Origin of the sequence: Amycolatopsis sp. M39, assembly GCF_001651785.1 — a bacterium.
GTDB lineage: Bacteria > Actinomycetota > Actinomycetes > Mycobacteriales > Pseudonocardiaceae > Amycolatopsis > Amycolatopsis rubida.
Map to the genome: position 1 here is coordinate 1 of NZ_LWSF01000013.1, position 50,900 is coordinate 50,900.

Here is a 50,900-nt window from a genome sequence, read left to right on the forward strand (position 1 = left end):
GCCCACGCGGCATGAAACCCGGTGACCGACCCCCGGGGGAAACCTCAGGGGGCTTCGTATCGGGGTGTGGGGGAGGGGCTGGGTGTCTCGGTCGTGGGTGCATCGGCTGCGGGGGAGGGGCTGGGTGCCTCGATGGTTGGGTGCGTCTGCTGCGGTCGGGTGCCTTGATGGTGGGTGCGCTGGTGCGGCTGGGTGCCTCGATGGCGGCTGCGTCGGCTGCGGTTTGGTGGGTGGGTCGTGAGGGGAAGCCTCACAGACTCTGATTCCCTCAGAGGGTGTTTCGAAACCCGGCGGCGTGGCCGGGCGTTAGCTGTGATACCGGGGCGGCGTGGCGTTCATCGGGCGGTTGTGTGCAAGCTGCCGTGTAACACACGGATTCAGCGACTGACCACGCGGGTTTCGAAACACTCTCTCAGGGTTCCCTCACGGACAGAGGGGCGGGGGAGGGAGAGTTCGGCGAGTTGAGCTGCGGGCCGGGGCGGCGCCTCGCGCAGCACCCCGGCCCGCAGCGGTCTTTTACCGGCCTTGCAGCGACTTCACGTTGTCGCCGAAGGTCCAGCCTCTTGAGCCGTCCCAGTTGATCGACCAGTCCATCAGGCCCTTGAGCCCGGGGACACTTTGGTAGGCCTGCGAAACCGAGCCTGGGTCGAGGTAGCCGCCGCCTGCGCCTGGTTGTGCGGGGAGGCCGGGGACCTGCTTGTCCGCTGGGACCCGGATGGTTGTGCCTTGTACGGTGAGGCCCTTGTCCAGGCACTGGGTCTGCACGGTGAAGCCCTGCACGGTCCCGGCTTCGTAGCTGTCGCCGGAGCAGCCGTACATGGAACCGTTGTAGTACTGCATGTTCAGCCACCACAGCTGGCCGTTGTCGACGTACTTCTTGATGATCGGCAGGTATGCGCCCCAGATCGAGCCGTAGGTGACCGAGCCGCCGGTGACGTAGGCCGTTTCCGGGGCCATGGTCAGGCCGAAGCCGGAGGGCATTTGGGACAGCACGCCGTCGATGATGCGTTCCAGGTTTGCTTGCGAGGCGGACAGCGAATTGATGTCGCCGCTGCTCGACAAGCCGGTTTCGATGTCGATGTCGATTCCGTCGAAATTGTACTTTTTCAGGATCGGCACGATGGTGCTGACGAACTTGTCGGCGACCGAGCTGGACGACAAGTCAATGCCCGCCGCCGCGCCGCCGATGGACATCAGAATAGTGGCTCCGGCGTCTTTGGCCGCGCACATCTCGGCGGGCGTGGAGACCTTCACCGTAGAGTCCATGCCGTCTTCCCACTGCACCGTGCCGTCGGAGAGGATCACCGGGAAGGCGGCGTTGATGACGTTGTACCCGTGTGCGGCCATGCTGGGGTCGTTGATCGGTACCCAGCCCATGCCGGGGTGGACGCCGTTCGAGGCTCCGTCCCAGTTTTCCCAGTAGCCCTGCAGCACCGGGCCGGCGGGTCTCGGCTTCACCGCGCAGGTGTCCGACTGTGGCGCGGCGGCCGCGGAGGCGGGGGCGATTCCCGCGAGCGGCAGTGCGAGCAGGGCCGCCACGGCGGTCCCGAACCAGCGCGATTTCCGTCCGTTCATCACGGCTCCCGTCCCCGGTAACGGTGGTGCCGCAACGGTAAGCGGCGGGCCGGGGGATGCCTACCCCCGATCGTATGGTCTAGACAAATTCACGACAGGTGGTCTGGACAAGCGCGGACGCGAACCAGCCGGGCACGAGGCGCCGTGCCCGGCTGGTCCCAAGGGGCGAACTAGGGTGCGACTACTGCGTCAGCAGGCCCCGCTGTCGGTCCAGACGGCCCAGGAACCGGGCGCACCCGGCTCAGCGCCGACGGAGTACCACGTCGAGGTCCACTTGTGGTTGCCGTACGAGACCACGTCGCCTGGACCGTAGAACGTGTTCGAGTCCCACGCGGTCACGCCGCCGCAGCCGCCTGGGTTGCCGCTGCCCACGGTGAGCGTGAAGTCCGCGGTGTGGGTGGCGTTCGCGCCGGTCGCGGTGATCGTGACCTTGCTGGTGCCGTTCGGCGTGCTGGCCGTCGTGGCGATCGTGACGGACGCGGTGGCGCCGGACTGCACGGTCGCCGGGGTGAACGTCGCGGTGGCGCCCGAGGGCAGGCCGCTCGCGGTCAGCTTCACCGACTGCGCGTTGCCGTTGGTGATCTTGGTGGTCACCGTCGACGTGGCCGACTGTCCAGGCTGGACAGTCGCGGTCGAGGGCGAAAGGCTGACCGAGAAGTCGTTGTCCTTCGGCGGTTCGCCGGTGCAGGTGGCCTCACCGGAGACCGCGCCGACCGAAATCGCGTCCCACGCCGCCTTGGTGGCGTTGAACTCGGTGCAGCTGCCCGGGAACAGGTCGACCGCGGCCTGAAGGGTCGCCTTGCGGGCCGCCTTGTGGTTCCAGGACGAGGTCTTGTGCAGCAGGCCGTTGTAGAAGATCTTGCCCGCCTTCTGGATGCCGATGCCGGTGACGCTGCTGCCGTTGCAGGTCGGGCTGGCCGGCTGGCCGTCGGTCGGCGAGCTGCCCTCGGACAGCAGGTAGAACCAGTGGTTCTGCGGGCCTGCCGCCGCGTGCACCTCGGTGTTCGGGATCGACGACGAGTAGCAGTTCGGGTCGCCCTCGCGGCTCGGGTCGTACATGTAGCGGATCGGGCCGTTGCCGACCAGGTTCACGCCCTCGCCGACGGTGAAGTCCGGGGTGTCGACCGGGTTGTTCGCGTAGAACTCGGTCAGCGCGCCGAACACGTCGCCGGTGGACTCGTTGAGACCGCCGTTCTCGTTGCCCGATCCCGCGCCGCCCGGCGTGTTCTGGAAGATGCCGTGGCCGAACTCGTGGCCCGCCACGTCCATCGACGTCGCCTGGCGCTGGTTGTCCTGCGAGTGCCCGAAGTGGGTGGACGAGCCGTCCCAGTAGGCGTTGACGTCGTTCAGGCCGACCGACGCCGGGAACCCGCGGCCGTTGCCGTCGATTCCGTTGCGGCCCAGCCAGTCCTTGAGCATGTTCCACTCGGTCTGCACCGTGTAGAGCACGTCGACGCAACCGGTTTCGAGGTCGGTGCCCCGTCCGTTGCCCCACGAGTTGCTGGACTTCGTGTACACCGAGCCGCCCTCGCGCCCGCAGCTGATGCCGGGCCGGTTCGGGTCGCGCATCGAGTACGAGCTGCCGGAACCGGTGGTGTCGATGCTGACCTGGCCGGCGTAGTAGCTGTTGCCGTTGGCCGCCGCGCGCGGGGCCGCGGCGGTCGAACCGGTCTTCGCCGGGCTTTCGGCCTTCACGTCGTCGCGCTGGTCGAGGACCTTGCCGGTGGCGGCGTCGACGAAGACGTGCAGGTTGCTCGGCGCCTTCGCGGTACGGCCCTTGACGACGACCTCGTAGGCCAGTTTCGGCTGTGCGCCGCCGAGAACGACCAGATCAGGCTTGCTCACCGTGCTCACGGCCGGCAACTGGCCGCGGGCGACCGAGGCCGCGCGCGCCGCGTCGACAGTGGGCTTGGTGCCCATGGTGATGGCCGCGCCCTCGGCGGAGTCGGTGCCGCGCACGCGGCCCGTTCCGTCGGCGACGATCACCGCATCCCCGCCGACGACCCGGAGGCCGTCGTAGGTGCGCTCGTAGGAGTTGTAGTACAGCCCGGCGTCGCCCAGGGTGGTGCTGACGCGGTGCAGGCTCTCGGCCGAGCTCTTGCGAAGCCCGACCGCGCCTGCGGCGGCGACCCGGTCGGCGGCCGCGATCGCGGTGGCCTGCGGGTCTGCGGAAGGTTGGGCGGGGGCCGCGGATGCCGGGGTCACCGGCAGCGCGAGCAGGGAAAGGGCGAGACCGGCGACACTTGCGATACCGGTGGCGAGCCCTCTTCTGGACGTCATCGACAGTCCTTTCGGGGTACACGATGGGGAAAGCGCAACGCGTTGAGCTGGGCTGATCAGGCCGCGGACACCGTGAGTAAAAAAGCGCTCACGAGGGCGGTCAATGCGCTGAACGGACCAGCAGGACCCCGGGGGCGATCAGGACTATTCCCCGCAAGCGGCTCCGTAGCAGGGAAAACGCCGTTTCGGGGCGGGGCCGGGCGACTTTCGTCGGTAGTTGCCGACAACCGGCCATTGGTAGCAGGACCGGAACCCGCTGTGGTCCGCTTTCCCGCGTTCAAGCACGGGCAACCGATCCGGCACGCTCTGGTGCCCACGCGGGCGCCCGCCGCGGCCGATCGGCCCGTAGGCTTGGCCGGTGACCGAACAGTCTGAATTTCCCGACGGCCAGTACCCCGAACGTCCGGTGGAGCGGCACAAGGGCCCGGTGGTGCTCCGGCGCGATCGGCGCGACCAGGGCAGCACCACCGATCAGCGCCTGCTCGACTCGCGGGGGCCGAGCGACTGGGTGCACACCGACCCGTGGCGCGTGCTGCGGATCCAGGCCGAGTTCGTCGAGGGATTCGGCGCGCTGGCCGAGGTTCCGCGCGCGGTGACCGTGTTCGGTTCCGCGCGCACCAAACGCGACAACCCGGAGTACGAACTGGGCCGCAAGATCGGGGCCGCGCTCGCCGACGCCGGGTTCGCGGTGATGACCGGCGGCGGTCCGGGCGCGATGGAAGCGGTGAACCGCGGCGCGAACGAAGCGGGCGGGTTCTCCGTCGGGCTCGGCATCGAGCTGCCGTTCGAGCAGGGCCTGAACCCGTGGGTCGACCTCGGCGTGAACTTCCGCTACTTCTTCGCCCGCAAGACCATGTTCGTCAAGTACTCGCAGGCGTTCATCTGCCTTCCCGGCGGATTCGGGACGCTCGACGAACTGTTCGAGGCGCTCACGCTGGTCCAGACCAAGAAGGTCACCAAGTTCCCGGTGGTGCTGTTCGGCACCGAATACTGGGGCGGGCTGTACGACTGGATCGCGAAATCGGTGCTCGGCGGCGGGAAGATCGGCGAAAAGGACCTCAACCTGCTGCACTTGACCGACGACATCGACGACGCGGTGCGCGTCGTGCAGGATTCTTATCAGGCTTGGGAGGACACGCACTGATGCGGATCTGTGTGTTCTGCGGTTCGGCGCAGGGCTTTTCGCCGGAGTACGCCGAAGCGGCGGCCGGCGTCGGGAAGCTGTTGGCGCAGCGGGGAATCGGTCTTGTCTACGGCGGCGCGAGCGTCGGCACCATGGGCGTGGTGGCCAACGCCGCGCTCGCCGCGGGCGGTGAAGTGATCGGCGTGATCCCGGAAGTGCTGGCGAGCGTGGAAATCGCGCACGGCGGCCTTACCGAATTGCACGTGGTCGCCGACATGCACCAGCGCAAAGCGAAAATGGCCGCTTTGTCGGACGCGTTCGTCGCGTTGCCCGGCGGCGTCGGCACCCTTGAAGAATTGTTCGAGGTGTGGACCTGGGCGCAGCTCGGCATTCACCGCAAGCCGATCGGGCTGCTCGACGTGGCCGGGTATTACTCGCCGCTGGTCGCCTTCGCCGATCAAATGCTGGAGAAGGGGTTCCTGCGGCCGGAGACCCGGCAGCTGATCAGCGTCGCCGCCGACGCGGACAAACTGGTCGACATCCTGAGCCGCTCGACCGGTTAAGCGTCACGACGCTTTTTCGTCCGGTCGTTTGTGGTAGGTGTCGACGTATTCCTGCCCGGACAGTTCCAGGATCGCGTACATGATCTCGTCGGTCACCGACCGGCGGATCGCCGAGGACGAGTCCTGGCCTTCGTAGCGCGCGAAGTCCAGCGGTTCGCCGAATCGGACCTTGATTTTGGCGAGCCGAGGGATTCTCGCGCCGTTGGGCTGGATGCCCTCGGTGCCGAACAACGCGACCGGAACCACCTTCGCCCCGGTGGAGAGCGCGAGCGCGGCGACGCCGGTGTGCCCGCGGTGCAGCCGCCCGTCGAGCGAGCGGGTGCCTTCGGGGTAGATCGCGAAGACGCCGCCGTCGGTGAGCACCTTCCGGCCCGCTTCCAGCGCGGCGAGCCCGGCCTGTGCGTTGCCGCGTTCGACCGGGATGTACCCGAGCGCGTCGAGCGATTTCGCGGTGAACCGGCCCTTGATGCCCTTGCCGGTGAAGTACTCGGCCTTGCCCAGGAACCGGACCTGCCGCGGCGTGGTGAACGTGATCACACCGGTGTCGAGCGCCGCCCGGTGGTTGGCGGCGAGCAGCACCGGGCCGTCCTCGGGGATGTTCTCGACGCCCTCGACCTGAGGCCGGTAAAGCGCGCGGACCAGCGGTCCGAGCACGAAACGGACGAGCAGCGGCAGCAAAGGTTCTCCCTCCGGAGGATCGGGCACCGGCTCCAGCATGGCACGATCGTCTCCATGAGCTGGTTTCACCGTCGCACCTGGCAGGAGCCGGGGTGGAGCGGCGCGGACATCCTCGCCGCCAAACGCGGCCGGACCGTGTCGGTCGTGCTGCCGGCGCTGGACGAGGAGGAAACGGTCGCCGCGGTGGTCGCGTCGGTGCGCCCGCTGCTCGGCGGGGTGGTCGACGAGCTGGTGGTCGTCGACTCCGGCTCCACCGACGCGACGGCCGAGGTCGCCGCTGCCGCCGGGGCCCGGGTGGTGCGCCGCGAGGATGTCGTGCCGGAGCTGACGCCGCGTCCCGGCAAGGGCGAGGTGCTGTGGCGCTCGCTCGCCGCGACGACCGGCGACGTCGTGGTCTTCCTCGACTCCGACCTGGTCGATCCGGACCCGGCGTTCGTGCCGTCGCTGCTCGGCCCGCTGCTCACCGAGGAAGGCGTGCACCTGGTCAAGGGCTTCTACCGTCGCCCGCTGCGGCTGGAGAGCACTGGCGGCGGCCGGGTCACCGAACTGCTGGCGCGGCCGGTGCTGTCCGCGTTGCGCCCGGCCCTCGGCGAGCTGGTGCAGCCGCTGGGCGGCGAGTACGCGGGCACGCGCGAGTTCCTGGAGTCGGTGCCGTTCGCCGGGGGGTACGGCGTGGAGATCGGCCTGCTGCTGGACGCCGAGGATCGCTACGGGCTCGACGGGTTGGCGCAGGTCAACCTCGGCGTGCGCAAACATCGCAACCGGTCGCTGCTGCAACTCGGCGTGATGGCCCGGCAGATCCTCGGCACCGCACTCGCCCGTTGCGGGATGCCGAGCGCGGAGGCGGCGCGGTTCACGCAGTTCGTGCAGGTGTCCGGGGAATGGGTACCGGACGTGACGGAGGTGCCGGTGACGGACCGGCCGCCGATGCGGGACGTGCTGGCCGCCCGGCAGGGGTGACCGTCTGTCTACATCGGACAGAACGCGGTTTCATCGAGATGTCATCGCCGCGCGCTGCGTTCCGGGTCTGATCCGCCGCGACTCGCGGGGGCGATGGACGTGGCCGAAGACCAGCTGGATCCCACGAGCGCGAACCGGGTGAAACCGCGCGGTCTGCTCGTCCGGCAGCCGGGACGGCTTCCCGGTCGGCTGGGCCGGGCTGGCTCCGCATCCTTTTCACGGGTGCCCGCCCCGCGTGGCAGACGGTCTACCGAAGCGTTTCCGGCGACGACAACAGCTACTGGCGAGCAGAGCCGGTTACCGGCCGTTGGAACACTGCGGGAACGAGTCGATCCGCTTGTCGATCGACGAGATCCTCACGCTCGCCCGGTGGGGCGACGTCCTGGCCGCCCGCGAGGTCCGTTCCAGCCGGACCGGGGCCTACACCGCCACGATGGACCCGGTGCGGGCCGAGTGGCTGGCCGGGCTCGCCGAGCCGACTGGGGGGCACTCACCTCGGCGGCGGACGAGTCCGGCTCACCGCCGTCGTCGCCGCGCTTTTCCGGGGTCGCCGGAATCGCAGCCGTACGTCGACACCAACGACATGGTCCCCCTCGATCCGATGGACTCGCCGATCCAGCTCATCGGTGAACGCTGAGTGCTAGCCGCCCGTCTTCCAGCGTGCGGATCTGGTCGAACCCGGCGACGTGCTCCGGCCGGTGCGTCACCAGCACCACGGTTCCCTTCGCCTGGGCGAGAACCCGCGCCAAGACCTCGTCGCCGTGTGCGGGGTCGAGGCCTTCCACCGGCTCGTCGAGGACCAGGACCGGCGGTGCGGCGAGCACCGCGCGGGCGAGGAGCAGCCGTTGCCGTTGACCGCCGGAGAGGGCGTCGCCGTCTTGGCCGGTGTCCCGGTCGAGCGGGAGGTCGAAGCCGGCGGTTTCGCAGGCGGCGCGCAGGTCGTCGTCGGTGGCTTCCGGGCTGGCGAGGAGCAGGTTTTCGCGGACTGTCGTGGCGAAGACGTACGCGTCGGCGAGGGCTCCGGAAATGACGGCGGGGTGCGGTCCGGCCACGGGACGGCCGTCGACGGTGATCGAACCGGACGTGGGGGAGACGAAGCCGAGAAGGACGTGCAGCAGGGTCGTCTTTCCGGCACCCGACGGGCCGAGGACGCCTAACCGGGTGCCGGGCGGCAGGTCGAGGTCGATGCCTTCGAGTGCGGCGCGGCGGCCGGGATGCTGGACGCCGACGTTGGTCAGCCGGAAGTGCCCTGGTCCGGGGACGGGTTCGGGGGCTGGTTCCGGCGCGGAGAGGACGGCGCGCACCCGGCTCAGCGAGGTGCGGATTTCGGGGATTCGCTCGGCGGCGGGGATCAGCGGAAGGACCAGCTCGAACAGTGCCATCGTGGTCAGGGCGAGGGCGGCGGTGACCGGGATGTTCGCCGGGCTGAGCAGCGCGACTGCGGTGGTGGTCGCGAATTGCACGGCCACTCCGGCGGCAGTGGTCAGGGCGAGACGGCGGCCGGTGCGACGGGAGTCTGCGGCTAGCTTTCGGATAATCGTGGCGGCGCGGGCTTTTTCTCGTTGTTCCCAGCCGTAGGCGATGAGTTCGTCGCGGCCGAGGACGAGTTCTACGGTGCGTTCCGCGAGTTCCGCCCGTGACTCGGGTGCTGTGCCTCTCGGGATCAGCAGAAGTCCGGTGGTGATCAGTCCGATGAGGAGGATCCCGGCGAGCGGAAGGTTTACCAGGCAGGCGAAGATCATCACGGCGATACCGACGGTGCCCGCGACCACGGCTGGTAGCGCGAGCCGGAGGATGGCGTCCTGTACGGCGTCCACATCGGACACCAGGCGGGTGACCAGATCCGCGCCGGCGTGTTCGGCGACGCGTCGGGGGAGCAGGGCCTGGTACACCCGGGTCCGGAGGGAGCCGAGGTAGCGGAGGACAACGTCGTGTCCGGCAAGGCGTTCGGCGTACCGGAGTCCGCCGCGCGCCAAGGCGAAGACGCGCACGGCGACGATCGCGAGGGTGAGCGCGGCGAGCGGGGGCTGCTCGGCGGCACGCATGAGCAGCCAGGCCGCGGTGCCGGTCAGGCCGAGTCCGGCGAGTTCGGCACCGACGGAGAGCAGGGCTGCACGGACGAGTTTCATACTGTCACCCCGTGGTTGAGTACGACCGTCCGCGAAGCGAGCGCCGCCAGCGCCGGTCGGTGCGCGACCAGGACCGCGGTGCGGCCGGGCAGCAGTTCCCTGGCACCGGCCAGCACGGTCGCTTCCGTACCGGCGTCGAGGCGGGCGGTGGGTTCGTCCAGCAGGACGAGTCCGGCTTCGGTGCGGGACAAGGCACGGGCCAGGCCGACGCGTTGGCGTTGCCCGGCGGACAGTCCAGCGCCCAGTTCGCCAATCTGCGTCGCGTAGCCGTCGGGGAGGTCGGTGACGATGTCGTCGACGCGGCGTCCGCCGGTGTTTTCCAGGAGAGTGCCGCGAAACAGAGTCGGACGTTGCGATAGCCACGCAATGTCGTGCAGCCAGGACGAGTGGTCGAGGGCGCGCAGGTCGACGCCGTCCACGAGCACTCGCCCGGAGGTCGGCTCGACGAATCCCAGCAGCACGGCGAGCAGGGTGGATTTGCCGGAACCGCTCGGCCCGGCCAACGCAAGGTGCTCGCCAGGGTGAATCGTCAGGTCTACTTCGGACAGTGCGCAGGTTTCGCCGTAATGCACGGAAACGCGGTCGAACACTACTTCCGGCGGGCCAAGGCGACGTGTCTGCGTTCCGGATCGGCGGATTACCGTAGGCGCGCTCAGGATCTCTTTCAACGCGGCGAGTCCTTCGGCAGCGGCGTGGAACTTCGCTCCGGCGGCGCGCAGCGGCAGGTATGCCTCGGGGGCGAGGACCAGGACCAGCATCGCGGTGTGCGCGGTCATCGAGCCGGACAACAGGCGGAACCCGATGGGTACTGCGACGAGTGCGATCGACAGCGTGGCGACGAGTTCCAGCACCAGTGCGGAGAGAAAGGCGACCTTCAGCGTCCGGATGGTGGCGTCGGCGTGCGCATCGGCCATCTCGCGCACGATTCGGGTCTGGGCTTGCGCGCGGCCGAACAGCTTGAGCGTCGGCAAACCTCGGACGACGTCGAGGAAGTGTCCACCCAGTCGCGTTAGAAGCGTCCACTGTGTACGCGCTTTCGTGTGTGCGCCAATCAGCGCGCCGAAGAGCGGGATCAACGGGACGGTCGCGGTGACGATCAGGGCGGAGGCCAAGTCGGCAGTAAAAAGTCTTGCCAGTGCTGCGATCGGTACCACGACCGACAGCACCATCGCGGGCAAGTAGCCCGTCAGGTAGGTGGAGGTGGTGTCGACGCCTTGGGTGATTCGAGCGGCGGTTACGCCAGGGTCGCCGGTCGCGTCGAGCAACCGGCGACGGAGTGCGGCTTGTGCCGATGCCGCGAAGTGATTGGTGAGCAGGCCGTGCGCGACGACGAGCAGAAGCCGCGTCCCGACGGCGACGAACAGGGCGACCGAGACGCCGCCGCCGGTGAGCAGTGTCGCGAGCCCGTCCGCCTGGACGAGCACGGCACCAGCGGCGATGACACCCAGCACGGCGAGCGCTGTCAGGTAACCGCGAAGACCAGGCATGGCGAGACTCCCTTAGAAGTGCAGCAACGACTTCTCGTCGACCGGACGCCGATGTGCCCGCCAGGTCAGCCACTGCACGACGACCAGCACGAGGAGTGCGGGCGCGGCGAACCAGCCGAGCACCGCGGCCATCTCCGGCGTGGTGGCGGCCTGGTCGACGGTCAGCTGGTAGCCCGCGCCGGAGGACAGGACGACCGGGAACCGCAGCACGCCGGCCAGCAGCGCGGGGCAGGCACTCAAAAGCATGGCGGCGGGGAGAGCCCATCGTGGCCGCTGGAGTCCGAAAAGGACGGTCAGGTAAGCCGCGAAGGCGACAGCTGCCACCGCCAGCGCGGCCCAGGAACCACCGGAGAAAGCTCCCCAAGCCGTCGCTGCCACCAGGAAAACGCCCACCGGAAGCAGGAACGACCGAGTCAGCCGCCGAACCCGTCCGGCAAGGTCCGCTGGGCCGCGCACCGCGAGGAAGACCAGTCCCTGCAAGCAGAACAGGGCGACAAACCCGAGTCCCCACAACACCGCGTACGGAGAGAACAACGCCAGAACATCGTCGACCGGACGTCCCTGCGCGTCGAGCGGAAGCCCGCGCACGAGGTTGCCGAGGAACAATCCCCACGAAACCGCCGTGACCAGCGCACCCGTGGTAATGGCGAACGTCCACCCGCGCCGGTTTCCCTCCGGATTCCGGCTCCGCAGCTGCACCGCCGCGGTGAACGTGACCAAGCCCAGCAGCAACAGCACGACCAGCACATAAGCCCCGGCGAACACCCGTCCTTCCAGCTGCGGGAACGCGCCGAACAGCACGCCGACCGCGGCGACCAGCCACACCTCGTTGGCCAGGAAAAACGGGCCGGCCGCGCCCAGCACCCGCCGTTGCCCAGCCTCGTCGCGCGAGAGCACGGGCAGCAGCATTCCGACGCCGTAGTCATAGCCTGCCAGCGCGAAGTACCCGCCCAGCAGCAAACCGAGCACACCCCACCAGATCGTCACCACGGGTCACACTCCACTCAGGACAGGAAGTTCGGTTTCCGCCGCGGCGACGGCCGGACCGCGTTTGGCGATCCGGGCGAGCAGCACCCCGTCGGCGATGGCCAGCACGACGAACAACAGCGTGAAAGCGATGAAGGAGAACAGGATCTGCCCGCCGCTGACGTCGGCGACGGCGTCGGCGGTGCGCAGCTTGCCCCACACCAGCCACGGCTGACGGCCGATCTCGCGGACCAGCCAGCCCAGGATCGCCGCGATGAACGGCACGGCGATCCCCGGCACCATCAGGACGAGCAGCGGCCGCGCCCGCAGCAGCCGGTCGCGGAACAACAGCAGCGTGCCGATCAGCGCGGCGAAGAACGCGAAGAAGCCGACGTTGATCATCATCCCGAGCGGCAGCCCGACAGCGACCGAATCCGTGAACTTGTCCGGCTGGTACCCGGCGACCTCGGCGAACTGCGCGAACCCGGCCTGGACTACCAGCACACTGCCGATCAGCGACGTCACGACACCGATCCGCAGCGACCGGCGGAAGAAGTCGATCTCGCTGGTGCCCTTGAGAAAGTGGTACGCACTGACGCCGGTCACGAAGAAGCCGCCGGTCAGCAGCGCGGCCCCGATGACGTGCGGCAACGACGCGGTGAGCGCGGGGTTGGCGAACAACGTGCCGAAGTCGTCCAGTCGCAGCACGCCGTTCTCCATCCGCGAACCGACCGGGTTCTGCAGGAACGAGTTGGCGACCATGATGAACAGCGCGGAGGCGTACGCGGTCAGCGTGACCAGCCACAGCACCGTCAGGTGCAGCCACTTGTTCATCCGGCCGCGGCCGAAGATCCACACGCCGAGGAACGTCGATTCCAGGAAGAACGCCACCAGCGTCTCGATCGCGAGCGGCGCGCCGAAAACGTCCCCGGCGAACGCGGACAGCCCGGTCCAGGTCATCCCGAACTGGAATTCGAGCACGATTCCGGTGACGATTCCGAGCGCGTAGTTGACCACGTACAGGCGGCCCCAGAACGTGGTCATCCGGTGCGGCTGTTCTCCGCCGCGGAGTGTCGCGCGGGTCTGCATGATCGCCACCATGGTCACCAAGCCCAGGGTGAGCAGCACAAACAGGAAGTGGAGCGAGGTCGTGGTCGCGAACTGGAGTCGCGCTATCGGCAGTGGGTCCATGCCGACGGAGCCTATAGGTAGCGCGGCTACATGTAGCGAGGGAACCCAAGAGATCGGGGTGATCTCAGGGTTTTTCCCGGACGGTTCCGGCGGGCACGGAGATTAACCTGCCAGGGTCAAGATGAGTAGACTGCCGACCTATGAAAGCGGACACGTTGCGCGGACACCTCGACGCGTTGCTGCTCGCCGTCCTCGACGGCCGTAAGCTGCACGGATACGCGATCATCGAGGCATTGGCGCTGCGCAGCGACGGCGCGCTCGACCTGCCCACCGGCACGGTGTACCCGGCGTTGCGCCGGCTTGAGCGCGCCGGCTGGCTTGCCAGTGAGTGGGACGTGGTGTCCGGCCGCAAACGGCGCACCTACCGGCTCACTCGCGCCGGGCAGCAGGCGCTGGCCGCGGAGCGGGTGCAGTGGCGGGAGTTCACCACGGTGATCGGTGGAGTGCTGGAACCATGACCACGACAAGTCAGACCGCGTTGAGCCCCGTCGAGGCCTACCTCGCCGAACTGGACCGCGCGCTGATCGGCCGCCGCGGCACGAAGGCGGATCTGCTCGCCGAAGCACGCGACGGCCTGCACGACGCGGCCGAGGCGTACCGCGAAGGCGGCTGGAGCGAGAGCGAAGCACAACGCCGCGCGGTAGCGGATTTCGGTCATGTCCGGGAGATCGCCGGTGACTACCAGGCGGAACTGAGCATGCACAACGGCGTACGGACGCTGTGGCTGCTCGTGCTCGGTGTGCCCGCGATGCAGACGTCGTGGGAGGTGGCGCGCATCTTCACCTACGGCCCCTGGTCGCGGCTGACCACGCCGAGCCCCGGTTGGTATTCCTACGTCACGCAGTTCACCCACGCCGCGATCTACGCCGTGCCCGTGCTCGGCCTTCTCTCGCTGCTGGGCACCCGGTTCGTCAGCCGCCGGTTCGACGGAGTCCGCACGGCCCGGGTCTGCCGGACGCTCGGTGCGGTCGCGGTGGGCCTCAACCTGTTCTCCGTGCTGCTGCTGATCGGAGCGACCGGAGCGGTCGACGCGGCGCGGCTGTTCCTGAGCGGCCCGTGCGGGCTGCTGATGGTCGCGTGGGTAGTCCTGTCGTTCCGACTTGCCGTGCTAGCGCGACGTTCCTGGCGGCGGTGTGCCACGATCGTCGCGTGACGACCGCGCTGATCTACCTCGTAGTCATGCTGCTGGTGGCCGCCGTGGTGTTCCTCCTGGCCGCTGTGGTGTTCGGCCGGGGCGAGGAACTGGCGCCGCTGCCGCCGGGCAGCTCGCCGACCCGTCTGCCCGCCGAGGACATCACCGGCGAGGACGTCCGCCAGGTGCGCTTCCAGCTCGTGTTCCGCGGCTACAAGATGTCCGAAGTGGACTGGGTGCTGCGCAGGACCGGCGTGGAACTGGACGAACTGCGCGAACGGGTCGCCCGGCTTGAGGCGGCGCACCAGCCGCGCGAACCAGCGCACCGGAGGCCGACGGGTGAGTGACCTGGTGCTGTCGGTCGACGTCGCGGCACCGGCTGGCACGACCTGGCTCGCGCTCACCGACTGGGCCCGCCAAGGCGAGTGGATGCTCGGCACGCAGGTGCGGGTGATCGAGGGCAACGGCCGCAGCGTCGGCTCGAAACTCGCGGCCTTCACCGGCTTCGGCGGCATCGGCTTCACCGACACCATGGAGATCACGACCTGGGAACCGCCGCTGCGCTGCACGGTGCGCCACCTGGGCAGCCTCGTGCAGGGAACCGGGGTGTTCCAGGTGCTGTCGAAGGGTGCCGGACACTGCACCTTCGTGTGGGCCGAACACCTCAAACTGCCCTTCGGCCTGCTCGGCCGCGCAGGCTGGCCCTTAGCGCGCCCCGCGTTCGCCCTGGGAGTACGGCATTCGCTGCGGCAGTTCGCGAGGTTCGCGGAGAACTATTCAATGGGGGAACAATGACCGAACTGCTGGGCGAAGACGGAATCGCCCGCTGCAGCTGGGGCAACTCAGCTCCGGACTACGCGACGTACCACGACGAGGAGTGGGGCGTCCCGCTCCACGGCGAGGCTGAGTTGTACGAACGCCTGTGCCTCGAATCGTTCCAGTCGGGACTGTCCTGGATCACCATCCTGCGCAAACGCGAGAACTTCCGAAAAGCGTTCCGAGGCTTCGCGCCGGAGAAGGTCGCCCGCTTCGGCGAGAAGGACGTCGAACGCCTGATGCAAGACGCCGGTATCGTCCGCAACCGCGCGAAGATCGAGGCGGCGGTGAAGAACGCGCGCGCCGTGGCAGACCTGGACATCCCGCTGGACAAACTGCTGTGGTCCTTCGCCCCCGCCAAGCACCGCCGCCCCCGCACCATGGCCGACGTCCCAGCGATCACCGACGAATCGAAGGCAATGGCGAAAGACCTGAAGAAACGCGGCTTCGCCTTCCTCGGCCCCACCACGTGCTACGCCCTGATGCAAGCCACCGGCATGGTCGACGACCACGTCAAAGGCTGCTTCCGCGCCGCGTGAAGTCCGTGAGGGCCACCCTCACGGACTCTGATTCCCCAGGGTTCCCCTCACGACCGGCCCGCTCCGCCGCTCGCCCACTGCTTACGAGACCGCCACCGACGCACTCAACTATCGAGGCACCCAAGCCCCTCCCACGCACCCCGATACGAAGCCTCACTGCGGTCTGGGGTGGCTTGTCGAGGCATCTTTCCCGCCTGGACAAGCCACCCCGGGCCGTCAGCACAATCAAGCTTCGGGGTGTCCCACGCAACTCTCTCTTTCAGCGGCGCAGCCGCTCACTTCCCCTGAAAATCCGGCCGACGCTTCCCCACAAACGCCTCCACCGCCTCACTGTGATCCGCAGTCGCCCCCAACGCAGTCTGCGCCGCGTCCTCGGCAGCCAGCGCCTCCTCCAGCGAAGACTCCGCCGCCACCCCCAGCACACTCTTGATCTTCGCGTAAGCCACCGTCGGCCCAGCCGCCAGCTTCGCCGCCACCTTCTGCGCCCGAGCGGCAAGCTCCTCGTCCGGCACGACCTCCCCGACGAGCCCGATCCGCAACGCCTCCGCCGAGTCCACCGTCCGCGCCATCAGCATCAGCTCGGCAGCCCGGCCGTATCCGATCAGCCGCTGCAGCGTCCACGACGCGCCGGAGTCCGGCCCGAGACCGACGTTCGCGAACGCCATCAGGAACGACGACGACTCCGCCGCGATCCGCAGGTCGCTCGCGTACGCGAAGGCCGCGCCGGCGCCCGCCGCGGTGCCGTTCACCGCCGCGATGACCGGCTTCGGCATCCCGGTGATCGCCTGGACGATCGGGTTGTAGTGGTCGCTCACCGTGTGCAGCGGGGCCGGGTCGTTCGTCTGCAGCAGGCCGACGTGCTCCTTGAGGTCCTGCCCGGCGCAGAACGCCTTGCCGGTGCCGGTGAGCACCACCGCGCGGACGTCCGGGTCCTCGGCGGCCGCGCGCAGTTCGGCGATCAGGCGCTCCTTGAGCTCGACGGTCAGCGAGTTGTACGCCTCCGGCCGGTTCAGCCGCAGGGTGCGCACGCCGTCGGCGTCGGCGGTCAACAGGACGTCGGATGTGGTCACGAAATGCTCCTCTGAAGCGGCGGCTCGGGTTCTCGGGACTGAGTCTCGCACCCTCGGCGGGCGGCATACCAGCACCGATGCGGCGGCAAATGATCGGTCCGCGTTCGCGCCCGGGCGCTGATGAGGGACAATGGGGGACGAGACCCGGCTGGCATGGGAGTGCGCGACCCGGGCGCGCCGGTTGAGACGGAGGGAGCACGCTATGGCGGCCATGAAGCCCCGGACCGGAGATGGTCCCCTCGAAGTGACCAAGGAGGGGCGGGGCCTCGTCATGCGGGTGCCACTGGAGGGTGGCGGCCGGCTGGTCGTCGAGCTCTCCGCGGAGGAAGCGAAGGACCTCGGTGCCGCATTGCAGGAGGTCACTGGCTGACCTGCGCTCTCCCCGCTCTGTCCACTGTGCACCCCGGTCTCCTTCTGGAGGCCGGGGTCGGTTCGTCTGCGCCCTAAGGTTGCTCGCTGTGCGTAATTCGCTACCACCTGTTCCCACGAAGCTGCCCGAAATCGAGGTCGTCGCCACGACGCGCCGCGGAGTCCCGCGAGCAGTGCTGATCGCGCTGGCCGAGGCGGAGGAAGGCGCGGCGTACGGGACGAGCGGACACACCGCCGAAGTGCGCGAAGTGCCCGAAGACGGCGATGCTCCGCGCTGGGTCGCCGGTATCGGCGAAAGCGCGCCGAAGGACTTTCGACAGACCGGTGCCGCGTTGGCGCGCGCGTTCCGCGAAGCGGCCGGGGACCGTCCGATCCGGACAGTCCAGGTCGTGCTGCCTGAAGACGCGACAGCGGAGCACGCGGCGGAGTTAGCGATTGGGCTGTCGCTGGGCGGATATCGCTTCGTGGTCACCACGACAGAGCCGAAGCCGCCTGTGCCCGCCGTACGCCTCGTTGTCGCGCATGAGCGCGCTGTGTCCGCGTACGCAGACGCTGTCGCCCGTGTACGCGTTCTCGCGGCGGCTGCTGCCTTTACGCGCGACCTCGCGAACACGCCGTCGAACATCAAGAACCCGGCATGGCTGGCGAACACCGCGGCGAAGGTGCTGGGCGGCACGGTCGACGTGACCGTGCGGGACGAGAAGTGGCTCGCCGACAAGGGTTTCGGCGGGGTTCTGGCGGTCGGCGGCGGTTCGGCTTCGCCGCCGCGCTTGATCGAAATGACGCACCGCCCGCGCGGCGCGACGAAGCACCTGCTGTTCGTGGGCAAGGGGATCACCTTCGACACCGGCGGCATTTCGCTGAAGCCTGCCGACGGGATGCACCTGATGCGCACCGACATGGCGGGCGGCGCGGCCGTGATCGCCGCGATGCGCGCGATCGGGGAGCTGAAGCTGCCGGTGCGGGTCACCGCGCTGGTGCCCGCGGCGGAAAACCACGTTTCCGGCGGCTCCTACCGGCCGGGCGACATCGTGCGCCACTACGGCGGCCGGACCACCGAGATCGGCAACACCGACGCCGAGGGCCGGATGGTGCTGGCCGACGCGCTCGCCTACGGAATCGCCCAGTTCAAGCCGGACCTGATCGTCGACGCGGCCACGCTGACCGGCGCGATGAAGGTGTCGCTCGGCCTGCGCACCGGCGGCGTCTTCGCGACTGACGACGACCTCGCCGCCCGGGTGATCGAGGCGGGTGCCCGCGCCGGGGAGGCGTGGTGGCGGATGCCGCTGGTCGAGGACTACGCGACCGGCATCGAGGGCGAACTCGGCGACGTCCGGCAGGCCCCCGGCGGGCCGGGCGGGATCATGGCGGCGCTGTTCCTGCGCGAGTTCACCGCGGGGCTGCCGTGGGCGCACCTGGACATCGCGGGCCCGGCGCGCGCGGACAAGACGTACGACGACGTGGTGCCCGGCGCGTCCGGGTTCGCGGCTCGGACGCTGGTGGAGTTCGCGGCTTCCTGCGAGGGCTAGTTCTTCCCCGCCAGCTCTTCTTCGCGACGGGTCAGCACGATCGGGTCCCCGTCGGTGATCGCCACCGTGTGCTCCGAATGCGCGGTGCGCGAGCCGTCCGCGGAACGGATGGTCCAGCCGTCCGGGTCATAGACGATCTTGTCCGTCGTGCGCGCCAGCCACGGTTCCAGCGCGAGCGTCAGGCCGGGCCGGAGTTTCCTGCCGCGGCCTGCCTTGCCGCGGTTGGACACGTGCGGTTCGCCGTGCATGGTGCGGCCGATGCCGTGGCCGCCGAACTCGGTGTTGACCGGGTAGCCGTAGCCGGTCGCGACTGCCTCGATCGCGGCCGAGATGTCGCCGAGCCGGTTGCCTGCCCGGGACGCCTCGATGGCGGCTTCCAGCGCTTCCTCGGTTGCCCGGATGATCCGCTGGTCCGCTTCGGCGGGCGTGCCGACGATGACCGTGCGCGCGGAGTCGGCCGCCCAGCCGTCGATCGTCACCGCGATGTCCGCGGTGAGCACGTCACCGTCACGGAGGGTGTAGTCGTGCGGCAGGCCGTGCAGGACGGCGTCGTTGACCGACAGGCAGATGACGTTGCGGAACGGGCCTTCACCGAACGACGGCGCGTAATCCCAGTAGCACGAGACGGCCCCGCGCCGCTTGATCATGCCGCGCACGTGGTGCTCAAGGTCCATCAGGTTGACGCCGACGTCGGCGAGTTTGCCGACCTCGGTCAGCACCTCGGCGATGAACCGCCCGGTCACGTGCATGCGGTCGATCTCCGCAGGCGTCTTCAGCTCGATCACGACTACCTCGCGTCCTCAGGTTCCGGTATTTCTATACCGGAAACGCTAGCACGGTACCGGGATACAAATACCACCCTGGCCGCTAGTCCGTCCGGCCGAGCACGTGGTCCCGGAACGCTTGAACGGCGGGCGAAAGCGGCTCCCCGGCGCGCCAGGCCATCCCGATCGTCCGGTGGACCGGCGGGTGCAGCGGCACCTCCGCGACCCCGGCCGGGGAACCGGGTTCGAAGCGCGGCAGGAGCGCGACGCCCAGGCCGGCCCCGACGAGTCCGCGGACGGTGTCGGATTCCTGGCCCTCGAAGGCGACCTTCGGCGTGAAACCGGCGGCGGCGCAGAGGTCGTCGGTGATCCGGCGCAGGCCGTAGCCGGGTTCCAGCAGCACGAACGGCTCGTCGGCCAGCTCCGCGACGCGCACGCTGCGCCGTGCGGCCAGCCGGTGCCCGGCCGGGACCGACAGATGGATCGGCTGCCGGTCGAGGACGACGGTCTCCAGTCGTTCGTCCTCGACGACCGGGGCGAGCAGGGCGAGATCGAGTTCCCCGGACACGAGCCGGTCGACCATGTCCCGCAGCGAACCCTGCACGAGGGAAAACCGCGCGGACGGGGCCTGTTCGCGATACGTGCGCAGCAATTCCGGCACCAGCGACCGGCCGAGCAGGTGCAGAAATCCGAGCACGACGCGGCCGCTCGCCGGTTCGATCTCCTCGCGCACGAGGCGGACCCCGGCGTCGACCACGGGCAGTGCGCGTTCCGCCGCGTCGGCCAGGAGTTCGGCGGCGCGGGTGAGCCGGACGCCCCGGCCGTCGGGCACGGTCAGCGGCGCGCCGAGGGCCTGTCCGAGCGCGGCCAGCCGCCTGCTGACTGTGGGTTGCGGCACGCCGAGGATCTCGGCCGTGCGAGTGACGTTTCCGGTGCTTCGCAGCGTGGCCAGCAAACACAGGTGCGGGACGAGCTGCGCGGTAAGGCTCTCATTCGGCACAGTATGAATAATGGCAGATATGCGTATTGGACGTATTGATTAGCGAAGCTTACTTTCACGGTCATGCTTTCCTCCGCCCGCCGGGTCAAGGTCGCGGTCGCCGCCGCGGGTTTCACGTCGTTCGCCCTGCTCTACGCCCCGCAGGCGGTCCTGCCGCAGCTCGCCGGCCAGTACCACCTCGACCCCGGCGGCGCGGCGCTCGCGGTGAGCGTGGCGACCGGCGCGCTCGCGATTTCCGTGCTGCCTATCGCCGCGCTGTCCGAGGCGATCGGACGGCGGCCAGTGATCATCGCGTCCGTCGTGCTCTCCTCGGTGCTCGGGCTTCTGCTGCCGCTGATGCCGAACTACTCGCTGCTGCTGGTGCTGCGCGCGGTGCAGGGCGTGGCGATCGCCGGATTCCCCGGCGTGGCCACGGCTTATCTGGTGGAACGGCTCGGGAAGACCGGCGTCGCGGCCGCGGTCGGGGCGATGATCGCGGGCAACACCATCGGCGGCATGACCGGCCGATTGGCCACCGGGTTCACCGCCGGTCCGTTCGGCTGGCGGGGCGCGCTGTACGTGGTGGCCGGGATTTCGCTGGTCTGCGCGGTCGTGACCGTGGTGATGCTGCCGCCTTCGCCGGTCCGGACGGGGGAGCGGCAAGGCCTTCGTGACATCGGCGTCGGACTGCTTTCCGCGGTGCGGCGGCCGGTGTTGCTCGCGCAGTACGCCGTCGCGCTGCTGGCCATGGGCGCGTTCGTCGCGTTGTACAACGCGGCCGGGTTCCGGCTGACCGGCGAGCCGCTGAACCTGTCGCCGGCCATCGCGTCGTTGGTGTTCGTGTCGTACGCGCTGGGTTCGGTTTCCTCGGCCACGGCTAACCGGCTGTCCGCGCGGATCGGGCGTCGGCAGGCGCTGGTCGGCGTGCTGCTGCTGACCGCGATCGGTGCGCTGCTGACGATCCCGGATTCGCTGCCGCTGATCGTCGTCGGTTTTCTGGTGCTGACGACGGCGTTCTTCGCCGCGCATTCGATCGCGAACAGTTGGGCCGCGGCTGAGGCACCGGAGAACGCGCGCGGCCAGGTTGGCGGGCTGTACATGCTCATGTACTACCTGGGCAGCAGCGTCGGCGGCGGGGTCGGCAGTGTGGTCTACGGGGCGGCTGGGTGGAGCTGGTTGATCGTCGCTGTCGTGATGTGGCTGGGGCTGGCTGTGGCGGCAGTGCGGGTGGGCACGCGGGTGCGGAGCGAGAAGCGGGTGTTGGTGGGGTCGTGAGTGCTGATCGCGGTTCTAACCGTGATTGCCGCTCACGAGCACGCCGTGGCCACCAGCAGCCCGCCGCCGACCGGCAGCAGCGCCGGGATCAGCCGACCGTCCTCGCGGACCGCTCGCGCGACCTCGCGCAAGGCCATCGTCTCCGGGTCGCGCCGGGCCGGGTCGGTGAGCCGCCCGCCCGCCAGGACCTGGTGGAACACGATCACCCCGCCGCGGCGCAGCAGGGCCACGCCCTGCTCGTAGTAGCCGGGGTACTCGATCCGCGCGGCGTCGACGAACACCAGGTCGTAGCCGCCCGGCGTGAGCCGGGGCAGCACGTCCAGCGCGCGGCCGACGATGAGCCGCATCCGGCCCGGCGGATAGCCCGCTTCGAGGAAGGTCTTGCGCGCTGCCCGCTGGTACTCCGGTTCGACGTCGATCGAGGTCAGCACGCCGTCGACGGCCATCCCGCGCAGCAGGTACAGCCCGCTCACGCCGGAGCCGGTGCCGACCTCCACGACCGCCCGCGCGGCGACCGTCGCGGCGAGAAACCGCAGCGTCGTGCCTGCTCCGGGGGCCAGCGGGGCGCAACCGAGGTCGACCGCGCGCAGCCGCGCCGCGGTCAGCACGTCGTCGTCGGGCAGGTACCCGTCGACCTGCTCGGCGCCGACCGCCCCGGTCTCGGCCGCCGCCTCTGTCCCCGAACTCACGCGCGAAGGTTAGCGCTGGTTGTCGATAAATCAGCGAAGGCTCCCTGGTAAGCGACCTCCGGCCCCGGGAAAGCCCGCGAAAACCCTGGGAAGGCCCTCGTCCGCCAACTTCTCAGGCTGCTCTCAGATCGGTCTCATGAGTTCCATAAGGAAGCTCGGCAGACTGAGTCTCAACCACACGGGAACACCGTGTGCCCGGCCCGCGTTGGCAGAGGTGAAGAGGAGTTGACCCAGATGGAGGTGCCTGCTCCCCTGATGCAGAACGCCGAACTGCCGGAAGCCGCTCCGGTGACCGTGGACGCAGCCGAGTCGGCTTGGACGCCGCCCTCGTGGGACGAGGTCGTGCGCGAACACGCCGACCGCGTGTACCGGCTCGCCTACCGCCTCACCGGCAACACGCACGACGCCGAGGACCTGACCCAGGAGACGTTCATCCGCGTCTTCCGGTCGCTCGCGTCCTACAAGCCCGGCACTTTCGAGGGCTGGCTGCACCGGATCACCACGAACCTGTTCCTCGACATGGCGCGCCGCCGCTCGCGCGTGCGCATGGAGGGACTGCCCGAGGACACCGACCGGATCGTCGGCGACGACCCGAGCCCCGAGCAGCACTACAGCGACACCCACCTCGACCCCGACCTCCAGGAGGCGCTCGACGAGCTGCCCCCGGAGTTCCGGGCCGCGGTCGTGCTGTGCGACGTCGAAGGACTGTCGTACGAGGAGATCGGCGCGACGCTGGGCGTCAAGCTCGGCACCGTGCGCAGCCGCATCCACCGCGGCCGCTCGGCATTGCGCGCGTCGCTCGAGCGCCGCCGCGCGACCCGGGAGGAATCTGCGAAGGTGTCTGTATGAGCGGCTGGCGTTTCGCCGAATCCCATCTCATGCCCGACGCGGTAGTCGCACTGGTCGACGGCGAGCTGACGCCGGGAGCCCACGACCGTGCCCTCGCGCACCTCGCGCGCTGCCCGGACTGCGCGGCCGAGGTGACCTCGCAGCGGCAAGCCGTCGCGGCGGTGAAGGACGCGGGCGCGCCGTCGATGTCGGCGGGCTTCCTGGCCAGTCTGCGATCCATTCCGGAGCACACTGATCTGCCGGGTTCGCCGGACAATCTCGCGGTCACCGCGGACGGCCAGCTGGTGGCGATCCAGCGGCCGGACCGGGTGGCCGGATTGCGTGACGCGGGAGTGCTCGGGGGTGCCGCGCCGTTGGGAACAACCGCGCCGCTCGGGCAGTCGGCGAACGTGCTCGGCGGCGGCCGGTTCGCCTTCAGCCGGAAGCGGGCGGCGCAAGGAGCCGGGGTCGTGGTGTCCGGGCTCGTGCTGAGCGCACTCGCACTCGTCGGGACCGCGGCGGATAGCGGGGACGGGTCCGGCGGGACCGGGCCGGTTCGAGCGCCTAACGCGGATGTGCTGCCGGCGAACATGAATGTGCCCAGGACGGCTGCCCCCTCTTCGGAGCCGGAGGCCGCGGTGCAAGGGGAGCCGGACGTGGTGCGGGCCGGGGCTGCTGTCGCGGCTCGGTAGGTCGCGTCTCGGTTAGGTCGCGGGCGGCTCGTCGCCTGTCGGCGACATTGCGCGCGGTGGGGCACCCCGAGGTGCTGACGGACGGCGGGTGCTTGTCAAGGCGGGAAAGATGCCTTGACAAGCACCCGCCGTCCGCATTGGCGCTTCGTATCGGGGTGCGCGGGTGGTGTGGGTGCACCGCTGGTTGGGTGCGCTGGTGCGGACACGTATCCACAGCGCCCCGCGCAGCGGCGGCACGCTCCGCGTGCGAGACAGCGCGGGGGCTTGGAAAGCCTTCACAGCCGGGGCTGTGGCAGCGGTGGGGGAATGCAGGCAACAGGCATTTCACTGCGGTCTGGGCACACTTCTCCCCAGGCTTGGGTATCGTCGACTCCCAGCCGAACTGAACCGCATCCCGGGGAATGATGACCGACCAGCCGAACGCTAACTCTGATCAGTCCGGTGCCGTCGGAACGGACCGGTTGGGGCCTCGGCCGCTTGAGCGGCCCGCGGTCGACCAGCAGCAGGCGGCTGTCTTCGGGCGGCCGCACGGGGTCGAGGGGGCGTTCGACAAGCTTTACACCCCGGCGCCCAACGGGAACGGGCAGAAGCTCACTCTCGCGCCGCCTACGCCGGAGTCGCTGGCGGAGGCGTTCAGCCGTCCTGCGGGGGCTGAAGGCGTGCGGTTGCAGCGGCCGCTCGAAGCCTCCGGGGAGACCGGTGCCGCGGAAGATCCGTTGTGGACTGATACCAGCGATCCGTGGCGTGATCCGGCGGCTGGAGCGGTGCTGGCCGGGCCCGCGGTCGTTCCGGAGGAGGACGAGGCCGAGAAGCCGAAGCTGCCCAAGGGCGCGCAGCTGAGCTTGCCTGAGGTGTTGTTCGGGCGGCGGGTGCAGCCGAAGGCGCTGGCGCTGCTCGGCATTGTCGCGTTGGTGATCGGCGCGGTGGGCGGGCTNGCGGGCTGGTCGGCTGGTGGGTCGCGGACACGGGGTCCGCGTTGACCGGCAGCGCCACGATTTCCGAGGCGGAGGCGGCCAAGGAACGGCCGCCGGGATCGCTGGCGGACATCGCGCGGCGGGTGTCGCCGGCGGTGGTTTCGCTGGAAGTGGTCAAGCCTGGCGCGGACAGCGGCGAGCAGGGCTCCGGCGTGGTGATCGATCCGCGGGGGTACGTGCTGACCAACGAGCACGTGGTCACGGCGGCGGTCGGCGACGCGGCTGCGAAGATCACCGCGGTGTTCAACGACGGGACGCGCACCGAGGCCAAGATCGTGGGGGCGGATCAGAAGACCGACCTCGCCGTGGTGAAGGTCAACGTGACCAACCCGGTCGTGATGCAGGTCGGGAAGTCGTCCGAGCTGCAGGTCGGGGACGCGGTGATCGCGGTCGGCTCGCCGCTCGCGCTGCAGAACTCGATCACCGCGGGCATCGTCAGCGCGGTCGACCGGCCGGTCACCGCGGGCGGCGACAACGGGGCGGCTCCGGTCACCTATTCGGCCATCCAGACCGACGCGGCGATCAACCACGGCAACTCGGGCGGTGCGCTCGTCGACTCGACCGGGGCGCTGGTCGGGATCAACTCCGCGATCCGCTCCTCCAGTTCCGACGGCGGCAGCATCGGCATCGGGTTCGCCATCCCCAGCGACTACGCCATGAAGATCGCCAAGGCGCTGATCAAGGACGGCAAGGTCAAGCACGCCGACATCGGGATCAACGCGGCTTCGACGGTCGCGGGCTCGTCCACGATGGGCGCGCAGGTGCGCAATGTCGCCCCGGGCGGGCCGGCGGCGTCCGCGGGGGTCAAGGAAGGCGACGTGATCACCAAGGTCGGCGACCACGTCGTGCGCGACTCCGCCGAGCTGACCGTCGCGGTGCGCAGCCACGACCCCGGCCAGGTCGTCCCGGTCCAGCTGGCCCGCGACGGTGCGCTGCTCGTAGTGGACGTCACGCTCGGATCGGACTGACACGGCACAGTAGCTCCCGTGCGACGTTCGGGCCTGCCGGGACGAGAAACGGCCCGGGTAGTCTTGGACGGGGCAGCACCGAGCGGAGGTTCCACGGGTGTTCGACAGTGTCGGCTGGGGCGAGATCCTCGTGATCATCATCGCGGGGCTTTTCATCCTCGGACCCGAACGGCTGCCCGAAGCGGCGGCCTGGATGGCGAGGAGCGTCCGCAAGGCCCGCGATTTCGCGACCGGCGCGCGCGAGCAGCTGCGCGAGGAAATGGGTCCCGAGTTCGACCAGCTGCGCAAACCCCTCGAAGACCTGCGCGGCCTGCGCAATCTCGACCCGAAGCGGGTCGTCGCGCAGCATTTGTTCGACGGGGATTCGGATCCGCTGGGGCTGAACGGGTTCAAGAACGAACTCAACGGGTCCAGCGGCTCGAATGGTTCGAACGGGGCGCCGGCGATCAAGCCGCAGAGCGCGCTGCCGCAGCCGGAGCCGTTGAAGCCGGGCGAGCGTCCGCCGGTCGACCCGGACGCCACCTGACAACCTCGTGCCCGGCGATGCCGGTGAGAACCGGCTTCGCCACTCACGACCGGCGCGCGTAGCGCTGATCAGGCTGGGTAGCCTCGGGGTATCAGCTCACCCGACCCTGGAGGTTCCCGATATGTCACGCCGTGCGGCTGCGCTGGCCGGAACGATCGCTGCGGCCGCCGTCGCCGTCGCCGGGTGCAGTGCCGACGACGAGCCCAGCGCCAAGGCACCCGCCACCTACACCTCCGTGCCCGCCCCGGCGATGCCGTCCGCGACGGTGGCTCCGTCGAGCGGTGCCCCGGCCAGCGAGAACGGCAGTGCCACCGGCGAGCAGCCGAACGTCAAGCGCGGCGCGGAAACCGGTGAGGCAGGCGTGGACGTGCTGGTCACCGTCGCCTACCAGGGCGGCAAGGTCACCCCGCCGGCCGACGTCGTCGACGTCAAGGTCGGCAACAAGGTGAAGATCAAGGTGACGTCCGACCAGTCGCAGAACATCGATGTCGAGGGCCTGCCCGACAAGTCGGCCGACGTGTCCGCGAAGGAGCCCGAGGACATCGACTGGACCGTGACCAAGCCGGGCGACACCAAGGTGACGCTCCGCGAATCCGGCGCGCTCCTGGTGACCGTGCACGCCTCCTGAATGACGTGGTGAGTGGTTTATGCCGGTTCTAACCGGCATAAACCACTCACGCGCCCTCACCGTCCGGCGGGACTGACGTTCAGCATCATCCCGGCCAGCCCGCGCGCCCGGACCGACAGCTGCTTCGCCGCGTCCTTCAGCACCAGCGACGCCGGCGCCTCCGGATCGGACAGCACGATCGGCGTGCCCTCGTCGCCCTGTTCGCGCAGGCGCGGGTCCAGCGGGACCTGGCCCAGCAGCGGCACCGTCGAGCCGACCGACTTCGACAGCGAATCCGCCACCGTCTGGCCGCCGCCCGCGCCGAAGACCTCGATGCGTTCGCCGGTCGGGGTTTCCAGCCACGACATGTTCTCGATCACGCCCGCGACGCGCTGCCGCGTCTGCATCGCGATCGCGCCCGCGCGTTCGGCCACCTCGGCGGCGGCCTGCTGCGGCGTGGTGACCACGAGGATTTCCGCGTTCGGGATCAGCTGCGCCACCGAAATCGCGATGTCGCCGGTGCCCGGCGGCAGGTCCAGCAGCAGGATGTCCAGGTCGCCCCAGAACACGTCGGCCAGGAACTGCTGCAGCGCGCGGTGCAGCATCGGGCCGCGCCACACGACCGGGGCGTTGCCCGGGGTGAACATGCCGATCGAGATGACCTTCACGCCGTGCGCCTGCGGCGGCATGATCATCGTGTCGACCTTGGTCGGCTTCTCGCGCGCGCCCAGCATGCGCGGCACCGAGTGGCCGTAGATGTCCGCGTCCACCACGCCGACCGACAGCCCGCGCTCGGCCATCGCCACGGCCAAGTTCACCGTCACCGACGATTTGCCGACGCCGCCCTTGCCGGACGCCACGCAGTACACCCGCGTCATCGAACCCGGCTGCGCGAACGGGATCACCGGCTCCGCCGCGTCGCCGCGCAGAGACTTGCGCAGCTCGGTGCGCTGCTCGTCGCTCATCACGTCCAGCTCGACCCGCACGTCGGCGACGCCGGGGAGCTTCGAGACGGCCTTCTTCGTGTCCGCGGTGAGCGTCGCTTTGAGCGGACAGCCCGCGACCGTCAGGTAAATCCCGACGTCGACCACCCCGTCGTCGCCGATCGCCACGTCCTTGACCATGCCGAGGTCGGTGATCGGTTTTTTGATTTCCGGGTCGTACACGTCCTTCAGCGCGGTGCGGACGTCGTCGACGCTGGGGAGCTGCTGTGTACCAGTCACGCTTCCATCGTACGTACTGCCCAGTTCAGCCTTGTTTCGCCTTGCGTGGCTTGGAGTCCACGTCGAGATCATCGCGCAGCCGGTCGAGTTCGCTGCGCAGGTAGTCACGGGTCGCGACCTCGCCGATCGCCAGCCGCAGCGCCGCCAGCTCGCGGGCGAGGTACTCGGTGTCCGCCTTGGTCTGCGCGGCGCGCGTGCGGTCTTCGTCCAGCGACACCCGGTCCCGGTCGTCTTGGCGGTTCTGCGCGAGCAGGATCAGCGGTGCGGCGTACGCGGCCTGCGTCGAGAACGCCAGGTTGAGCAGGATGAACGGGTACGGGTCCCATCGCAGCGACACTGCGGCCAGGTTCAGCACGATCCAGACGACCACGATGAGCGTCTGCCAGAACAGGTACTTCCCGGTGCCGAGGTAACGGGCGATCCGCTCGGTGAACCGGCCGAAAGTGTCCGGGTCGATGTTCAGCCGCAGACGGGCCTGGCCGCGCGGCTGGTCGAGCCTGCGGCCGGTCCTGAGTTCAGCCACGGTCGGCCTCCTCTAGAACAGCGCCGTCGGCGCCATCAGTGACGTCGTGCAGTCCGGTTTCGCGCCAGTCGTCGGGCAGCAGATGGTCGAGCACGTCGTCGACGGTGACGGCGCCGAGCAGATGGTCCTCGGCGTCGACCACCGGGCCGCACGCCAGGTTGTAGGCCGCGAAATACCGGCTGACCTCGGACAGTGTCGCCTCCGGGCGCAACGCGGTGAGGTCGGTGTCCACCGCGCTGGCCACCAGTTCGGCGGGCGGTTCGCGCAGCAGCCGCTGGAAGTGCACGACGCCGACGAACCGGCCGGTCGGCGTTTCGGTCGGCGGACGGCACACGAACACCATGCTGGCGAGCGCGGCGGGGAGGTCGGCGTTGCGGATGTGTGCCAGCGCCTCGGCGATCGTCGCGTCCGGCGTCAGCACGACCGGTTCCGGCGTCATCAGCCCGCCCGCGGTGTCCGCCGAATACGCCAGCAGCCGTTTGACCGGCGCGGATTCCTCCGGCTCCATCAGTTCCAGCAGCCTGTTCTGCTCGGCCGGGGCGAGTTCGGCGAGCAGATCGGCCGCGTCGTCCGGGTTCATCGCCTCAAGGATGTCCGCGGCGCGTTCCTCGGCGAGGTAGGACAGCAGTTCCTTCTGATCGTCCTCGGGGAGCTCCTCGATGACGTCCGCGAGCCGTTCGTCGTCCATCGCGTCGGCGACCTCGTGCCTGCGCTTCATCGGCAGGTCGCGCAGGGTCGCGGCGACGTCGACCGCGCGCATCGTGTCGAACAGCATCAGCAGCTGGCCCGCGCCCTGGGGCTGTCCGGTCAGGTCGGTGAGCCCGAGCCCGGCGACCTCGTTCCACGGCAGCACCCGCATCGCGGTGCGCCGCCTGCCCAGTGCCAGCCGGGTCGACCGTTCGCGGACGGCGAGTTTCGCCAGCACCCAGTCCCGCGTGCGGGTCGGCTCCATCGCCGCGTCGACCACGGTCACCCGGGTGTCCGCGCCGGTGAGCGTCGCGTGCGCGTCGAGAAGCTGGCCGCACACCAGCACCTCGTTGGGCCGCTGGTGGAAATGCCGCATGTTGACCGAACCAGTGGCCAGCGTCACGGCGTTCGGTTCGATCGAGGTGACCCGCAGCATGGGCACGAACACCCGCCGCCGGGTCGCCAGCTCCACGACCATGCCGAGGATCCGCGGCGGCTGCTGGTCCAGCCGCAGCCCGGCGACCACGTCGCGGACCTTGCCGATCGACTCCCCGTCGGGCCCGAACACCGGCAGACCCGCGAGCTGTGCCGCGTAAACCCGGTTTATGCCTGCCATGGCGCCGACACTATCGGCTGCCGCCCTCGCGCGCTCGGACCGCGACTTGGCGAATTCTCAGCCAGCGATGGCCCACCGGGTGAGCACGGGCAGCGCGTCGGCGGACGGGCCGTCGTCGTCCTCGGGCAATCCGCCGAAATCGACCAGATCCTGGGCGTGCCACAGCCGGTTCTGCACCGCCCGGACGAGCGTCCAGGCCTTGGCGCGGTCGCGGTCCAGACCGCTCGCGGCGAGCTTCGAGTCCAGTGTGGATTCGCTGAACCGGTTCCACAGCAACGAAAGCGCGCCGTATTCGAGGTCGCCGGCGAGCGGCTTCGGGTCGATCACCAGCCACGGTTCGCGGGTGCCGGACAGCACGTTCTCGTAGTGCAGGTCCTCGTTCACCAGCGCGTTTCCCGCCGCCGGACCGAGGTCGCGGCACACTTCCAGTGCCGCGTCCAGCTCCCGGCGGGGGAGCGGTTCGTCCAGCTCCCGCCACGATTTGGGCAGCTCTTCGAGCAGTTCCTCCGCGACGGCGGACAGCGTGCGGGTGAGCCCGGCCGGCGCGGGCACGGCGAGCCGCCGGGCGAGTTCGCTCATGATCTCGACGGCGGGCAGCAGCGGTTCGCCGTCGAGCGTGCGGCTGTCGTCGAGGCGTTCCAGCAGCATCGCACCGTCCTCGGGCACGGATTCGTGCAGCAGCACCGAACCTCGACCGGCCCATGTGGACAGTGCGAGCGGCTCGTCCCGCGATTCCTCCTCTACCCAGCCGAGTTTCAGCACGACGCGGGAACCGTCCGCGCGCCGGGCGGGCTGGACGACGCCGACGTAGCCGTGCCGGGCGGTGTCCTCGAACTCCAGCTCCCACTTCCGGGCGTACCGCTGCGCGAGCGAGGGCAGCGACGCGAGCCACGGGACGGCTTCGGGACCCAGCACCTTGGGGGCGCGTTCGGCGAAGAACGGCGGGATTACCAAAACGGTCACAACACTCATCGTGGTCGGCCGTGCAAGCCGTTTCCGGCGCTGTTGGGCGCGCGTACAGTGAACGGATCAGGGTTTGGCGAACCCGGGAGCTGCCATGATCGTCGAGATTGTCAGCGCGGTGGTCGTCGTGGGCGGGGTGTGGCTCGCCTCCGCGGTGCGCGTGGTCAAACAGTACGAACGCGGGCTGGTGTTCCGTTTCGGCCGGGTGCGCCCGGCGGTCCGCGACCCCGGGCTCGCGCTGCTGCTGCCGGTCGCCGACCGCATGCAGAAGGTGAACATGCAGGTCGTGACGCTGCCGGTGCCCGCACAGGACGGCATCACCCGCGACAACGTCACCGTCCGGGTGGACGCGGTCGTGTACTTCAAGGTGGTCGACCCGGTGCTGGCCGCGGTCCACGTGCAGGACTACCGGTCGGCGATCGGCCAGGTCGCGCAGACCTCGCTGCGGTCCATCATCGGCAAGAGCGACCTGGACGACCTGCTGTCGAACCGCGAACGGCTCAACGAGGGCCTCGAGCTGATGATCGACAGCCCGGCGCTGGACTGGGGCATCCACATCGACCGGGTGGAGATCAAGGACGTCGCGCTGCCGGAGTCGATGAAACGCTCGATGTCGCGCCAGGCGGAGGCCGAACGCGAACGCCGCGCCCGGGTGATCTCCGCGGACGGCGAACTGCAGGCGTCGCACAAGCTCGCCCAGGCCGCCGCGGCGATGGCGGATACCCCGGCGGCGCTGCAGCTGCGGCTGCTGGAGACGGTCGTGCAGGTGTCGGCGGAGAAGAACTCGACGCTGGTGCTGCCGTTCCCGGTGGAGTTGCTGCGCTTCCTGGACGCGCGGACCGACCCCGCGGCTCCGGCCGCGAAACCGCCGGAGCCGCGATCACCCTCGGCCTCAGAAGCGGCCGGCAACGGACAGGTCGCTCCGCGCGAAGACGAGGCGAGCGACGTGCCGGATCAGCGGTCGAGATAGCCGTTCAGGCCGAGGACCAGCAGAGTCACGAAGAAACTGCCCCACAGCGCGGCTGTGACATAGCCGAGCACGACGGCTGACAGCGCCATGGTGCGGCCGCCTGCTTCGTTGCGGTTGGCCTTGGCCAGCGCGACGTGCCCCATCACGACGCCGGGGATCGCGAGAACGCAGGTCACCAGGCCGAGCACGGAACACACCAGCGCGCCGGTCGCGAGCCCGCTGTCGCTGGTGTTCGGGTACGGCTGGTAGCCCGCGCCGTACGGCGGTGGAGCCGGGAAGCCCTGGTACGCGGGCGGCGGTGCGAACGGATCTGGTTGCGCCGCAACGGGATACGGCGTCGCGGGCGGTGCTGCGGCGGGAGTCGGCTGCTCGCCCGGCAGCACCGCGACCGGGCCAGGGTCGGGTGCGGTCCAGCCCGGCGGCGGAGCCGGCGAGTCAGTCTCCGAAGTGGGCGAGACGGCGTCCGCCGGAGCCCCGTACGGCGCGGGATCGGCGGTGGCCGGCGGCTCGTACGGCGCGGGGTCCGCGGTCGGCGGCGGCTCGTACGGCACCGGATCGCGGTCGGACGGAGTGGTCATCGGGGCTCCCTCACGGTGCCGGGTTCGGAGGACGACGCTACCGGGTTCCGGGGCGGCATCAGCCGAAGACACCGGACTGGGCCAGCGCGTGCACGATCAGCGGGACGGCGATGCCCCAGACGATCAGCGCGGCGTAGCCGATCACGAACCCGGCGACCGCCAGCGCGCCGCCGGTGCCGCGGCCACGGCGGGCCCGGTAGAACGCGAGGTGCCCCATCACGATCCCCGCGACGGCCATCGGTCCGCACACCACGAACCCGGCGATCGAGCAGATCAGGGACCCGATCGCGAGCCCCGCGCCGGGCGGCGGGCCCTGCGGCGGATAGGGCTGGTGCTCGTACGACGGGTGCTCGTAGCTGTCGCGGCCAGCAGGCTCGTCGCTGCCCTCGCTCATCGGGATCCTTCTCGCGGTTTCGGGTGGATCAGCACCTTATCCGCACCTTAACGGGGGAAACCGGGGGCTGGCGTGAGCACCCTCATAGCCGCCCGGACGCGAACCAGTCATACTCCCCGGTAACCCAGCGCCGGGAGCCGGCGTCGCCGCCGAAGGGAGCCCAGTGATGGCCCGTCTTGCCCGGACCGCCGGCCTGACCGACGTGCAGCAGGAGATTCTGTCCACGGTGCGGTCGTTCGTGGACAAGGAGATCATCCCGCACGCGCAGGCGCTGGAGCACGCGGACGAGTATCCGGCGGAGATCGTCGAGGGGATGAAGGAGATGGGCCTGTTCGGGCTCACCATCCCGGAGGAGTACGGCGGCCTTGGCGAGTCGCTGCTGACGTATGCGCTGGTGGTGGAGGAGATCGCGCGGGGCTGGATGAGCGTGTCCGGGGTGATCAACACGCACTTCATCGTGGCGCACATGATCACCCGGCACGGGACCCCGGAGCAGAAGCGGCATTTCCTGCCCCGGATGGCGACCGGCGAGGTCCGCGGCAGCTTCTCGATGTCGGAGCCGGACCTGGGTTCGGACGTGGCGGCGATCAAGACTCGCGCTCAGCGCGAGGGCGACGACTATGTGATCGACGGCGCGAAGATGTGGCTGACCAACGGCGGCTCGTCGAATCTGATCGCGCTGCTGGTGAAGACCGACGAGGGCGCGGAGAAGGCGCACCAGAACCTGACGACGTTCCTGGTGGAGAAGCCGTCGGGGTTCGGCGAGGTCCTTCCCGGACTCACCATTCCCGGCAAGATCGACAAAATGGGCTACAAGGGCGTGGACACCACCGAGGCGGTGTTCGACGGTTTCCGGATCGGTGCGGACAAGGTCCTGGGGGAGGCTCCGGGCAAGGGCTTCTCGTACATGATGGACGGCGTCGAGGTCGGCCGGGTGAACGTGGCCGCGCGGGCGTGCGGGATCGCGATCCGGTCCTTCGAGCTGGCGATCGCTTACGCCCAGCAGCGTTCCACGTTCGGCAAGCCGATCGCGCAGCACCAGGCGATCGCGTTCAAGCTCGCCGAGATGGCCACCAAGGTCGAGGCCGCGCACCTGATGATGGTCAACGCCGCCCGGCTGAAGGATTCCGGCGCGCGCAATGACGTCGAGGCCGGGATGGCGAAGCTGATCGCGAGCGAGTATTGCGCCGAGGTGACCCAGGAAGCGTTCCGGATCCACGGCGGCTACGGCTACTCGAAGGAATACGAGATCGAGCGCCTGATGCGNATGCGCGAGGCCCCGTTCCTGCTGATCGGCGAGGGCACCAGCGAAATCCAGAAAACCATCATCAGCCGCGGCCTCCTGCGGGATTACCAGGCCTGACCCGCGCTTCGCCGGAGTTCGCGCGCTCCGCCGGTTCTTGACAAGATAGAGCCCTCGGACCGGACGAGCGCAGGTGATGATGGTGAGCAGTCCCTTTGGTGGCGGTCAGAGCCCGGCCGGGCTGCCGCGGCTCCCGACGCCGCCCACCGGCTGGCCGATCGGGTCGTACTCGACCTACGGCGAGGCACAGCAGGCGGTCGATTTCCTGGCCGAAAGCGAGTTCGCGGTCACCGACGTGACGATCGTCGGCGTCGACCTGATGCTGGTCGAACGCGTCATCGGACGGCTGTCATGGGGCCGCGTGCTCGCCGCGGGCGCGATGTCGGGCGCGTGGTTCGGCCTGTTCGCCGGGCTGTTGCTGGGGATGTTCGTCAACCAGGGCGGATTCACGCTGCAGCTGCTGACCGGGCTGGTGCTGGGCGTGCTGTCCGGGCTGGCGTTTTCCGCGATCGGCTACCGCACCTCGCGCGGCCGCCGCGATTTCTCGTCGGCAAGCCAGCTCGTGGCGGGCCGGTACGACGTGCTGTGCCAGCCGCGCAGCGCGGAGCAGGGTCGCGAGCTGCTCGCGAAGCTGGCGCTGCGCCCGCCCCCCGCCACTTTCTCGTGAGTGGCAATCCCGGTTCCAACCGGGATTGCCACTCACGACGCCAACCGTCGCGTCCGCCGCCAAGCTTCTGCCCCGCCTGGCTCCGCCCCGCCTGGCCTGGCCCCTCCCGACCCGCCACCGCATAACTACCCACGGGACCCGTCTTCCCGATGGTTCGCGCGCACCTGGCTGAATCGTTACCGACCCTGCTTGCGGCCGGTGATCGCCGGGCATAGGTTGTCCGACACCGGTTGGCCGGTCGTGTCCTCCAGCGCGGCCTGCCGGCAACTGGCACGTCGGGGTGCTGGCTCGGGTCCGCCTCGTCGCGGCGTGCTGTCTGGGGGCGGTGCCGGACGGTGCCGTGTGCACATGGGCGAGGAGGCTTGGATGGGGAAGAAACGGCCCAGCGGAAAGAAACGAGGACCTACCCGCGCGACGGCGTTGCTCGCCGCGGGCTTGGTGGCGGGCGGGCTGATGGCGGGCTGCGGAACGGCTTCCGGGACGACGATCAACGTCTACTACTCCCCGGAGGACCATTTCCAGACGGTCGTCGACAACTGCAACAAGGCCGCCGCCGGGCGGTACCGGATCGTCTACAACAAGCTGCAGCGCGGTTCGGACGACCAGCGGATCCAGATGGCGCGCAGGCTCGCCGCCGGCGACACGTCGATGGACGTGCTCGGCCTCGACGTCACCTGGGTTTCGGAGTTCGCCGAGGCGGGCTGGGTCGACGAGTGGACCGGGCAGAACAAGGCGGCCGCGTCCGAAGGCGTGCTCAAGGGCCCGCTGGAAACCGCGACGTATCAAGGAAAGCTCTACGCCGCACCGAAGAACACCAACGTGCAGCTGCTCTGGTACGACGACCGCATCACCCCGACCCCGCCGAAGACGTGGGACGAGATGATGCAGATGTCGCAGAAGCTCAAGAGCGAGCACAAACCGTATTCGGTCGTCTTCACCGGCGCGCAGTACGAGGGCCTGGTCGTCATCTACAACACGCTGGTCGAATCGCTCGGCGGGCACATCCTGTCCGACGACGGGAAATCCGTCGTGATGGACGAGGGTGCGGTGCAGGCGCTGGACCTGCTGAAGAAGGTCACGTCGTCGGGCATCACGGATCCGTCGCTGACGAACCAGAAAGAGGACGACGTCCGGCAGGCGTTCCAGCGCGGCGACGCCGCGTTCGAGCTGAACTGGCCGTTCGTTTACGCCTCCTACGCCGAGGAAAAGCCGAAGGACCTGTCGCACTTCAAGTGGACGGTGTACCCGCAGGCGAAGGCAGGCATTCCGTCGAAGAGCACGATCGGCGGGTTCGATCTCGCGGTGAGTGCCTACTCGCAGCACAAGCCCGAGGCATACGAAGCGGCGTTGTGCTTGCGCAGCAAGGAAAACCAAAAGGTGTCCGCGATCAACGACGGGGTGCCGCCGACGATCGAGTCGGTGTACCACGACGACACGCCGCTGGATCCGGCGAAGCCCGCGTCGGCGGACAACCCGAACATGGCCGAGAAGTACCCGATGCGCGACTCCATTCTGTCGGCGCTGAAAACCGCCGCGGTACGGCCGCTCACGCCGGTGTACCAGAACCTGTCCACGGTGATGTCGAAGATCCTTTCCCCGCCCTCGGCGATCGATCCGCAGACGACCGCGCAGAAAATGCGGGAACAGCTCGATGACGCGCTCCAGTCGAAGGGAGTGATCCCGTGACCGTCCAGGATCCCGCCGCGGCCACGAAGGAAGCGGCGCACCGCAAGGGAAAGCCCGCGCTTTCCGAGGGCAAGAAGGCGGAACGGCGGCTCGGGCTGTGGCTCTGCGCGCCCGCGTTCCTTGTGATGATCGCGGTGACCGGATATCCGATCATCTATTCGGTCTGGCNGGTCTGGCTTTCGCTGCAGCGTTACGATCTGCGCTTCCCGGCGAAACACGAGTTCATCGGCTTCGACAATTACGCCGCGGTGCTCACGAATTCCTACTGGTGGACCGCGTTCGGTACCACGATGTTCCTCACCGTCGTGTCGGTGGCGATCGAGTTCGTGCTTGGCATGGGTCTCGCGCTGATCATGCACCGCACGCTCGTCGGCCGCGGACTGGTGCGCACTGTCGCGCTGATCCCGTACGGCATCGTCACCGTGGTGGCCGCGTTCTCGTGGTATTTCGCGTGGACGCCCAAAACCGGGTACCTGGCGAATGCGCTGGGCGAGGGGGTCGCGCCGCTGACTGACCAGTGGCCGTCGCTGTTCATCATCATTCTCGCCGAGGTGTGGAAGACGACGCCGTTCATGGCGCTGCTGCTGATGGCCGGGCTGGCGCTGGTGCCCGACGACCTGCTGAAGGCCGCGGCGATGGACGGCGCGACCGCGTGGCAGCGGTTCACCAAGGTGATGCTGCCGGTGATGAAACCGGCGATTCTCGTCGCGCTGCTGTTCCGCACGCTCGACGCGTTCCGCATTTTCGACAACATTTACGTGCTGACCGGCGGCGCGCAGGACACCGGATCGGTGTCCATGCAGACCTATGACAACCTGGTCAAGGGGCTCAACCTCGGGATCGGCTCCACGATGGCGGTGCTGATCTTCATCACGGTGGCGATCATCGCGTTCCTCTTCATCAAGGTGTTCGGCACCGCCGCGCCCGGCACGGACGACGGGGGGAAGCGCTGATGGCTATCGGAGGTGCGGTCACGACCGGCCGCAAGGTCGGCTGGGGCCTGCTGGACATCCTGGTGCTGGTGTTCGCGATCGTCCCGGTGCTGTGGGTGCTGTCGCTGTCGTTCAAGACGAAGGCGACGCTCACCGACGGCAATTTCATCCCGGTGGAATGGACGCTCAAGAACTACGCGGACATTTTCCAGACCACGGAGTTCCTGCACGCGCTGGTGAACTCGATCGGTATCGCGGTGATCTCCACGGTCATCGCGGTGGTGCTGGGCACGATGGCCGCGTACGCGATCGCCCGGCTGGATTTCCCCGGGAAACAGCTGCTGGTGGGGCTTTCCCTGCTGATCGCGATGTTCCCGCAGGTTTCGCTGGTCACCCCGCTGTTCAACATCGAACGCGGACTCGGCCTTTTCGACACCTGGCCGGGGCTGATCCTGCCCTACATCACGTTCGCGCTGCCGCTGTCGATCTACACGCTGTCCGCGTTTTTCCGGGAGATTCCGTGGGAGCTGGAAAAGGCGGCGAAAATGGACGGCGCGACGCCGGCCCAGGCGTTCCGGAAGGTGATCGCGCCGCTGGCCGCGCCGGGCGTGTTCACCACCGCGATCCTGGTGTTCATCCTCTGCTGGAACGACTTCCTGTTCGCCATCTCGCTGACCTCCACCGAGTCGTCGCGCACGGTGCCGGCCGCGTTGTCGTTCTTCACCGGGTCCTCGCAGTTCGAGGACCCGACCGGCCAGGTGTGCGCGGCCGCGGTCGTCATCACGGTGCCGATCATCCTGTTCGTGTTGTTCTTCCAGCGTCGCATTGTGGCGGGGCTGACGTCCGGTGCGGTGAAGGGCTGACCCATGGCTGAAATCGTTCTCGACAAGGTTTCCAAGCGCTATCCCGACGGCGCGCTCGCAGTGTCCGAAGTGGACATTACGATCGCGGACGGCGAGTTCATCATCCTGGTCGGCCCGTCCGGCTGCGGGAAGTCGACCACGCTCAACATGGTCGCCGGGCTGGAGGACATCTCCTCGGGCGAACTGCGCATCGACGGCAAGCGGGTCAACGAGAAAGCGCCGAAGGACCGGGACATCGCGATGGTGTTCCAGTCGTACGCGCTGTACCCGCACATGAGCGTGCGGGAGAACATGGCGTTCCCGTTGCGGCTGGCCAAAGTGGACGACAAGATCGTCCGGTCCAAAGTGGAGGAAGCGGCGCAGATCCTCGACCTGACCCAGCATCTCGACCGCAAACCGGCCAACCTGTCCGGCGGACAGCGGCAGCGGGTGGCGATGGGCCGGGCGATCGTCCGCAACCCCAAGGCGTTCCTGATGGACGAGCCGCTGTCCAATTTGGACGCCAAGCTGCGCGGCCAGATGCGGACGTCGGTGTCGAAGATCCAGAAGCAGCTCGGCACGACCACGCTGTACGTCACGCACGACCAGACCGAGGCGATGACCCTCGGCGACCGGGTCGTGGTGCTGCGGGCCGGGTACGTGCAGCAGATCGGTTCGCCGCAGTTCCTGTACGACAACCCGGCGAACCTGTTCGTGGCCGGGTTCATCGGCTCGCCGTCGATGAACTTCGTCCCGGCGACGCTCGAAAACGGCGAGCTGCGCAGTTCGCTGGGCACCACCCCGCTGACCGACCGGATCCGCCGGATGGCCGAGACGGCGAACGCCCCGCGCGAGGTGATCATGGGCATTCGCCCGGAACACTTCGAGGACGCCACGCTCGTCGAGCCGGGACGGGAGGGCGCGTCGTTCACCGCGCACGTGGACGTGCTGGAGTCGATGGGTTCGGAAAAGTTCGCGCACTTCACCGTGGACGGCGAGGCCGCGACCTCGGCCGAACTGGCGGAACTGGCCGCGGACAGCGGTTCGGCCGACGTTCCCGGCGCGGAATCGCTGATCGTGGCCCGGCTGGCGGCCGAATCGGCGGCCGCGGAGAACCAGGACCTGCAAATCTGGTTCGACGCGGACAAGGTGAAGCTCTTCGACCCGTCGGACGGCCGAAACCTCACCTACTCCGACTGAGCTGCCGGTCCGTGAAGGGCGCCTTGACGGAATCAGATTCCCTCAAGGCGCCCTTCACGGACGTTCACGGGATCCGCGAAAAGATCGTCGCAGCGGCGGTGCGAGCGGCGGGGCAAGCCGCTTCCCCGCCCGCACCGCTGGTGTCGACCACGCTCACGGTCGCCTGCTCCGCGCGTCCCGGCGTGGCTGGAGAGGGCTGTACCGTCCGGACCCGGCAAAACGCCCCGTCCGTCGCGACCCGCGCCGTCCGGTTGCCGAGGGTTTCCGGCGGCCCCGCCGGCGCCTGCCGCACCACCGCGAACTCCAGGCTCACCTTGTCGAGGATGCAGGAATGCCCGGCGAGCCCGGCCGTCGCGTCGCCGCCCCGAGCCCCGGCCGCGCTGAGAATCGCGCAGGAATCCACCCGCCCCCAGGAGCGGTCCGGCAACTGCGGATGCCGCACCCGACTGCCGGTCACCGCGTCGAGCAGCCCGCCGACCACGTCGTCCGCCGCGGTGCACCGATCCTCCGCACTGCCGCGGTCGTCTTTGTCCGTGATCGAAACGGCCAGCCGAACCCCGTCGGCGAACGTGACGGCCCGCCCGCACGTCCGCTCGGGCACGAACCCGGCCTGCTGCACGGAAACCCCGTCCGGCACCTGGCCCGGGTACGCGTAGGCCTGCACATTGGGATCGCGATCGGCGGCGAGTGGCCCGATGGTGACCGTCCGGGGCCGCCCAGCCTGGACGAAGTCAGCCTGGCAAGCGGTGAACGAGGAATCGGGTGTGTCGGCGGTGGTGTTCTTGAGCCGCTTCGGGTCGAGAAGACTGCAGTAGTCGAGCGTGGCGAAGTCCCCGAGCGCCGCGATCGCGGTCAAGGGCGCCGGCGTGGACTGCGCCTGCTGCGTCGTCGGGGCAGACTCCGCGGAACATCCGGCTACCGCGGCGAGAAGCACCGAACAGCCGACTGCGAGGACTCCGAGTGGGTTACGCACGGGGTGCAGTATCACCGTGGGTGGCGAAAAATCCAGCCCGCGCCGGGAAATCCCACACTTCGCTGTGTTATCACCGCTGGTCGGACGATTGCGGTGAACAAACGGGGAAGTTCGGCTGCTGTCGGCGGGCAGGCCGACCGTGCGTCGGTGGCGAGCGATCGGATTGTGGTCGGCGAACAGGGCTGTATCCGGATTCCATGCCGGGCGGTTTCGCCCGGAGGCGTCCGCTGCGCCCCAACGTGATTGTTGTGTTCGGCCTCTCCGCGACGGTGCGCAGCGCCGACCGGGCTGCGTGGCTTTCTCCGCTCGCGGACGTTCGCACCGGCGGGAAGCGAACGCTGGACAGGGACAACTTCGCGCACCCCCGCTACTGAACATCCCCATGCCACGTTGGGTGCGTCTGACGCACCCAACGTGGCATGGGGGCGTCGGTTCCGCGCCCGGCCCGCTGGTCCCGCCCGAAGAAGAGCGCTGACCTGCGAGTTCCCGCCACGACCCTGATTCGGTCCCCGTGCCCCGCCCCCACCCCTTAGGGGTCCAGATCGACCCGCGGAGCGATGCGCCCCGGCGCCGGCCGTGGTGACATGGAGCTACGAACCCAAACGGGAGGGGAACACGATGACCGCACCTGTCACTCGCCGGTTGAGCCGGCCGCGGGAGGGGCGCATGATCGGCGGCGTCTGTGCCGGGCTCGCCCGCCGCTTCGGGACCACGCCGGGCAAGGTCCGGGTGCTCGCGCTGCTGTCGTGCCTGCTGCCGGGGCCGCAGTTCGTCGCGTACCTGATCCTGTGGGCCATCATTCCCAGCGACTGAGCAAGCCGCACCAGAGGCCCTCTCCCCTCCATCACCCGGGAGGGGGCCTGCTCATTTCCGCTCGGCGGAAAACCGCTCCCAGGCCGACTGCCGCGTCACTCCGAGCGCCTCACCGATCCGCGCCCACGCCACCCCGCGTGTCCGCAGCAGGTCCACCTGCTCCTGGATCCGCGCGTCCGTCTGCGCGCTGACCTTCGCCATCCGCGGGATGCTCTCCAGGATCTCCTCATCCGATTTCCGCTCCCACAGCGTCACCTCGGGCGTCCCCGGCTCGTGTTTCCCGGCCAGGATCTGGTCGCACAATCCGACGCAGCCCTCGCAGATGTAGACGCCGGAGCCGGCGATCAGTTTGGCCACCTCGCCGGCCGGTTTGAGGCAGAACGAGCAGTACGAAGTCATCACAACCTCCCGGTGTCAGGAACAGCCTGACACGTCAGGGGCTGCCTGACAAGTCACTGCTGGGAGCGCAGTGTCTCGATGACCTCCTCGTCCCAGCGGTGCGTCCGGATCAGCCGGTACCGCTCGCACGCGACCCACAGGTACGCCTCGGCTTCGGTGCGGTCGCCGATCAGATCCGCTTGCCGCAGCATCGCCACGACGGGCGTGAACTCCTCGTCGAACCAGCGTTGCGCGACGGTCGCGCGGTCGGTGAACCGGCCTTCGTCTTGCATGAGCCGGAAACCCCAGGCTTCGACGTGCTCGCCGAGCTGGGCGTAGTTCCACGGATCCGTCACCAGCACCGAAGCGCGGGCGTGCCCGGACAGCGGGACTCGCTCCAGGAACAGCCGCCGGTAGTCCTTCACGATCAGGTCGCCGCGATACCGGATGCCGCTCGGGTCCAGCTTGGTGCGCACGACCGTCACCGAAGCTTCTATTGTGGACAGTCCCTGCGCCAGCGCGACCGNGACCGAAACCCGGTGGTGGCCATCGATGATGAAGTGCAGCTCGCCGATCCGGTACACCTCGATCGGCGGAATCGCTTCGCCGCGGCGGGCGGCCAGCGCGAGCCGTTCCCAGCGTTGCCGGACGCGGGCGGACGTCGGGCGGAAGCGGCGGTCGAAATCGCGGCTTCGGTCGACAGTGCCGACGATCGAGTCCAATGTGATCACTCGCGTCCCGATCCGCGCCTCGCTGACGTAACCGAGTGCCTGCACCACTTCATGGAAGGGCAGCATGATATTGACGTCGTCGGGTTCGCGGCGCAGCCACGTGGAAAGCCGTGACAGCACCTGCCTTCGGCGGGCTCGCAGGAAGTCGCTTTCGGCGTCGGCACGCGGGAAACCGGTCGGTCGGGTCATCGCGGGAACTCCATCACCTGATAGCCCACCACATTGCGGATCCGGGTACGGCCCGCCACGCGGTCGGGCACCGGTTCGCCGTTCGGGTGGATGTGTCCGTGCAGCAGCCACTGCGGCCGCAGGGTGTCGATCGTGCGGTGCAGACAGGTGAAACCTTGGTGCGGCGGGTCTTCGCGGTCGCCGAGATGCCGCGGCGGCGAATGCGTCAGCAGGACGTCGATCCCATTGCCGTCGCGCCGTTTCCGCCACCGGAACCGGCGCTCCAGCCGCCGGGCCCGGCGCGCCTGCTGCCGCTGCGTCCACTGATTCGGGCCGTCGCGGTAGCGGATCGAGCCGCCGAGCCCGGCGATGCGGAGCCCGGCGACGTCGACGATCCGGCCGTCGGCGTTGACTCCGCCTGCCGGGCCGGGCCACTCGGTCGGGAAACCGTCCTTCATGGACAGTCCGCCGTAGCGGGTGAAGCCGCTCAGGTCCGGGTCGTGATTGCCCGGAACGAACACGCACGGCACGTCGAGCATGCCGGCGAGGAACTCGAGATACGCGAACGGCAGATCGCCGGCGGCGAGGACGAGGTCGACCCGCAGCGAGCGGACCGCGGAGGTCCACAGCCGCTCGTCGGCCTCGTCGGCCACCACCAGCGCTTTCGGCATGCGCCAAGGTTACGGCGCATGCCGCGTCACTTCATGCCGTGCGCGAACCCGGGGTTGAGCGCGATCATCGCGACGATGCCGACGATCCAGATGAGGCAGAGGGCGAGAGCCCAGAACTTGAGGTTGGACAGCAACCGGGACATGGCGAGACAAACCTCCTGCAACCGGGGGAAGAAAGGGGGACCGCGAGGGCGGCTACAGCCAGCCGTTCTTCCGGAATATTCGGTACAGCAGCAGACAGATCGCGAGAATGATCGTGACCACGATCGGATAGCCGAACTGCCAGTGCAGTTCGGGCATGTAGTCGAAGTTCATGCCGTAGATGCCCGCGACCATCGTGGGCACCGTGATGATCGCCGCCCACGCGGTGATCTTGCGCATGTCGGTGTTCTGCTGCAGCGAGATCTTCGCGACGGTCGCGTCGACCAGGGTGCTGAGCAGTTCGTCGAACGCCGCTACGCGTTCGGACACGGTGGCGAGGTGGTCGGCGACGTCGCGGAAATACGAGCGGACCTCGTCCGGCACCAGCCGCGTGTAGCCCTCGGCGAGCCGCGACACCGGCGTGGCGAGCGGGACCACCGCGCGCCGCAGTTCGAGCACTTCCCGCTTCATCAGATAGATCTGCTCGGCGCTCACCGACGAGCGCGGCGCGAACACCTGCGCCTCGATCTCGTCGATGTCCGCCTCGATCCGGCTGGTGACCTCCAGGTAGTGGTCGACCACGTGGTCGGAGATCGCGTGCACGACCGCCGCCGCGCCGAGGGCGAGCCGCTCCGGATCGTCGTCGAGGTCGCGGCGCAGCCGGGCGAGCCCGGAGTGGTTGCCGTGCCGGACGGTGATCACGAAATCGCGGCCGAGGAACACCATCAGCTCGCCGGTTTCCACGATCTCGTTCGCCGTGGTCGGCGACTGGTGCTCGACGTAGCGGACTGTCTTCAGCACCAGGAACAGCGTGTCGTCGTAGCGCTCCAGCTTCGGCCGCTGATGCGCCTCCAGCGCGTCCTCGACGGCCAGCTCGTGCAGGCCGAAGGTGTCCGCGATGCCCTGGATCTGGTCGGAATCGGGCTCGTGCAACCCGATCCAGACGAAACCCGTGTGCCGCTTGCGCACCTCGCGGATCGCTTCGGCGTGCGTCCAGCGCCCGGGCAGCCGCTTGCCGTCGACATACACCGCGCAATCGACGACATACGCCGACAGCGGCACCGGGATCGGCCGGTCGAGATTGGCCTTGGCCCGGTTGTTGCCGCGGCCGCGAAGGCCGCCGAGCGAGGGAATGGCAGGCATGGGTTCTCCTGGGCAGACGTCGTGGAACACGAAGACGACGGCCAGGCGGACTGGGTCCGTCCGGCGGCACCGTGGGTTCCCGGACGCGGGCCTAGCAGGATCGAGAAGGGCTGGCCGGCGAGGTGGGAACACAGGGCAAAGCTGCGCGGCGCAGCCGCACCGTTGAGGGCGGGGGCGGGGCGGCAGCCGGGCTACTAGGGAGCGGACTATCACCACTGCTCATGGGCGGTTCCTCACCTCCTTTCGGCCGGGGCACGCCAGGGCGTGCGAAGTGGCAGGGGTCGCGTTGACGCGCGATCACCGATGGTCGAGGGTACTCCTCACCACGGATACGTGTCGCACCTGGTTCGGCAGGTGTTACCCGGACAGGAGGCGCAAGCGTGCAATTCGGCCGGTACTACGAGGAGTTCGAGGTCGGCGCGGTCTACCAGCACTGGCCCGGCAAGACCGTCACCGAATACGACGACCATCTGTTCTGCCTGATCACGATGAACCACCACCCCCTGCACCTGGACGCGCACTACGCGGGCGAGACGACCGATTTCGGCAAGAACGTCGTGGTCGGCAACTACATCTACTCGCTGCTGCTCGGCATGTCGGTGCCCGACGTGTCCGGAAAGGCCATCGCGAACCTTGAGGTCGAATCGCTCAAGCACGTGAAGCCGACGTTCCACGGCGACACGATCTACGGCGAGACCGAGGTGCTCGACAAGACCCCGTCGAAGTCCAAGGACGACCGGGGAGTGGTGTACGTCGAGACGCGCGGGTACAAACAGGACGGCACCATCGTGTGCATTTTCCGGCGCAAAGTGATGGTGCCGAAGCGGTCCTACGGCGACACCCGCGGCGGGGAGCAGCCCGGCCGTCCGACGCCGCACGAGTGATCGATCCGCCGCGAAGAGGAGCACGGGTGGCCATCGCCCTGGAAGAGATCAAGCGTCGATTGCGCAGGTTCGCCGAGGTGGAGGCGCGCGGTGTTTCGCCGCTGTACGACCACCTCGCCACGAACGCGGCCGAGGACGACGACGTCGCCGCGCTGCTGACCGACGCCCGTGGCGGCGAAGCGCGCGGGACGTTGCTGTTCGCCGCCGCGCACCGGCTGGTGCAAGCGGACCCGATCCATCCGCTGTCGCGGTATTACCCGTCAGTCGGCGGATTCGACGGTGTGGACAGCGAAACGTGGCCGTTGTTCCGCTCGTTCCTGCTGGAGCGCGCGGACCAGGCCCGCGAGATCATCTCGACCCGCTACACGCAGACGAACGAGGTGCGCCGCGCCGCGCTGCTGTACCCGGGGGTCGCGGCGGCGGCGAAAGAAGCGGGCGGCAAGATCGCGCTGCTCGAGGTCGGCTGCAGCGCGGGGTTGCTGCTGGGGCTCGACCGGTTCGGCTACCGCTACCAATGCGACGGCGGCGAACAGCTCACGGCAGGTCCGGCGAAGGCCGCTGTCGGACTGCACTGCGCGATCGACGTCGAGCCTGGTGCGAAGTTGCCCAAGCTGCCGAAGAAGGTCGCTGTGGCGGCCCGAGCGGGCCTGGACCGGGCTCCCGTGGACCTCTCGGACGAGGACGAGCTGGCGTGGCTGGAGGCGTGCGTCTGGGCCGACCAGGTCGACCGGATCCGGCTGTTGCGCACTGCTGCCGCGGAACAGCGGAAGCACGCGCCGGAGCTGATCGCCGGGGACGCGGTGGACGACCTTGCCTCGGCGGCGTCGCGGGTGCCCGCGGAACTGCCGCTGGTCGTCCTGACGAGCCACGCGCTGGCGTATCTCGGGGACCGGCGGGCGGATTTCGTGGCCGAGCTGGCGCGGCTGTCCTCGGCCCGGCCGGTGTGGTGGGTGAGCCAGGAGTTCTACCGGGCCGGGCTGGAGACCGTGCTGCCCGGCCGGGACGACCTGGCCGCGGACGGCTCGGTGCCCGGTGAGCCCGCGATGGCGGTGCTCGGGCTGACGAGCTGGGTGGACGGGGAACCCGAGGCCCGCGCGCTGGCCCGGACGACGCCGCACGGGCAGCGGATGACCTGGCTGGCGTGAAGGTGTCTCGTGAGTGGCGTCCCGGTTCTCGCCGGGGATCGCCACTCACGACGCCCCGGCACCCTGAGTAACGTGTGTCACACTCACCCCATCAGTCACACCGCCCCGCGCGCGCCCGCGCTGCCGGACCGATGCGCGTCCGGCGATATCGAATACGCGTTCCCCGCATTTTCCGTGCTCATCGCGGACGCTTGAACGATGGGGAAACTTTCCGGCAACTCCGCAATCGGTTCCGAATCGCGGACGCGGCCGGCGGCAATGCGGAAATAGCCGCTCCGGATTACGCGGTGGGCAACTCATTCCAGTCACTCAGGGTCACGAGGAGCTGGTCCACCAGGTGGCCCGCTTCGTCCAAATTGACCAGTTCGGCCGAGTTGACCCACAGTGCGTCGGTGGCGTCGTCGCCCGCGGTGAGGATTCCGCCGGTCCACGTGCATTCGTAGTCGTGGATGTCGTAGCGGCCGCGGACGACCGAACCGGCCAGTGTGTGCGGTCTCACGTCGAGTCCGGTCTCCTCGCGGAGCTCCCGGACCACTGCTTGGTAGTCCGTTTCGCCCGGTTCCACCCGCCCGCCGGGCAGCGACCACTGGCCTTTCCCCGGCTCGTTCGCGCGCCGGATGAGCAGGAGTCTGCCCTGGTCGTCGAACACAATGCCGCCGACGCAGCGCTCGAGGCCGTCCATGCCGCGACGGTAGCCGACCCCGGCCAGGCCCCCTAGCGTCCGGGAACCTGTACACGGAGAGTAGCCGTACGGTACACTTCGAGCGCCTGGCTGACCCATGCGCGGGACTTTCCTCCCGCGTGAGTGGTCAGTGCGGTACAACGTAGAAAGTCAGTTTTCCGGGTGTCATGGAAGAGACGGGATTGATCGCTGTGAACGCGAAGAAGCTTGCGGGACTCGTGGGTATCGCGTTGGTGCTGTTCTTCGTGATCGCTCAGCCGGGCCATGCTGCTGGTCTTGTCAGCAACATCGTGGACTTCCTCCGCAGCTCGGCCGAATCGGTGATCACGTTCGTCAGCAACATCTTCCACTGACGACAGGGGATACCCTCGAACCATGTTCGCGCCACGCGACCCTGACGAGTACCTCCTCGACACCGAGCGGCGGGTCATCCGGATCCGCCGCCACTGGGCGGTGCTCCTCTGGGACACGTTCGAGGCAGCCGCGCTGCTGATCGTGTGCGTGCTGGTCTCGTATCTGCTGCCGCCCTCGCTGTGGGTGGTGCAGAACATCCTCTGGTACGTCGCGCTGGCGGTGGTGCTGCGGTTCGCCTACGTGATCATCGAATGGTGGGTCGAGCGGCTGGTCGTCACCGACAAACGGTTCGTGATGACCACCGGCGTCTTCACCACCAAGGTGCTGATGATGCCGATCAGCAAGGTCACCGACCTCACCTACCAGCGTTCGGCCTGGGGCCGGATGCTGGGCTACGGCACGATGGTCGTCGAATCGGCGGGGCAGATCCAGGCGCTGAACCGGATCGACTACCTGCCGCGGCCCGAGGAGTTCTACGACACGATCTCCGAGCTCGTGTTCGGCGACAAGCAGAAGCAGGCCGAACGGTTCTCGATGATCAAGGCGCAGCGCGCGGCGCGGGGCAAGAAGCCGGTCGGCTGACCTCGGTGCCCGTCGGCCCTGGTCCCGGTGCCGAGGTGACGCAGCGCATCGTCGAGAATGGGTCCGATGCGCATCGACCTGCACGCCCACTCCACGGCCTCCGACGGTACCGACAGCCCTGCCGAGCTCGTCGGAGCCGCCGCGCGTGCCGGTCTCGACGTCGTCGCGATCACCGACCACGACACCACCGCGGGTTGGGAACCGGCCGCCGCGGCCCTGCCCGCCGGCCTGACACTGGTGCCCGGCGCGGAACTGTCGACGGTCTCGATCGACCCGGACACCGGCTACGAAATCAGCGTGCACCTGCTCGCGTATCTCTTCGACCCGGCCGCGCCCGCGATCGTCGCGGAACAGACGCGGCTGCGGATCGAACGGCGCGGCCGGTTGCGGCGGATGGCCGAGCGGATGGCCGCCGACGGCCTCCCGGTCGACGCCGACGAAATCCTGAGCCTGCTGCCGGAGGACTCGCCCGCGGGGCGGCCGCACCTCGCGCAGGCGCTCGTCCGCGCCGGGCTGGTCAGCTCCGTGGACGAGGCGTTCAGCGACTATCTGCACAGCCGCCGCGGCTACTACGTCGCGCGCCGCGACACTCCGGTCGAGGAAGCGATCGACATGGTCACCGCGGCCGGCGGGGTTACCGTGATCGCGCACCCCTTCGCGTTCAGCCGCGGCGCGACGATCAGCGAGGACACCCTGCGTGACCTGGCGGCGCGCGGGCTGACCGGCGTCGAGGTCAACCATCCCAACCACGATCGGGCCACCCGGGCGCGCACCCGCGAACTGGCCGACGAGCTGGGCCTGGTCCGCACCGGGTCCAGCGACTACCACGGCACGAACAAGACCATCGGGCTCGGCCAGGAAACGACCGAACCGGACCAGCTGGAGGAATTGGTGGGGCGGGCGACCGGCTTCTCAGTGGTGAAGGGCTGAGATGGCCGTCTCGGATTTCTTCGACGCGAAGCTCTTCATGAGCGCGACGATCACCCTCGTCGTGATCATGGACCCGCCGGGCACGGTGCCGGTGTTCCTGAGCCTGGTCGGCCGCAAACCGATGGCGACGCGGGTGAAAGCGGCCCGGCAGGCGGTGCTGGTGTCGCTGCTGGTCATCTCGCTGTTCGCGGTGGCCGGGCAGGCGATCCTGGCGTATCTGGGCATCGGCATCCCGGCGCTGCAGGGTGCGGGCGGCTTGCTGCTGTTGCTGATCGCGCTGCAGTTGCTCACCGGCAACGCGGGCAGCAACGAGCCCGAGGCGGCCGAGGACGTCAACGTCGCCCTCGTTCCGCTCGGCACGCCCCTGCTGGCCGGTCCCGGCGCGATCGCGGCGACCATCGTGTTCGTCCGGCAGGCCGACGGCCGGGTGGGCGCGTACATCGCGCTGGCACTGGCGATTCTGACCGTGCATTTCGTGCTGTACACCTGCATGCGCTTCTCCGGGGTGGTCATCCGGCTGATCAAGGAAAGCGGCATCACGCTCCTGGCGAAGATCGCCGGCCTGCTGCTCGCCGCGATCGCGGTCGAACTGGTCGCGAATTCGGTGCAGGGCTTCATCGCGGGCGGCTAGCCCACGCCGGAAAGTGTCGGTGGGGGTGCGTAGCGTGGGCGTCGATGGAAGGGGGCGGCGTGAAAGAACAGATGGGGTTCGACTTCGGCGTCGAGCAACCGCAGCGGCTCACCAAGGTGTCGCCGGCGCGGCTGAGCACCTTTGACGATTGCCCGCGCCGGTACCGGCTGGCTTATCTCGACAGGCCGACGCCGAAGCGCACCGGGCCGTGGGCGCACAGCACGCTGGGCGCGGTGGTGCACAACGCCTTGCGGGCGCTTTTCGACCTGCCGGTGGCGAAACGGACGCCGCAGCGCGGGATCGCGCTGGTGTCCGAGCACTGGAAGGACGCCGGTTTCGCCGACGACGACCAGGCCGCGCGCTACCGTGCGCGCGCGAAAGGCTGGGTCGCGGAGTACGTAGCGGACAACGACGTCAGCGACGACCCGGTCGGCCTGGAACGCTGGGTTTCCGCCCCGGTCAGCACGACCGGCGGCCGCCCGACGATGATCATCGAAGGCCGAGCCGACCGCATTGACCAGCGCGGCGGCGAACTGGTGATCGTGGACTACAAAACCGGCCGCCGAGCCCCGGACGACCATGAGGCCCGCGCGTCGCAAGCGCTGGCGATGTACGCCGTGGCGGCCAGGCGCACCTTGCGCATGCCGTGCACGAAGGTCGAGCTGCACCATTTGCCGTCCGGCACGATCGCCGCGGCGGAACACACCCCGGAAACCTTGAAGCGGCACCTGGAACGCGCCGAGCAGACCGCGGGCGATGTGCGGTTGGCAGCAGATACCCTTGACGCGGGCGGCGACGGAGACACGTTGTTCCCCGCCCGCCCCGACCGCCGCTGCGCATGGTGCGACTTCCGCCCGAGCTGCGTGGCGGGACAGCAGACAGCTCCTGCCGCGCAACCATGGGATTTGCTTGCGCCGTAGGGGATTTCCCGAGATGTGGATTGGACCCGAGGATCGTGGCGTCACCGGACATTGAGGAAACGGCCCGTGGTGGGCCAGCTGGTGCGCGGGGGCGTGGAGTTGCTGGTGACGGGTCGGGTACGCACGGCGTAGCGAGGAAGGATTCTGCCGCTGTGGCGACGAATTTTCCTGCGGAACCTGGCGGGGTTCGCGACGGCCGTCGTGCCAAGGACGCCAGTTCTCGCGCTGTCGATGCGGTGGGGGACCGGGACGTGCGTGGTGCTGCGGCGTCGCATGGTGGGGGTGATGGTGTGGCATTGGGCAGTGGTGGCGCGGTGGGGGATCGGAAGGTGCNCGATGGTGTGGCATTGGGCAGTGGTGGCGCGGTGGGGGATCGGAAGGTGCGTGGTGCTGCGGCGTCGCACGGTGGACGCGATGGTGTGGCATTGGGCAGTGGTGGCGCGGTGGGGGATCGGAAGGTG

Annotated in this window: 54 protein-coding genes and 1 pseudogene; 32 read left to right on the forward strand and 23 right to left on the reverse strand. The window is 69.0% G+C overall.

What is annotated here, in order from left to right:
- Positions 1 to 516: 516 nt before the first annotated feature.
- Both A4R44_RS25380 and A4R44_RS25385 read right to left on the reverse strand, forming a co-directional pair.
- Entirely contained in the window at positions 517 to 1,575 is a 1,059-nt protein-coding gene (locus A4R44_RS25380; protein WP_067585716.1) for a chitinase, read from the reverse strand.
- A 189-nt stretch (positions 1,576 to 1,764) separates the two neighbouring features.
- On the reverse strand, positions 1,765 to 3,855 hold the full coding sequence (locus tag A4R44_RS25385) for a M4 family metallopeptidase (RefSeq protein WP_067585719.1): 2,091 nt from the start codon (positions 3,853 to 3,855) through the stop codon (positions 1,765 to 1,767).
- A gap of 358 nt (positions 3,856 to 4,213) precedes the next feature.
- Between A4R44_RS25385 and A4R44_RS25390 the strand changes: the two genes are divergently transcribed.
- Together A4R44_RS25390 and A4R44_RS25395 are read left to right on the forward strand one after the other, a co-directional pair.
- Positions 4,214 to 4,999 (forward strand): TIGR00730 family Rossman fold protein, encoded by a 786-nt coding sequence (locus A4R44_RS25390; protein WP_067585723.1) that lies wholly within the window; start codon positions 4,214 to 4,216, stop codon positions 4,997 to 4,999.
- Entirely contained in the window at positions 4,999 to 5,541 is a 543-nt protein-coding gene (locus A4R44_RS25395) for a TIGR00730 family Rossman fold protein (protein WP_198545440.1), read from the forward strand. Before A4R44_RS25390 ends, A4R44_RS25395 begins: the two co-directional genes overlap by 1 nt.
- Before the next feature lie 3 nt (positions 5,542 to 5,544).
- Here A4R44_RS25395 and A4R44_RS25400 read toward each other — a convergent pair whose 3' ends face one another.
- A complete protein-coding gene (locus A4R44_RS25400) occupies positions 5,545 to 6,219 on the reverse strand; it encodes a 1-acyl-sn-glycerol-3-phosphate acyltransferase (RefSeq protein WP_067586101.1) in 675 nt (224 codons plus the stop codon).
- A gap of 54 nt (positions 6,220 to 6,273) precedes the next feature.
- Here A4R44_RS25400 and A4R44_RS25405 point away from each other — a divergent pair, with 54 nt between their 5' ends.
- Together A4R44_RS25405 and A4R44_RS25410 are read left to right on the forward strand one after the other, a co-directional pair.
- Complete coding sequence (locus A4R44_RS25405) at positions 6,274 to 7,179, forward strand: glucosyl-3-phosphoglycerate synthase (RefSeq protein ID WP_067585729.1); 906 nt, start codon at positions 6,274 to 6,276, stop codon at positions 7,177 to 7,179.
- 337 nt (positions 7,180 to 7,516) lie between these two features.
- The gene (locus tag A4R44_RS25410; RefSeq protein WP_157905003.1) at positions 7,517 to 7,816 is read left to right on the forward strand and encodes a hypothetical protein; all 300 of its coding nucleotides are present in this window, start codon (positions 7,517 to 7,519) and stop codon (positions 7,814 to 7,816) included.
- On the opposite strand, the gene cydC is transcribed toward A4R44_RS25410, so the two are convergent.
- Genes cydC through A4R44_RS25430 form a run of 4 tightly spaced genes read right to left on the reverse strand, consistent with a single transcriptional unit; the run spans position 7,800 to position 12,952 of the window.
- Positions 7,800 to 9,308 carry a thiol reductant ABC exporter subunit CydC gene (gene cydC / locus A4R44_RS25415; protein WP_067585735.1) on the reverse strand — a complete coding sequence of 503 codons (1,509 nt, stop codon included), beginning with the start codon at positions 9,306 to 9,308 and terminating at the stop codon, positions 7,800 to 7,802. The two genes, A4R44_RS25410 and cydC, sit on opposite strands and share 17 nt — an antisense overlap.
- Positions 9,305 to 10,795, reverse strand: coding sequence for a thiol reductant ABC exporter subunit CydD (cydD, locus tag A4R44_RS25420; protein ID WP_067585739.1), 1,491 nt, complete (start codon positions 10,793 to 10,795; stop codon positions 9,305 to 9,307). The genes cydC and cydD overlap by 4 nt, the downstream gene beginning before the upstream one ends.
- Positions 10,796 to 10,807: 12 nt before the next feature.
- Complete coding sequence (locus tag A4R44_RS25425) at positions 10,808 to 11,785, reverse strand: cytochrome d ubiquinol oxidase subunit II (protein ID WP_067585741.1); 978 nt, start codon at positions 11,783 to 11,785, stop codon at positions 10,808 to 10,810.
- A 3-nt stretch (positions 11,786 to 11,788) separates the two neighbouring features.
- The gene (locus A4R44_RS25430) at positions 11,789 to 12,952 is read right to left on the reverse strand and encodes a cytochrome ubiquinol oxidase subunit I (protein WP_067585746.1); all 1,164 of its coding nucleotides are present in this window, start codon (positions 12,950 to 12,952) and stop codon (positions 11,789 to 11,791) included.
- 140 nt (positions 12,953 to 13,092) lie between these two features.
- Here A4R44_RS25430 and A4R44_RS25435 point away from each other — a divergent pair, with 140 nt between their 5' ends.
- Genes A4R44_RS25435 through A4R44_RS25455 form a run of 5 tightly spaced genes read left to right on the forward strand, consistent with a single transcriptional unit; the run spans position 13,093 to position 15,439 of the window.
- Complete coding sequence (locus A4R44_RS25435) at positions 13,093 to 13,410, forward strand: helix-turn-helix transcriptional regulator (RefSeq protein WP_037815937.1); 318 nt, start codon at positions 13,093 to 13,095, stop codon at positions 13,408 to 13,410.
- Positions 13,407 to 14,105 (forward strand): permease prefix domain 1-containing protein, encoded by a 699-nt coding sequence (locus A4R44_RS25440; RefSeq protein ID WP_067585749.1) that lies wholly within the window; start codon positions 13,407 to 13,409, stop codon positions 14,103 to 14,105. Before A4R44_RS25435 ends, A4R44_RS25440 begins: the two co-directional genes overlap by 4 nt.
- Positions 14,102 to 14,431, forward strand: a complete 330-nt coding sequence (locus A4R44_RS25445; protein WP_067585752.1) for a DivIVA domain-containing protein — start codon at positions 14,102 to 14,104, stop codon at positions 14,429 to 14,431. The genes A4R44_RS25440 and A4R44_RS25445 overlap by 4 nt, the downstream gene beginning before the upstream one ends.
- Positions 14,424 to 14,879, forward strand: a complete 456-nt coding sequence (locus A4R44_RS25450) for an SRPBCC family protein (RefSeq protein WP_043831994.1) — start codon at positions 14,424 to 14,426, stop codon at positions 14,877 to 14,879. Before A4R44_RS25445 ends, A4R44_RS25450 begins: the two co-directional genes overlap by 8 nt.
- Positions 14,876 to 15,439: a DNA-3-methyladenine glycosylase I gene (locus tag A4R44_RS25455; RefSeq protein ID WP_067585755.1), complete on the forward strand. Its 564-nt coding sequence runs from the start codon at positions 14,876 to 14,878 to the stop codon at positions 15,437 to 15,439. The genes A4R44_RS25450 and A4R44_RS25455 overlap by 4 nt, the downstream gene beginning before the upstream one ends.
- A 275-nt stretch (positions 15,440 to 15,714) precedes the next feature.
- Here A4R44_RS25455 and A4R44_RS25460 read toward each other — a convergent pair whose 3' ends face one another.
- Positions 15,715 to 16,509 carry an enoyl-CoA hydratase-related protein gene (locus A4R44_RS25460; RefSeq protein ID WP_067585758.1) on the reverse strand — a complete coding sequence of 265 codons (795 nt, stop codon included), beginning with the start codon at positions 16,507 to 16,509 and terminating at the stop codon, positions 15,715 to 15,717.
- Positions 16,510 to 16,711: 202 nt separating this feature from the next.
- Here A4R44_RS25460 and A4R44_RS25465 point away from each other — a divergent pair, with 202 nt between their 5' ends.
- Both A4R44_RS25465 and A4R44_RS25470 read left to right on the forward strand, forming a co-directional pair.
- Positions 16,712 to 16,879 carry a DUF3117 domain-containing protein gene (locus A4R44_RS25465; RefSeq protein ID WP_005155393.1) on the forward strand — a complete coding sequence of 56 codons (168 nt, stop codon included), beginning with the start codon at positions 16,712 to 16,714 and terminating at the stop codon, positions 16,877 to 16,879.
- 88 nt (positions 16,880 to 16,967) lie between these two features.
- Positions 16,968 to 18,407 (forward strand): M17 family metallopeptidase, encoded by a 1,440-nt coding sequence (locus tag A4R44_RS25470; RefSeq protein WP_067585761.1) that lies wholly within the window; start codon positions 16,968 to 16,970, stop codon positions 18,405 to 18,407.
- Here the strand turns inward: A4R44_RS25470 and map are convergent.
- Complete coding sequence (map, locus tag A4R44_RS25475; RefSeq protein WP_067585764.1) at positions 18,404 to 19,192, reverse strand: type I methionyl aminopeptidase; 789 nt, start codon at positions 19,190 to 19,192, stop codon at positions 18,404 to 18,406. The genes A4R44_RS25470 and map overlap by 4 nt on opposite strands.
- An 82-nt stretch (positions 19,193 to 19,274) precedes the next feature.
- Positions 19,275 to 20,171 (reverse strand): LysR family transcriptional regulator, encoded by an 897-nt coding sequence (locus A4R44_RS25480; protein WP_067585767.1) that lies wholly within the window; start codon positions 20,169 to 20,171, stop codon positions 19,275 to 19,277.
- Positions 20,172 to 20,234: 63 nt separating this feature from the next.
- Here A4R44_RS25480 and A4R44_RS25485 point away from each other — a divergent pair, with 63 nt between their 5' ends.
- On the forward strand, positions 20,235 to 21,425 hold the full coding sequence (locus A4R44_RS25485) for an MFS transporter (RefSeq protein ID WP_067585769.1): 1,191 nt from the start codon (positions 20,235 to 20,237) through the stop codon (positions 21,423 to 21,425).
- A 32-nt stretch (positions 21,426 to 21,457) separates the two neighbouring features.
- Here A4R44_RS25485 and A4R44_RS25490 read toward each other — a convergent pair whose 3' ends face one another.
- Entirely contained in the window at positions 21,458 to 22,114 is a 657-nt protein-coding gene (locus A4R44_RS25490; RefSeq protein WP_067585772.1) for an O-methyltransferase, read from the reverse strand.
- 234 nt (positions 22,115 to 22,348) lie between these two features.
- Between A4R44_RS25490 and sigE the strand changes: the two genes are divergently transcribed.
- The 5 genes and pseudogenes from sigE (at position 22,349) to A4R44_RS25515 (ending at position 26,730) form a co-directional block, all read left to right on the forward strand.
- Positions 22,349 to 22,963 carry an RNA polymerase sigma factor SigE gene (gene sigE / locus A4R44_RS25495; protein WP_067585775.1) on the forward strand — a complete coding sequence of 205 codons (615 nt, stop codon included), beginning with the start codon at positions 22,349 to 22,351 and terminating at the stop codon, positions 22,961 to 22,963.
- Positions 22,960 to 23,634, forward strand: coding sequence for an anti-sigma factor (locus A4R44_RS25500; RefSeq protein WP_067585777.1), 675 nt, complete (start codon positions 22,960 to 22,962; stop codon positions 23,632 to 23,634). Before sigE ends, A4R44_RS25500 begins: the two co-directional genes overlap by 4 nt.
- A gap of 404 nt (positions 23,635 to 24,038) precedes the next feature.
- Positions 24,039 to 25,576: pseudogene (locus A4R44_RS25505) on the forward strand (S1C family serine protease).
- Between the two features lie 97 nt (positions 25,577 to 25,673).
- Complete coding sequence (tatB, locus tag A4R44_RS25510; RefSeq protein ID WP_067585780.1) at positions 25,674 to 26,102, forward strand: Sec-independent protein translocase protein TatB; 429 nt, start codon at positions 25,674 to 25,676, stop codon at positions 26,100 to 26,102.
- Positions 26,103 to 26,223: 121 nt separating this feature from the next.
- Positions 26,224 to 26,730, forward strand: a complete 507-nt coding sequence (locus A4R44_RS25515) for a hypothetical protein (RefSeq protein WP_067585782.1) — start codon at positions 26,224 to 26,226, stop codon at positions 26,728 to 26,730.
- Between the two features lie 56 nt (positions 26,731 to 26,786).
- Here A4R44_RS25515 and A4R44_RS25520 read toward each other — a convergent pair whose 3' ends face one another.
- Genes A4R44_RS25520 through A4R44_RS25535 form a run of 4 tightly spaced genes read right to left on the reverse strand, consistent with a single transcriptional unit; the run spans position 26,787 to position 30,721 of the window.
- The gene (locus A4R44_RS25520) at positions 26,787 to 27,932 is read right to left on the reverse strand and encodes an Mrp/NBP35 family ATP-binding protein (protein ID WP_067585786.1); all 1,146 of its coding nucleotides are present in this window, start codon (positions 27,930 to 27,932) and stop codon (positions 26,787 to 26,789) included.
- 25 nt (positions 27,933 to 27,957) lie between these two features.
- Positions 27,958 to 28,455 carry a DUF1003 domain-containing protein gene (locus tag A4R44_RS25525; RefSeq protein ID WP_067585789.1) on the reverse strand — a complete coding sequence of 166 codons (498 nt, stop codon included), beginning with the start codon at positions 28,453 to 28,455 and terminating at the stop codon, positions 27,958 to 27,960.
- A complete protein-coding gene (locus tag A4R44_RS25530) occupies positions 28,448 to 29,758 on the reverse strand; it encodes a magnesium transporter MgtE N-terminal domain-containing protein (protein ID WP_067585792.1) in 1,311 nt (436 codons plus the stop codon). The genes A4R44_RS25525 and A4R44_RS25530 overlap by 8 nt, the downstream gene beginning before the upstream one ends.
- A 57-nt stretch (positions 29,759 to 29,815) precedes the next feature.
- Complete coding sequence (locus A4R44_RS25535) at positions 29,816 to 30,721, reverse strand: aminoglycoside phosphotransferase family protein (RefSeq protein ID WP_067585795.1); 906 nt, start codon at positions 30,719 to 30,721, stop codon at positions 29,816 to 29,818.
- A 94-nt stretch (positions 30,722 to 30,815) separates the two neighbouring features.
- On the opposite strand from A4R44_RS25535, the gene A4R44_RS25540 reads away from it, so the two are divergent.
- The gene (locus A4R44_RS25540) at positions 30,816 to 31,691 is read left to right on the forward strand and encodes an SPFH domain-containing protein (RefSeq protein WP_067585797.1); all 876 of its coding nucleotides are present in this window, start codon (positions 30,816 to 30,818) and stop codon (positions 31,689 to 31,691) included.
- Here the strand turns inward: A4R44_RS25540 and A4R44_RS25545 are convergent.
- Positions 31,676 to 32,269 (reverse strand): DUF4190 domain-containing protein, encoded by a 594-nt coding sequence (locus A4R44_RS25545; protein ID WP_067585799.1) that lies wholly within the window; start codon positions 32,267 to 32,269, stop codon positions 31,676 to 31,678. The genes A4R44_RS25540 and A4R44_RS25545 overlap by 16 nt on opposite strands.
- A gap of 58 nt (positions 32,270 to 32,327) precedes the next feature.
- Positions 32,328 to 32,663, reverse strand: coding sequence for a DUF4190 domain-containing protein (locus A4R44_RS25550; RefSeq protein WP_067585801.1), 336 nt, complete (start codon positions 32,661 to 32,663; stop codon positions 32,328 to 32,330).
- Between the two features lie 166 nt (positions 32,664 to 32,829).
- Between A4R44_RS25550 and A4R44_RS25555 the strand changes: the two genes are divergently transcribed.
- From A4R44_RS25555 to A4R44_RS25580, 6 genes are all read left to right on the forward strand, one after another.
- The gene (locus A4R44_RS25555; RefSeq protein WP_067585803.1) at positions 32,830 to 34,026 is read left to right on the forward strand and encodes an acyl-CoA dehydrogenase family protein; all 1,197 of its coding nucleotides are present in this window, start codon (positions 32,830 to 32,832) and stop codon (positions 34,024 to 34,026) included.
- Between the two features lie 76 nt (positions 34,027 to 34,102).
- Positions 34,103 to 34,633, forward strand: coding sequence for a general stress protein (locus tag A4R44_RS25560; protein ID WP_067585805.1), 531 nt, complete (start codon positions 34,103 to 34,105; stop codon positions 34,631 to 34,633).
- Between the two features lie 366 nt (positions 34,634 to 34,999).
- Positions 35,000 to 36,319: an ABC transporter substrate-binding protein gene (locus A4R44_RS25565; protein WP_067585807.1), complete on the forward strand. Its 1,320-nt coding sequence runs from the start codon at positions 35,000 to 35,002 to the stop codon at positions 36,317 to 36,319.
- Positions 36,316 to 37,272, forward strand: a complete 957-nt coding sequence (locus tag A4R44_RS25570; RefSeq protein WP_067585810.1) for a carbohydrate ABC transporter permease — start codon at positions 36,316 to 36,318, stop codon at positions 37,270 to 37,272. Before A4R44_RS25565 ends, A4R44_RS25570 begins: the two co-directional genes overlap by 4 nt.
- Positions 37,272 to 38,114: a carbohydrate ABC transporter permease gene (locus tag A4R44_RS25575; RefSeq protein ID WP_067585813.1), complete on the forward strand. Its 843-nt coding sequence runs from the start codon at positions 37,272 to 37,274 to the stop codon at positions 38,112 to 38,114. The genes A4R44_RS25570 and A4R44_RS25575 overlap by 1 nt, the downstream gene beginning before the upstream one ends.
- A 3-nt stretch (positions 38,115 to 38,117) precedes the next feature.
- Positions 38,118 to 39,293 (forward strand): ABC transporter ATP-binding protein, encoded by a 1,176-nt coding sequence (locus A4R44_RS25580; protein WP_067585816.1) that lies wholly within the window; start codon positions 38,118 to 38,120, stop codon positions 39,291 to 39,293.
- A 64-nt stretch (positions 39,294 to 39,357) separates the two neighbouring features.
- Here the strand turns inward: A4R44_RS25580 and A4R44_RS25585 are convergent, their stop codons facing one another.
- Positions 39,358 to 40,266, reverse strand: coding sequence for a hypothetical protein (locus A4R44_RS25585; protein ID WP_232791771.1), 909 nt, complete (start codon positions 40,264 to 40,266; stop codon positions 39,358 to 39,360).
- 618 nt (positions 40,267 to 40,884) lie between these two features.
- On the opposite strand from A4R44_RS25585, the gene A4R44_RS25590 reads away from it, so the two are divergent.
- Positions 40,885 to 41,079 (forward strand): PspC domain-containing protein, encoded by a 195-nt coding sequence (locus A4R44_RS25590; protein ID WP_067586103.1) that lies wholly within the window; start codon positions 40,885 to 40,887, stop codon positions 41,077 to 41,079.
- Positions 41,080 to 41,130: 51 nt separating this feature from the next.
- Here A4R44_RS25590 and A4R44_RS25595 read toward each other — a convergent pair whose 3' ends face one another.
- The 4 genes from A4R44_RS25595 to corA all read right to left on the reverse strand — a co-directional run bounded on the left by A4R44_RS25595 (position 41,131) and on the right by corA (position 44,311).
- Positions 41,131 to 41,478, reverse strand: a complete 348-nt coding sequence (locus A4R44_RS25595; protein ID WP_067585822.1) for a ClpX C4-type zinc finger protein — start codon at positions 41,476 to 41,478, stop codon at positions 41,131 to 41,133.
- A 53-nt stretch (positions 41,479 to 41,531) separates the two neighbouring features.
- Positions 41,532 to 42,377 (reverse strand): chromosome partitioning protein ParB, encoded by an 846-nt coding sequence (locus tag A4R44_RS25600; protein WP_067585825.1) that lies wholly within the window; start codon positions 42,375 to 42,377, stop codon positions 41,532 to 41,534.
- Positions 42,374 to 43,027: a metallophosphoesterase gene (locus A4R44_RS25605; protein ID WP_067585828.1), complete on the reverse strand. Its 654-nt coding sequence runs from the start codon at positions 43,025 to 43,027 to the stop codon at positions 42,374 to 42,376. Before A4R44_RS25605 ends, A4R44_RS25600 begins: the two co-directional genes overlap by 4 nt.
- Before the next feature lie 195 nt (positions 43,028 to 43,222).
- The gene (gene corA / locus A4R44_RS25610) at positions 43,223 to 44,311 is read right to left on the reverse strand and encodes a magnesium/cobalt transporter CorA (protein ID WP_067585831.1); all 1,089 of its coding nucleotides are present in this window, start codon (positions 44,309 to 44,311) and stop codon (positions 43,223 to 43,225) included.
- Between the two features lie 380 nt (positions 44,312 to 44,691).
- Between corA and A4R44_RS25615 the strand changes: the two genes are divergently transcribed.
- Both A4R44_RS25615 and A4R44_RS25620 read left to right on the forward strand, forming a co-directional pair.
- The gene (locus A4R44_RS25615) at positions 44,692 to 45,195 is read left to right on the forward strand and encodes a MaoC family dehydratase (protein ID WP_067585834.1); all 504 of its coding nucleotides are present in this window, start codon (positions 44,692 to 44,694) and stop codon (positions 45,193 to 45,195) included.
- 26 nt (positions 45,196 to 45,221) lie between these two features.
- Complete coding sequence (locus tag A4R44_RS25620) at positions 45,222 to 46,340, forward strand: DUF2332 domain-containing protein (RefSeq protein ID WP_067585837.1); 1,119 nt, start codon at positions 45,222 to 45,224, stop codon at positions 46,338 to 46,340.
- Between the two features lie 280 nt (positions 46,341 to 46,620).
- Here the strand turns inward: A4R44_RS25620 and A4R44_RS25625 are convergent, their stop codons facing one another.
- Complete coding sequence (locus A4R44_RS25625; RefSeq protein WP_067585840.1) at positions 46,621 to 47,022, reverse strand: NUDIX hydrolase; 402 nt, start codon at positions 47,020 to 47,022, stop codon at positions 46,621 to 46,623.
- 167 nt (positions 47,023 to 47,189) lie between these two features.
- On the opposite strand from A4R44_RS25625, the gene A4R44_RS25630 reads away from it, so the two are divergent.
- From A4R44_RS25630 to A4R44_RS25650, 5 genes are all read left to right on the forward strand, one after another.
- Positions 47,190 to 47,375: a hypothetical protein gene (locus A4R44_RS25630; RefSeq protein ID WP_037815868.1), complete on the forward strand. Its 186-nt coding sequence runs from the start codon at positions 47,190 to 47,192 to the stop codon at positions 47,373 to 47,375.
- 22 nt (positions 47,376 to 47,397) lie between these two features.
- On the forward strand, positions 47,398 to 47,958 hold the full coding sequence (locus A4R44_RS25635) for a PH domain-containing protein (RefSeq protein ID WP_037353298.1): 561 nt from the start codon (positions 47,398 to 47,400) through the stop codon (positions 47,956 to 47,958).
- 66 nt (positions 47,959 to 48,024) lie between these two features.
- Positions 48,025 to 48,888, forward strand: coding sequence for a PHP domain-containing protein (locus tag A4R44_RS25640; protein ID WP_161269465.1), 864 nt, complete (start codon positions 48,025 to 48,027; stop codon positions 48,886 to 48,888).
- 1 nt (position 48,889) lies between these two features.
- Positions 48,890 to 49,519, forward strand: a complete 630-nt coding sequence (locus A4R44_RS25645; protein WP_067585846.1) for a MarC family protein — start codon at positions 48,890 to 48,892, stop codon at positions 49,517 to 49,519.
- 71 nt (positions 49,520 to 49,590) lie between these two features.
- Positions 49,591 to 50,439 carry a PD-(D/E)XK nuclease family protein gene (locus A4R44_RS25650; RefSeq protein WP_067586106.1) on the forward strand — a complete coding sequence of 283 codons (849 nt, stop codon included), beginning with the start codon at positions 49,591 to 49,593 and terminating at the stop codon, positions 50,437 to 50,439.
- The last annotated feature ends 461 nt before the right edge of the window (positions 50,440 to 50,900 follow it).

Coding starts and splice junctions, on each gene's coding strand:
- A4R44_RS25645 (WP_067585846.1), top strand. CDS start 48,890: ATGGCCGTCTCGGATTTCTTCGACGCGAAGCTCTTCATGAGCGCGACG.
- A4R44_RS25590 (WP_067586103.1), top strand. CDS start 40,885: ATGACCGCACCTGTCACTCGCCGGTTGAGCCGGCCGCGGGAGGGGCGC.
- A4R44_RS25565 (WP_067585807.1), top strand. CDS start 35,000: ATGGGGAAGAAACGGCCCAGCGGAAAGAAACGAGGACCTACCCGCGCG.
- A4R44_RS25440 (WP_067585749.1), top strand. CDS start 13,407: ATGACCACGACAAGTCAGACCGCGTTGAGCCCCGTCGAGGCCTACCTC.
- A4R44_RS25465 (WP_005155393.1), top strand. CDS start 16,712: ATGGCGGCCATGAAGCCCCGGACCGGAGATGGTCCCCTCGAAGTGACC.
- A4R44_RS25650 (WP_067586106.1), top strand. CDS start 49,591: ATGGGGTTCGACTTCGGCGTCGAGCAACCGCAGCGGCTCACCAAGGTG.
- A4R44_RS25605 (WP_067585828.1), bottom strand. CDS start 43,027: ATGCCGAAAGCGCTGGTGGTGGCCGACGAGGCCGACGAGCGGCTGTGG.
- A4R44_RS25405 (WP_067585729.1), top strand. CDS start 6,274: ATGAGCTGGTTTCACCGTCGCACCTGGCAGGAGCCGGGGTGGAGCGGC.
- A4R44_RS25500 (WP_067585777.1), top strand. CDS start 22,960: ATGAGCGGCTGGCGTTTCGCCGAATCCCATCTCATGCCCGACGCGGTA.
- A4R44_RS25640 (WP_161269465.1), top strand. CDS start 48,025: ATGCGCATCGACCTGCACGCCCACTCCACGGCCTCCGACGGTACCGAC.
- corA (WP_067585831.1), bottom strand. CDS start 44,311: ATGCCTGCCATTCCCTCGCTCGGCGGCCTTCGCGGCCGCGGCAACAAC.
- A4R44_RS25385 (WP_067585719.1), bottom strand. CDS start 3,855: ATGACGTCCAGAAGAGGGCTCGCCACCGGTATCGCAAGTGTCGCCGGT.
- A4R44_RS25455 (WP_067585755.1), top strand. CDS start 14,876: ATGACCGAACTGCTGGGCGAAGACGGAATCGCCCGCTGCAGCTGGGGC.
- A4R44_RS25540 (WP_067585797.1), top strand. CDS start 30,816: ATGATCGTCGAGATTGTCAGCGCGGTGGTCGTCGTGGGCGGGGTGTGG.
- sigE (WP_067585775.1), top strand. CDS start 22,349: ATGGAGGTGCCTGCTCCCCTGATGCAGAACGCCGAACTGCCGGAAGCC.
- A4R44_RS25430 (WP_067585746.1), bottom strand. CDS start 12,952: ATGGACCCACTGCCGATAGCGCGACTCCAGTTCGCGACCACGACCTCG.
- A4R44_RS25545 (WP_067585799.1), bottom strand. CDS start 32,269: ATGACCACTCCGTCCGACCGCGATCCGGTGCCGTACGAGCCGCCGCCG.
- A4R44_RS25575 (WP_067585813.1), top strand. CDS start 37,272: ATGGCTATCGGAGGTGCGGTCACGACCGGCCGCAAGGTCGGCTGGGGC.
- A4R44_RS25580 (WP_067585816.1), top strand. CDS start 38,118: ATGGCTGAAATCGTTCTCGACAAGGTTTCCAAGCGCTATCCCGACGGC.
- A4R44_RS25550 (WP_067585801.1), bottom strand. CDS start 32,663: ATGAGCGAGGGCAGCGACGAGCCTGCTGGCCGCGACAGCTACGAGCAC.
- A4R44_RS25635 (WP_037353298.1), top strand. CDS start 47,398: ATGTTCGCGCCACGCGACCCTGACGAGTACCTCCTCGACACCGAGCGG.
- A4R44_RS25380 (WP_067585716.1), bottom strand. CDS start 1,575: ATGAACGGACGGAAATCGCGCTGGTTCGGGACCGCCGTGGCGGCCCTG.
- cydC (WP_067585735.1), bottom strand. CDS start 9,308: ATGAAACTCGTCCGTGCAGCCCTGCTCTCCGTCGGTGCCGAACTCGCC.
- A4R44_RS25435 (WP_037815937.1), top strand. CDS start 13,093: ATGAAAGCGGACACGTTGCGCGGACACCTCGACGCGTTGCTGCTCGCC.
- A4R44_RS25485 (WP_067585769.1), top strand. CDS start 20,235: ATGCTTTCCTCCGCCCGCCGGGTCAAGGTCGCGGTCGCCGCCGCGGGT.
- A4R44_RS25625 (WP_067585840.1), bottom strand. CDS start 47,022: ATGGACGGCCTCGAGCGCTGCGTCGGCGGCATTGTGTTCGACGACCAG.
- A4R44_RS25395 (WP_198545440.1), top strand. CDS start 4,999: ATGCGGATCTGTGTGTTCTGCGGTTCGGCGCAGGGCTTTTCGCCGGAG.
- cydD (WP_067585739.1), bottom strand. CDS start 10,795: ATGCCTGGTCTTCGCGGTTACCTGACAGCGCTCGCCGTGCTGGGTGTC.
- A4R44_RS25595 (WP_067585822.1), bottom strand. CDS start 41,478: ATGACTTCGTACTGCTCGTTCTGCCTCAAACCGGCCGGCGAGGTGGCC.
- A4R44_RS25630 (WP_037815868.1), top strand. CDS start 47,190: ATGGAAGAGACGGGATTGATCGCTGTGAACGCGAAGAAGCTTGCGGGA.
- A4R44_RS25530 (WP_067585792.1), bottom strand. CDS start 29,758: ATGGCAGGCATAAACCGGGTTTACGCGGCACAGCTCGCGGGTCTGCCG.
- A4R44_RS25560 (WP_067585805.1), top strand. CDS start 34,103: ATGATGGTGAGCAGTCCCTTTGGTGGCGGTCAGAGCCCGGCCGGGCTG.
- A4R44_RS25515 (WP_067585782.1), top strand. CDS start 26,224: ATGTCACGCCGTGCGGCTGCGCTGGCCGGAACGATCGCTGCGGCCGCC.